Genomic DNA, 57,671 nt, shown 5'->3' on the forward strand with positions numbered 1-57,671 from the left:
ATTAATAATCAGCAAAAAGCTGTAGTGTAGACACAGCTTACACCATAGTTTTTTAAGTTTTATATTAGACCTCTTGCAGAACCGAAAATATAATAAATTTAGCGGCTTTACTCAATCTTATTGAAAGATTCCACTCTATATTTAATTACGCTTAGCTACTTAGTTACTTAACTTTTACAACTTCAGAATCAAAAAATTTGCTAAGCAAATTTTTTGATTCTGAAGTTTGAGAGAGGGTTGGCATAGCCAACCCTCTCTCAAACTTCGCCAAAAATCGACGTTAAATACTAGAAGACTTTGAGTGATTCAATTTCCATTTCAGATAATCTTCTACTGTTGGGAAATATTGCATCACTCCATCTAAGCCTTCAGGTCTACCTTTGAGATAACCTTCTAAATATGCCGAATCATCTTTACGTGGCAAAACTCCCCCGTCGCGATCGCGTTGTCCTTCTTGATAACGAGTTTCTCTAATGTTTCCGAACATAATACTCACCCATCCCCTTTTCACGCTTTGAAAAGCTTTTTAGATATGTCTCTATTGTATCTGGTATAACAAAAACGAACAAACAGTCTTGATTGTGGAAAGCATAACTAAAAGTGATTGTAAAAGGCTTAAGCATCAGCCTAAAGTATGATGCTTAAGTTTAGTTAATGGTATGCAAGAATCTCGATCCGATTGCCAGCAGGGTCACGTAGATAAAAGCGATCGCAATTTACTAATGGTTGGAGATCGGGAATAATCTCAACGTTCAGCTTTTGTAAATGCTGACGAAAAGCTTCCAAATCCTCGACTTGAAAAGCGATATGTCTTCTCGTTGTAGCGTTATGGATTTCTGGTTCCGTCGCAATATGAACTTGAGTATTCCCCAGTTGATACCATGCACCTACAGCTTGTAGTGATGCAGGTTTTGGGATTTCCGATAATCCTAGCGCCTGACCATAGAAAAAGAGCATGTCCGCTTCTAATTCAGGGGTGGAAGTAACTTGGATATGGTCGATCGCTTTAAGCCACATATTTTTTCTCCTAATTGATTTAGCTCAAAAGTGTAATTGAATGGGCGCATCGCGCCCACTCAATTACACTTTTGAGGTTTGGACTTCTGATGTTTCCAAATCTGGTTCGCGATAGTCTGCTAATGCGCCGAGATTTTTGAGACTGGGGAATAACCAGAGAGTAGCAAATACTACGGCGATCGTGCCAATACCACCACCGACGACAGCAAGAATAGGACCAAATACTGCTGCTGCTAAACCTGACTCAAAGCCGCCTAGCTCATTGGATGCGCTGATAAAGACGCTATTGACAGCAGCAACTCGACCGCGTAAATTTTCGGGGGTGCGAATTTGGACGAGGGTATGACGAATGACAACACTAATCATGTCGAGCGCTCCGCTAAAGACTAACATCAACAATGAGAGCCAGAACCAACGGGATAGACCGAAAATAATCGTGACTATGCCGAACCCAACTACTGACCAGAGCATCGCTAAGCCTGCACGACGGAACGGTGGCAAGTGAGCGATAATTACTGCCATCGTTAAGGCTCCAATTGATGGCGCAGCTTGGAGAAAGCCGAGTTCTAAGGGACCAACTTGGAGAATATCCTTCGCAAAAATTGGTAACAGGGCAGTTGCGCCGCCAAGAAGAACTGCAAACAGATCAAGGGAAATCGAAGCAAGAATTAGTTGATTATGCCAAACAAATTTGAAACCTGCGGATAGCGCCTTAATCGATATTGGTTCTGAAGAATAAGTAACAGGGCGTTTGGGAATGACTGCCACAGCGATAAAGCAAGATAGCGCCGCCAATGCCGAAAATAGATATACTCCCGTAGCGTTACCGAGAATGGCGATCGCTAATCCACCTAAAGCGGGTCCCGCAACAGCCGCGATTTGGAAACTGCTACTGTTCCAAGTGGCGGCATTGGTAAACATATTGATGGGGATTAACTGCCAGACAAAGGCATCACTGGCGGGTTTCAGGAATGCACGACCAATGCCAATCAAGGTAAGAAGTATATAGATCCATGCGATCGCCCCTTTACCATAGGAAATCGCCGCAAGTCCGAGGGAGCAGAGTGTGAGCAGGAAAATGGCAAATAGGATTGTCTTTTTGCGATCATGGCGATCGGCGACATGACCCGTTAATAGCGTTAACAGGATCATCGGTGTGACTTGTGCTAAGCCCACACCACCCAAGGCTAAGGCGGAACCTGTGCGATCATAAATCTCCCAACCAAGGGCTACGGTTTGCATTTGGAAGGAAGTGAAAATGAGAATTCTACCGATCGCAAAGAGGCGAAAATCACGAATTCTGAGTGCCGCAAAGGGATCAGGGCGATCGGAGAGATGGTTAATTTCAGGTGAGGTTTGCGAAGATTTTTGATTGGGGCTTTGCGGATGGGAACTCATGGTAATGCGTAAAGAAAAAGCTTCACGGAGTAGATTTGGATTCAAAAACTTGGTAGAGAAGCGCTAAACTGTCATCAATTTTGGCGATCTGTTCCTCACTCAGGGAGTCCAGCAGATCGGCGATATAGGCACGGGTTAAATCTCTGGCAGCATCAAGATGGGCTTTGCCGTCGGGGGTCAATTTTAGAGAAACGCGACGACGCTCCGATGGATGGTCACAGCGATGGACAAAGTTGCGTTGGACAAGGCGTTCCGTATTCGCTGAGGCAGTGGCACAGGTTACGCCTAAATGTTCTGAAAGTTCGACTAAGGATGCACCGGGGTTACGATCTAAAAAAGCTAGAGTCCGAAACTGGGGAACCGATAGTTCAGTTGCCTTGCGATCGCGCATATCAGCGCGAATAAATCGCATGACTAAGGGAATTGTTTCCATTACTTTTGCCGCACATTGTTTGGATAATGTGGAGTCCAAGACTGGAGTAATGGATTCTGAAGCTGATTGGCGAACTGACTTTTTCGATCCCATGGGATAGTTAACTCTTAGCTGATATTGGTTGTTACAGGGCAAAAGAGTATCCCTTTGGGATACTCTTTGTCATTTTATCCCGTTACATTCCAATCTGACGATATAGGCGACCACCAATAAAGGTGAGGGTAATCAGGACTAACACCAAAACTACTGTGTCAAAGCCATAGCCATAGATACTTGTGCCATTCAGGAGCATCACCCCCCGCAGGGCATCAACCTCATAGGTCAGGGGGTTAATATGGGACACAAACTGCAACCAAGGCGGCATAATCTCGATCGGATAAATGGCATTACTGGCGAAGAATAAGGGCATGGTCATCAATTGTCCCATTCCGTTAAAGCCTTCGCGGGATTTGACTAAACACGCCACGATGATCGAAAAAATTGAGAAACAAGCTGCGCCGAGCATCACGATTAGTAAGACACCTAACATGGCGATCGCACTAAAGTTAAGCTGCACTCCCAAAGCAAAGGATAGGAAATAAACAACCAACACCTGTGATAAACAGCGCACACCCGATGCAACCCCTTTGCCTAAAACAATGGCGGCGCGAGGAGTAGGACTGACCAGAAATTTATGGGCTAATCCTAGATCCCTTTCCCAAATTAGCGACATCCCGCCACTAAAAATTGATACAAAGAGAACACTCTGAGCAAGAATGCCTGCCGCCATAAAATCTAGATAGGGTAAGCCATTGGTCGGAATACCACGAATCCTCGTAAATACCTGTCCGAAGATCAGCAACCACAACACAGGCTGCACCGCCCGCACGATCAGATCCGTAGGATCGTGACGCAGTTTCCGCACTTCCAGTTCGGTAATGATCAGCGTCTTATTAATAAATTCAGCGATCGCCTGCCAAAGATTGCGTTTTTTAAGCCGTCTCGAACCTTGCGCCAAATTATCCCAACCGTTGAGCCGTCCGCCGATTTCTAGATGTTTCACGATAATCACCTCCTCCTGTTGTCAATTGATCGCCTGTGTAATGGATAAATACATCGTCCAATGTGGCATTCTCACGATTGAGAGAAGCTTTGAGTTCGCTAGGAACGCCTGTGATAACTACCTTGCCCGCCTGCATAATCGCCACGCGATCACACAAACTATCAGCTTCTTCCAGAAAATGCGTTGTCAAGATAATCGTGGTTCCATACCTTTCTCGTAATTGCTTCACCAATGTCCAGACATAGCTACGGGCAAGGGGATCTAGACCCACAGTTGGCTCATCGAGAAAGAGAACTTGAGGTTGATGCAGCATTGACTGCGCCACTTCTAAACGACGAATCATCCCGCCCGAATAATTTCGTACCAGCCGATGAGCCGCTTCTTCTAAACCCATAAATTCCAATACATCACGAATGCGGGTTTCGCGATATTTGCGAGGAATGTCATAGAGTTTAGAAAAAATCAATAGGTTCTCATAACCCGTGAGGCTACCGTCGGCGGATAGTGACTGCGGCACATAGCCGATCGCTCGACGAATTTCGGAAGATTGATGGGTGAGGTCTAGACCTGCGATCGCGGCATTACCAGAACTGGGAGGCAAGAGCGTCGTCAGCATTTTAATCGTGGTACTTTTGCCAGCCCCATTAGGACCTAATAAACCAAATACCTCACCCGCTTTGACCTGAATATTGACATTATCCACCGCCCGCATTTGTCCAAAATCTCGCGTCAGCGATCTCGTCTCTAGCATTAAATGTTCATCGCTATAGTTATGCTCAAGATGATCTTGAGCATTGTACTGCTCGGTGTTTCCATGAAATCTAGTCACAGTTAGTACTGCTCCTTAACTTAATCAAATTTATGCAAATGAAAGAAAAAACAAAGAAAAAAACAAAGAAATAATGAGAATTAAATAGTTAGATACTCTAATAATTTTGACTAACTATTAGAGTATCTAACATTTTGATATATGACAACCCCAATCGGGTTATTTTTGCGGAGAGCTTGTTTTGTGATTTGTCTATAGCAACTTGCCAGACGAATTATGCAAGATGTTGTTTGAGAATATTGCCTAATATGGCAATGCCGCGATCGATATCTTCTAGGGATTGAGAGAAATTGAGGCGAAATGCGGGATAGCCTTGCCCATCAGGGAAAAACAGCTTACCTCTGCCAATGAGTACCTGTTGCGCGGCGGCTTCCTGTCCAACAATTTGCATTGGTGTGTGATTGGGAAGTTGTACCCAGATAAATAACCCACCATTGGGAACTGTCCAGCGTACGGAACTAGGAAAATGCTGTTCCATTGCTTGCAGCATTCGATCATGTCTTTGGTGATTGATGGTACGCAAATGATTAAGATGGCGGCGATAATGTCCAGAGGCAATATATTCGCTAGCGATCGCTTGAGTTACGGTGGAGACATGCAAATCATGGAGCAGTTTTAGTTCCACTAGAGCTTGATAATGCTTACCAGTAGATACCATATAGCCGACTCTCAGCCCCGGCATCAGTGATTTGGAGAATGTACCAATGTAGGTGACTAAATCACTACGATCTAGAACCTTGAGAGGGGCGGGGGCTGGTTCAAAGTTCAATCCTTCATAGGCATTGTCTTCTAAAATAGGACAGTTATATTTTTCCGCTAGGGAGATTAACTCGCGGCGATGGGATTGCGATGTCGTAATTCCTGTAGGGTTGTGCAGGGTGCTGACGGTATAGATCAGCTTAGGTTGGTGACTACGCAAATATTGATGGAGCAGTTCCAAATTCATGCCATCATTCTGCATGGGAATACCAATCACCTTGATACCCATCTTTTCTAAAATTGCGATCGCGCCATGATAGGTCGGACATTCCACAATTACCCAATCCCCTGCACGGAGATAGTACTGAAATGCTAGGGATAGAGCCTGTTTAGAGCCATTAGTAATAATCAAATTATCCGCCGATGCCTCCAGTCCCAATTTCCATGCGAGCATCTGCGCTACCTGCTTGCGAAGGGTAAACTGTCCTTGGGGGAAGTCATAGCTAAACAGCACGTCAGCTACCTGAGTCATCGCTCTACGGGCAATTTTAGCCAGATCTTCTAATCCCGATGGGCGTGGAAATCCTGAAGTAAAGTCAATCACATCGGGATGTAGCTGCGCTTGCAGAGAATCCATGTACTGATCGAAAAATGACTCGCCCCACTTACTGGGAATTACAACCTCTTGATCGGTTTCAAGGGTAGAACTACGCTCAGGGGAAAGCATCGCATTATTCACAAAGTAGCCTGCGCCTTGCTTAGCAGACACTAGACCATCGGCTTCAAGAACACTATAGGCTTCGATCACAGTCAACTTATTTACCTGCACACTTTCGGCGAGAGCACGGATCGATGGTAGTTGCTCTCCTGCTTGCAGCGCTCCCGATGTAATCAGATGACTAATGCGATCGCGGATTTGGAGATAGATTGGCTCTTGGGCAGAGCGATTTAAGGGAATTCTCATAGGGCAAGCACTACTGAGATAGTGAAAGCAGTATATAGCGATCGCCTCTCAAATTACCTAGTACAATTTTCACTAATTTTACTAGAACAGTGAAATATTTTGCCAACTGTACTAGTAAAATTGCTTAAATTTGTACCTTCCGCATCCTCTAACTAAAAGATAACAATAGGAATTGTGAAACCTTCGCAATTGGGATAGCAAAATTATGCGAGTCTCTTTTATTCCTAATCCTATTAATATTTGGGAAGCTCTTGGCAAAGCCTTCCAAAATATCACCCAAGCTACCTTTAATCAAAATGACGAAGCCAAAGTTTGGCAAAAAACTGATCGCTTGGGTAATTCCTACTGGTGTGTTTACGATCCTAAGACTGGTCACTCTGCGAACTTTGGTACAGAAGAAGAAGTGATGAATTGGATTGAAAGCCATTATTATTTCTAGTCCTGAAATGAGAGTATAAAGCGCTCAAAACAGAATAAACAAGTTTTTACAAAGCAACCTTTGTAAAAACTTGTTTGAGGTTCTGCTATTTTCGGTTTGCACTACAATAGGAGGAACTTTTACAAGCCTACCCAAGTACCTAAACCAATGATTGAACTCTACTATTGGCCGACTCCAAACGGTCATAAGATTACGATCTTCTTGGAAGAAGCAGAACTAGAGTATGAGATTTATCCCATTGATATTCGCGTTGGCGACCAGTTCAAACCCGAATTCCTGAATATTTCGCCGAACAATCGGATGCCTGCAATCATCGATCGCCATCCATCGGATTTGGGAGATGCCATATCTGTATTTGAGTCGGGAGCGATTTTGCAGTATCTCGCCGAGAAAACAGGAAAATTTTTACCCACAGCTTTGCGCGATCGCACTAATGTCATGCAATGGCTATTCTGGCAAATGGGAGGTTTAGGTCCAATGGCAGGACAAAACCACCATTTCTCGCAATATGCACCCGAAAAAATTCCCTATGCGATTGATCGGTATGTAAAGGAAACCAATCGTCTCTACGGAGTCCTCAATCATCAACTCGAAGGAAAAGACTACATTACTGGCGAATACTCGATCGCTGATATGGCTTCCTACCCTTGGGTACTCCTTCACAAGCATCAACAACAAAATATCGAAGACTTCCCCAATCTTCAGGCTTGGCTGCAACGCATAGGTGATCGCCCTGCGGTGATTCGCGCCTACGAACGCGCTAAACCCTTTGCTAATCAACCAACGATTACCGAAGAAAGCAAGAAAATTCTCTTTGGACAGACTGCGGAAAATTTACAAACTAACAAATAAATTTGAAATGTACAGCTTCAATACTCAAAGACCTTGTTAATAGTGTTACTGAGCAACACTGTTAACAAGGTCTTTGAGTATGAATTAATTGTCAAATGGCTCTATATAGGAAGAATTAAGCGATAGGACTGAGCTTTAATCAGAATAGAGAGTCCTAGATAAATTAAGATCAGAGGACAGATTTTGCTGCCATAACGAGTAACTAAAACAGAAATTCCAGGGAAGCGAGTTAGGCTATAGGAACATAGACACCAGAAACCAACAGTCATGTAGCACATGCTCAAGATCACGCCAAGACTAGGTAAGCTACAAGTAGCAAATAAGGGGACATAGACTGCGATATTGTTGCCTCCATTAGAGATATGGACAGCAGTAACTCGATGAGTCTTAGGATCACGAAGGGTTGACCATAGTGATTGCTTAATGCGAGGTCTGCCAACTTCCGTATGGACACGCTCTAATTCATCGGAGCTATCATTATTTTCTTCTTTGCTTAGTAGCTGATTGATCCCAATAATGATGGGTAAGCATCCCAGCAAGCCAATCCACATGTCAGGAACTACCATTCCGACAAAGAAGCCAATCAAACTAATGCCGACTAACACCGTAAATCCAAGGAATTCGCCAACTACGACATGACGGGGACGAAAGGTGCGACTTACTCGACTGAAGAATGATGTGAGATAAATATTATCGTCAAGGGTTGTTGCCACTGCAACTGCGAGACCTGTGGCGATTGTCCCTTCTAACCAACTCATCTTGAGTTCTCTCCTTCCAATTTGCTTGTTTAATTGAGTTCATATTATTAGCTTTTTTCTATAGGAACAAATATTCTTTCTTGTCAAAATGATAATTTGAATTTATCAATAAGAAAGCATATCGACATTTTTCTTGCAGGCTCAAGAATAGAAGTTTTGGATTGTAATATTGAAGGCTAAAAGTATTGACGAGATTGACTTTTACTGTTTACAAAGCATCAATTTGCGAACCCTGTTAAGCCCAATATCAATCACTTGAAGTTATCGTTTTAAAAAGAAACTATATTTGATTTTATTAGTTGCGATCGCTATATTGAATTCATTCGTAATGAAACTTCAATACAAATAGATTCCATCTTTTTAACGCGAGAATTCCGTTAATTAATAATATGAATTCACTACTAACCTCAATCCCTACAGCAATAACTGCATTCACTGCCACGAACCTTGATGACGTACTTATTCTGTTGCTCTTTTTCTCACAGGTAAGTGCAGCATTGCGTAAACGGCATATTGTGCTTGGGCAATACTTAGGGTTTGGAGCGCTAGTGGTAGCTAGTTTATCTGGATATTTTGGTGGACTATTAATGCCCCGTGACTGGATTGGCATGTTAGGGATTTTACCGATCGCAATTGGTCTTAATCGTCTCTTCATCCCCGATACTGAAGATGCCGAACCCGAAGATAACCTACAAGAAACATCAAATTTTTGGTTCTCTAACCTACTTTCTCCCCAAGTTTATAGTGTAGCGGCTGTTACTTTTGCTAATGGTGGCGACAATGTAGGGATTTATGTCCCGCTCTTTGCTAGCACTACTTTGGAAAGCTTGCTAGTGACTCTAGGTGTGTTCTTCTCGATGGTAGGAGTATGGTGCTATACCGCCTATCGCTTAATCCAATTACCTGCGATCGCGGATGCCTTGACCCGCTATGGTAACTATCTGGTTCCTTTTGTGTTGATTGGATTAGGAATTCTGATCATGATCGATAGTCATACCCTCGAAAATCGTGGCTTAGCCGTTCTCAGCTTACTAATTGGTGGCTTAGTTGTCTTAAACCTCGGTCGTAATATCGCTGAACTCAACTCCTCTAAGGAGCCACAACTAGAAAAGAGCTCTGGTTAGCATCTAGATTTCTCAAGCTCCTATTTTTTATCAAACCTTGACTTTTTAGGAGGAAATTCTATGAAACTAATTCAATCTTTACTTGTCATTTTTGTAGTGCTGTTTAATTTGGCGATCGCTCAACCATCCTTAGCCAATAAACCACCCGTTACTAGTAATCCTGACTACATCTCTGTAACTGAAGAGTTAGCAAAGGCAAATGATCCCACGGAAATTGCCAAACTCCAATTTGAGAAATACATCATTGAAACAGGTGAATCCTTTGCTGAATGCCGTAACCCTGATTGACTGACAAAAGTGGTAAGAGAAGTTGCGAGAAAGTATACAGAGATTGAATTTGAGTAAAAAAGAGGCGTATGCTGTTTTTTGAAGAAAAAGGAGCATAGGACAAATGACCCAAAACGCCTCACGTATCTATAATGAACTAATAAAATTCGGGAGTCAATACAGCCAGTGGTCAGATGTGCGCCATTTGGGAGTAATGGCGTGGATGATGGTGGGAATGATCGCCACAGGGAGTGTGAATTTAACGAAGTGGTTAAGCCATATCAACACAAAAGCATTGATCGCCCAAAGCACGCAAAGACAACTATCAAGATGGCTGAACAATCCGCGCATAAATCCAGCTAAGCTATACAGTCCAGTAATCAAAGAGTTAATCGCTAAATGGAAAGAGCCAGAAATATATCTGAGTTTTGATACCAGTCAACTGTGGGAAGAATACAGCATGATCCGATTGTGTGTAGTTCATCAGGGAAGAGCTTTACCGTTATGTTGGCGTGTAATCAAACATCGCAGTAGTAGTGTGGAGATGAGTAGCTATCAAGACATGCTCAAACGCGCATCGAAACTGTTGCCCGTGAATGTCAAAGTAGTTTTATTAGCAGACCGAGCATTTGCTAATCCAGAACTGGTGCGCTATGTGTGGGAATTAAAATGGCAATGTCGGATTCGGATCAAGGGTAATTTCTGGATATATGCCCCCAAGCATGGCTGGCAAACAGTCAAACAATTACATCTTCGTCTTGGTGAAGCTAAGTTGATCCACAATGTTAAAGTTCACAAAACTGAGTCCAAGCGTCTTACCGATGTGCATATTGCGGCGGCTTGGGAATCTGGGAGCCGAGAGTATTGGTATATTCTCAGTACTGAACCTACCACACTCCAAACTTTTTGGGAGTATGGTCTGAGATTCGATATTGAGGAGAATTTCTTGGATGATAAATCTAATGGCTTTGATTTAGAATCTTCGCGTTTACGTTCGGCTCCTGCCATTTCTCGCCTTTGTTTTGTGATAGCACTGACCACCTTGTTTTTAACGGCTCAAGGACTGGCGGTTGCTGATTCTGGCTATCGTCGTTTGGTTGATCCTCATTGGTTTCGTGGGCTTAGTTATCTCAAGATTGGCTGGAACTGGATTCACACCGCTATCACTAAAAACTGGGCTTTCTTGCCTTTCTACTCTTTTACTTCTTATCTTGACTCTCACCCTGCTATTGCTTCTCGTCGAAAACATCTTCAGAAATTATTCCGCATTGAGTTCTATGCTTCTACTCTCGACTATGCTTCATAGACTTTTGTCAGTCAATCAGGCCGTAACCTTACTGGTAGTCCTTTAGCTGTCTATGGGAAAAAGCTAAGTACAGGACAAAAATTTAATGGAGTTAAAGAAGGCTTGAGAATTGAGATGTAAGTCAAAGATGATGTGACGAAGGAAATCAAAACCAAGGCGAAAAATGCTTTTAGGAAGACGACCGTGTTTTTTAGGCTTGAGGGGATTTAGTTGAGCCAACCAAAGCCCAGAAGAAAAAGCCCAACATAAAGCCAGAGTAAGCAAAGCAATTAGTTTGGAAAGACGTTCAGGATCTTGAAGATGAGTGGACTCCAAACAAAAGCCACGGGTTTTAAAGCACCCGAATAAAGTCTCAATAGCCCAACGCTTAGCATAGTCAGCAATAGCCGTATCAGGGTCATGAGTCGTCGCGACAATTAATAAATCGCCATCATCAAGACGCATAGCGGCTATACGAAGCCAATGGTTCCAAACCTTTCTGGGCTTGGACAATACTTTGGACTGACCAACTTGGAGGTCTTGAAAACAAATGTCGGCACGCAGTTTTTTCTGCCCGTCATTGAGCAAAGTATTTTTACGAATGCGGATACGAAAACGGTTACATGGTTCACACAACAAGTAATCTAACCAATCCTCACCGACAAACTCTCGGTCTGCACTCAAAAAGTCGATTTTGCGGTCTCCAAATATTTCCAGAAATCGATTACACAATTCACAGCGCTCACGGGTGTTTGAGTTACCTTTTTTGTCCAGCATCATCCATACCAACGGGAATGCAATACCGTAATGCACTATTCCCAATGTCAGCACATTAAACACGGTTTTACCGAATTCCCAATCGGTGCGGTCGATAGAAATTACCCAAGGTTCGGGGATTTGCATGACTTTGACGACCATGAGTGCGATCTTTTCATAGTCCACTTCAAAGTCTCGAAAAAATCTCTGTAACCTCTTATAGTGTGATTCGACTTTGGCATAACCACTAAATCCTGTGGCAATTTCAGCTAGGTTTACTGTCTTTACTCGCATTAGCGCGATCAAGAACATGGACACAAAGGCTAGTCTTGCTCTATTCCATTGCAGATGTTGCTGCAACTTTTCTCGGAATAGGTTAATCTCTTTCATAGGGGTTTTATTTACGATGTGGTTATCTTTTATAAAACCCCTCCCTGCCTACTTTTGCAACTTTTTGTCCTGTACTAAGGGGAAAAAGTCAAAGTTAGATTCGTCTACTTTTGATAACAGTCTCTATACATTACCTAGTGGTCAAACCACTAATGAAGATTGGAACTGTCAAGGAATTTATTTGCCAACGGGTTTAAACAATGATGGCGAGCCTGTAGCTGTCAAAATTGTGACCGGCACGCAACTAGTTGCCAAAGCTAATCCCGCAACTGGTGCAGTGGAATTGAATATTCCTACGACTAAGGTTTACAAAACTGGTGAAGTCAATTGGGCAATCCCTGAAACTCCTGAAGCCCTAGCTGCCATGAACTTAATCGAAGCACCATTAGATTAAATTCTTAGTAGATTCTACGTTTCAAAACCGTAATTTGATGAGATCAAATTTCCGTATTTCCCCACCTTTGGTGGGGAAATAAATCGATGTAACTCGCTTGATTGAAAACTGCTATAGCACTTTTCAAATAATTACATACTCATTTGCAAATAAAAATTAAGCCTAGTAAGAGTTTTGAGTTTTTATTTTACCTGTTTCAAAAATGAAAACCTCTATACATAAGGATTCTCATCCTTTTATACAGGAGATTTTTTAATATATAATCTGGAGAACAATTTTTTGCTCAACATAAATTCAACATAAATATCGACGCTCCAAATATCCAAGATAATGCAATTATCCTTCAAGCCCAAAAATAGTACAGACGAAACCAGTATAAAAGGTAAACAAAATCCTAATCGTGTGCGCGATCATTTAGCCAATGAAAGAACCTATCTATCATGGATGCGGATGGCGATCGCTCTATTAGGTGTTGGTGTAATCGTAGTCCGTTTAAGAATTTTGCGTCCTCCGATGTTGCCTACCCCCGGTAATGGTTGGAAATTAGGATTAGCATTTTCCATTATTGGGATGTTAACAGTGTGGCTCTCGACGCATCATTATTTTGCGGTACGTCATGACATTGATGCCGATACTTTCGATCCACCAGATCGCTGGGTTGTCTTATTTAGCTTGGCAATCACACTCATTGGCGCAGGGGTGATCTATTACGTGTTCGCCGCACCATTAGAACAAATGGGTTTAGTTATTCCTGATTAACAACTTTACTGACGCAAAATCTCGCCAAATACTTTAGCGATACGGGTTTGAAAGCGCTTGTTATGCTGAAGTTTGAGAAATGGTCGGGTAATTTCTAAGGATTTGCGGCGATCGCTATCCATAACCTTGACTAGACGTAAGGTCCCTAATAGGAACTCTTTTTGTACCATCAGTTCGGAAATGGCAGCAGCCCTTGCACTGCTTTCTAGAGCAGCTTTTACCATCTCGCCACTGCTAAGCACTAACATAATTTCTAACTCCGTAGGATTCACTCCCCAACTGAGCAAAGCCTGCTCAAATACCTGCTGTGTACCTGAGCCTGACTCACGCATTACCCATGCAGTTTTGCTCAAATCATCAACGGTGATCTTTGGGCGTTCATACCAAGGATGTGCCTTGCCTACGACGATAAGCAAGCGATCGCTACCAATTTCTTCTTGAGCTAAGTCCTTTTGTAATGAGGGCTTCACATCAGCTTCGATCAACCCTAAATCAAATAGACCTGCGGCAGTTCCATCACAAATTTCTTCAGTATTGGCAAGGGTACATTTGATTGTGATATTTGGATATAGTTCCTGAAATCTGCTGATTTTGGCAGGTAGCCAATAGTTGCCAATAGTCAAGCTCGTACCTAGTTTGAGTTCACCACGTTGGAAATCGTTGAGTTCGCGTAAACCTCTCTCCATTAATTTAATGCGATCAATAATGTCCTTAGCTTCAGTTTGCAATAATAAGCCTGCATCGGTAATTTCAATGTGGCGACCGATGCGATGAAATAGCTTTACCCCATACCATGCTTCTAGACTCTGAATAGCAGCACTGACAGCAGGTTGAGTGATATATAGGGCTTCGGCAGCACGAGTGAAATGCAAATGTTCTGCAACTGCAAGGAAAATTCGTAACTGTTCAAGAGTCATGTGCTCTATTAGCTCTGGATCAATAGATGAAAATCAATCTTACATCACTCTCAAATACCGCAAAATTACCGTTATATATGGCTTTTGAAGTAATCGAGTTGCGCCCCCAAAAAGCTAAAGGCGATCAAATAAGATAGATAATACTCACTGCGTGAGTAGATTTGCCTGCGCCAAATCTACTCACAAAAAAGTAAATTAGACTTGCGTAGATCCTAATAGAAATTCTTTAACTGAGGTAGAAACAATATGGAATGGTTCATCGGTACTGTGGCGATCGCCATTACCGCATTTACGGCTACAAATATCGATGACATTCTCATCTTGACCGTTTTTTTTGCTCAGGTTGATGCAAAATTTCGTCCTCGCCACATTCTCATTGGTCAATATCTAGGATTTGCCGTAATCATCCTTGCGAGTTTACCTGGATATTTGGGAGGGTTAATCATTGATCACAAATGGATTGGCTTGCTAGGTTTTTTACCGATCGCGATCGGCATCAAGGAATTATTGAAAAAGCCAGAAGAAGTTACAGTCAAAAGCTGTATGATTTCTACTGCCAATCAATCACCACTAATTGCGCCACAAACCTATCACGTAGCCGCAGTTACATTTGCTAATAGCGGCGATAATATTGGTATTTATGTTCCTTTGTTTGCTAGTAGCAATGCAGTTTCCCTCTCGATTACGATCGCTACATTTCTATTGCTAATCGCTGTATGGTGCTATGCCGCTTATCAATTCAGTACCCATCCCGCGATCGCTAAGTTTCTCTCTCAATATAGCAATGCGATCGTGCCATTTGTGCTGATTGCTCTAGGTATCTATATCCTCTATGAGAGCGATACCTATCAGTTAATTCCTTTCTTTCGCGCATAGTTTATGGAAGCACAACCCGAAGGGTTGCGCTTCCATAAACTATGCAAAAATCTACAAATGATTTAGGACTGCTATAGCTATAATTTTTACATGGAAATAAATAATACTCTGACTTTAATTCTTGGAGCGATCGCTGTTGGAGCTGCAATTTGGGCAACTTCCACAATTTTGGAGCTTTTAGCGAAATTAGTTGGTAAATTTGCGATCGCTGCTATATCACTAATATTAGTGGCAATTTACTTAAAAGTTTATGTGGGAATTGATGTTTGGCAAAGCCTGATGGATTTTGGTCAATTGGTGATCGATGGGGTTGGACAATTAGTACAAGGAGTTTCCTATCTCTTCTCACAAGTAAGTTTACAAATAGATTGATTGGCTTAACCCCACCTATAGGCTTGTAACACTATGGCTCTATTGCCTATCAATATTCATGATTTCGCTGATATTCGCCTAATTGCTTCCGATGTCGATGGTACGCTCACTCAAAATGGCAAATTTACCGCAGGTTTTATTGCTACTTTACAACGTCTTCAGGCATCAGGGATTAAGGTTCTATTGGTGACGGGGCGCTCTGCGGGTTGGGTCAGTGCGTTGGTCAATTACTTACCTATAGAGGCAGCGATCGCAGAAAATGGTGGGATATATTTACACAATGATCAGCAATATTTCCTATCCGATATTACTAATCCAACTCAGCATCGACTGCGACTAGAGCAGGCATTCCATCAAATTCAAAAGAACTATCCGAATCTGCAACCATCTATGGATAATCAGTTCCGCATTACTGATTGGACTTTTGATATTCATGGTCTAGCGGATAAGGAGCTAGATACGATCGCGCGGCAATGTAACGACATGGACTTAGGGTTTACCTACAGCACTGTGCAATGTCATATTAAATTGTCTAACCAAGATAAATCAACAGGATTGAAACTTGTATTAGCAAAGTTTTATCAAGAGCTTGAGCTATATCAGGTGCTAACAGTTGGAGATAGTCCTAATGATGAGTCAATGTTTGTTGCTGATCAGTTTCCACTTTCAGTTGGAGTAGCAAATATCAGACATTATCAGGACAAAATGGTTCATCTTCCCAAATATGTAACTCAATCATCAGAATTCGCAGGATTTTCTGAATTGATAGAATTAATCCTAAAAAAATAGAGATAATCTCAAATCCCATAAACAAAAGAAAGTATTGCGTAGCAATACTTTCTTTTGTTTATGGGATTGTAAGCTTTTTAACTCGAAAAGTAATGAAATACCTACACAAGGTGAAGCAATTTATTACTTTTTTAGAAATTAGCGATCGCCTCGAATCAAAAGTAGTTGCACAAGTTGCAGAGCTGCATAAATAGCCGTAGCTACATATGTCCAAGCTGCTGCATTTAAGACCTTCCGCGCACCAATATTTTCATTACCTTGGAGGATGCCTAGCTCATCAATTAGTCTTAGTGCACGTCTAGAAGCATCGAACTCCACAGGTAAGGTAACAACATGGAATAGAATTGCGCCTGCAAATAAGACAATGCCAATATTGATGAACAATGTACTTAGACTACCAAGAGAAGTCAGGAACAGCCCCGTCATCACTAGCAAAGGACCAAAGTTAGCACCAATATTTGCCACAGGTACTAGTGAGGCACGGACATTCATAAATTGATAACCGCGCACATCCTGTAGGACATGACCGCATTCATGGGCAGCGATCGCTGCTGCTGCCAAAGATGACGAAGCATATACGGATTCTGATAACCGCACAGCTTTCGCGGAAGGATCGTAATGATCGGTGAGTTCACCTGCAACCTGCTCAACCGTCACATCATAAATGCCCATACGTTGCAGAATTGTTTTGGCGACCTGTGCACCTGTCATACCTAGACTAGAGCGGATATCTGCATATTTTTCATAGGTTGCTTTAACGCGCTGTTGCGCCCAAAACATTAAGATCATGCCTGGGATCAAGATCAAATAGGATGAGTGAAACAACATTAACTTCGCTCCTTCAGTCAGTTATATCTAATATTATGGCGCTGACTCAATGGAATCTGATGGTAGTGAAAACACTACTTAGGAAGAGATGAGTGGCGGCGCTTTGCATCGCCACTCATCTCAGCAGGGTGTGCCTCCACAAAAAATAAAAGCTACAAATAATTTGCGACTGCTATATTTTCGATTAAATTACAGATTTGTTTCCCAGCCTTAGGCTGGGAAACAAATCTGCTACAGCACATAGCCTCAATGTAGGATTTCTAATACACAAACAAGCTGGTATATCTTGGTAAACTATTGGCTAGTTTTTTGATTAGGGTTTAGTAATGACGGTGGAGCGCATATGCAGGTAGAAGAACAATCAGGAAAGCAGTCAGAACCAGCCATAGATGGCAGATCTGAGGACACAACACTAACATCTCCCCAAAACACTCAACCTAGCACCATGAAAAATGCCTTAGTAACCAAGCGATCAAATAAATTTTTAATTCCCGCGATCGCTTTAGCCCTTGCCGCACTAGGTGTAAGTATTTGGCTCGTCTTTGGACGCTCTAACCCACCACAAAATGCATCTGCGCCAACAAATACTGCTACTAATAATAAAGATCAACCCAAAGCCATTAGTGCATTAGGTCGTTTAGAGCCTCAGGGAGAAGTAATTAAAGTTGCCTCACCATCAGCCCTTGGCACATCTCGAATTGTGAAATTAATGGTCAAAGAAGGAGATATCGTCAAACAGGGACAGGTAATTGCCGTTTTAGACAGTTACGATCGCTCAGTTGCAGCCTTACTCCAAGCCCAAAGTCAAGCTCAGGAGAGTGAGCGAAATCTTGCCAAAGTTAGGGCTGGTGCAAAAAGTGGTGACATCATTGCTCAAGAAGGTAATGTCATGTCTGCTGCTGCCAATATCAAATCTCTTGAGGCTAATGCAGCGAGAATTCGTGCTGAGTTAGAAATTGCAGGTAGAGATTACAACCGTTTTCTTCAGGTTTATAAAGAAGGAGCCATTTCCCAAACAGTTCTCGATACCTATCGACTCAAGGTCGAAACCTTGCAAGGGCAGTTTACCCAAGCAGAACAACAAATTCAGCAAGCACAATTTCAATTAAGACAATCCCAAGGTTTATTAAACAGTGTTAGAGAAGTCCGCCCAACGGATGTTCAATTTGCTGAAGCTCAGTTACAAACTGCGATCGTTAATGTCAAGAAAGCAGAAGTTGATTTGGATTTAGCGCAAGTTCGTGCTCCTATTGATGGACAGATTCTCAAAGTCAATTCTAAAATTGGAGAAATTGTCAGTCAGACAAATGGAGTTGTGGAAATTGGCAATACCCAACAAATGTATGTAGTTGCCGAAATCTACGAAACTGACATCGGCAAGATTAAAGTCGGACAGAAGGCAAGCATTCAGAGTGAAGTCTTTGAAGGAGAAATCACGGGAAAAGTCGAGCGAATTGGGTTGCGAATTGCCAAAAATGATGTACTAGGAACTGATCCTGCTGCTAAAACTGATGTGCGAATTATTGAAGTCAAAATTAAACTTGATGATAGCCAAAAAGTTTCAGGGCTTACGAATTTACAAGTCAGAGTCAAAATTGAAGTTTAATCTATGATCTTTGCCGTCCCTCTTGCTTGGTTACAGCTTACCTATGAAAAAAGCCGTCTGTTAGTAGCGATCGCGGGGATTACCTTTGCGGTGGTCTTGATGTTTTTGCAACTTGGTTTCCGTGATGCTCTCTTTAACAGTGCAATCCGTCTTCAGAGCAATCTTGTTGGCGATTTGGTAATTATCAGCCCCCAATCAACTAACCTTGTGGGGATGCGAAACTTTTCCCAACGCCGCCTTTATCAGGCTCTGGGGATGAAGCAAGTTGAATCAGTCAATCCCCTGTATATTGGGCTGGCAGCTTGGAAAATTAAAGAAGACCCTGCGGGACAAACGCGCAATATTTTAGTATTGGGAGCAAATCCTGATGCCAAAGTCTTTAAAATGGCAGGAGCAGAGTCCAATATCGATCGCGTCAAAACCGAAGATGTCGTTCTCTTTGATCGCGCCTCTCGTGCTGAATTTGGACCCATTGTCAGTGAATGTGGCTCCCTATCTCTGAAATCAACTTTTAGCGAGGCAGCCTTTACTTGCCAGAATTTAGTTGCTCGCGAAGTAGCTAATCGGAAGCTCGTGATTGGGGGCTTGTTTGAGCTAGGTGCATCCTTTGCTGCTGATGGCACGCTTATTACCAGTGATACCAACTTTTTGAGAATCTTTGATAACCGTCGCTCAGGATTAATTAACGTTGGCTTAATTAACTTAAAACCGAATGCATCTCCCTATGAGGCAATGCGGGACTTCATCCTTACTCAACCTGCGGATACAGTGGTCTTACCCCGCGAAAAACTACCACCTGATGGCAAAAGAATCAAAGTCCTGTACAAAGACAGTATTGGTGCGGATGGCAAGCTCATTCATGAAGAAGATAAAAATAAGGTGCTGATTGCGAAGTCAGATTTAACAATTGAGGATCTAAAAAAATCCCAAGATGCGGCAATTGACGATACTAGAATCTTGACAGCCCAAGGCTATATTGAATTCGAGAAGGGATATTGGCAAAAAAGCACAGCGATCGGTTTTATCTTTAGTCTGGGTACAGTCATGGGCTTTATTGTTGGCATCGTGATTGTCTATCAGATTTTATATACTGATGTTTCCGATCACCTTGCGGAATATGCCACTCTGAAGGCAATGGGCTACAACAACTTCTATTTGGCACAAGTAGTCATTCAAGAAGCATTCGTATTATCAATTCTCGGATTTATCCCCGGACTTGGCATCTCCTTTGGTTTGTATAATCTCACCAAAAATGCCACTTTATTACCCTTATATATTTGGGATAAGGCAATTCCTGTGATGATCTTAACGATGATTATGTGTGTGATTTCAGGAGCAATATCATTACGCAAAGTCCAGTCTGCTGACCCTGCAGAAATTTTTGGATAAGCGATCGCTTAATCCCCTTAAGATCAAAAGCCACAAGATATTCATAATGTGAATATCTTGTGGCTTTTGATTTGATAATAATACAATACAATTGATCATAGCGCTTGACTCTTTCTTAAAATCCATAAACAGAGAAACTTTTGAAAGCATGGCAAAGCCGTGCATTCAAAAGTTTCTCTGTACTTCAAGCTTCAATCCAAGAATCTTTTGTTAATAAATTCTTGGTGTTTTTTATAGTAAAAATCAGTATATTTCATGAAATCACCTCAGGCAATCACTAGTCCGAAAAAACATAGCAAGAAACTATTCCAAAGATTTCAGGGGATATCTCTACGTTCATTTGTGGTATTACCTTTCATGCTCCAAATAGTCGGTACTGTTGGATTAGTAGGTTATCTTTCCTTTAAAAGTGGTCAGCAATCAGTAAAAGACTTAGCAGATAGATTGGAAATAGAAATCGCGAACCGTGTGGACAAAGAAACTAGTAATTTCTTAGATTCTCCCCATCTAGTTAACCAAGTATTACTTTCCACAATCTATAGCGAAAAACTAAATTTAGAAAATAGACAGGATCTAGAGAAATTCTTTTTTAATCAAGTTAAACATCATGGCATTGTTCACTATCTTTTCTATGTTGACAATCTTGGCAACTTCACTGGAGTACAACAGCTTGATAATGGTGAGTTTATTGCCAAGTCTAAAGATAAATCAACAGGTGAGAATAGAAATATCTATGAACTTAATGAGAGAGGTCAGCGAGGTAAACTTATCAAGAGTGCCAAATTTGATAGTCAGGAGTATTTTTTGTTTGATCAGCCTAAAGACCTGAAAAACAGTATAAAAAAGGAAAGGGTAAATAAATCAATTTGGAGTGAAGTTTCACTATCTTCTAGTATGCTTGCCTTAGAAATCAAAGCAGGTACGGCTGTATATAACCAAGCAGGTGAAATCCAAGGTGTATTAGGAGTAGAAATCTTCTTAACCCAAATTAGTCAGTTTCTCCACAATCTCAATATTAGTAAGTCGGGAAATTCTTTGATCATAGAACGTTCTGGCGCGATCATTGCTAGCTCAACTGCGGAACCACCCTATATCAAGAAAAATAATGAGCAGGTGAGACTCCTTGCAACTGAAAGCCGTGATCCTCTGACTCAGGCGATCGCTAAACATTTATTACAAAAATTTGGTAGCTTCGAGCAAATTAAATCTGCTCAAAAATTTGCCTTTGAGTTTCAAGGTGAACTGCAATTTGTCTATATTCAACCATTAGTAGATCCAAGGGGCATTGATTGGTTAACGATTATTGTGATCCCTGAATCGGATTTCATGACACAGATCTATGCTAATACCCGTACCACTGTTTTACTTTGTGCCTTAGCTTTAGCGATCGCGATTGGTTGCGGATTATTAACTTCTAGATGGATTGCACGACCTATTTTACGTTTGGGGACAGCCTCGGTCGCAATCACCCAAGGAGATTTAAATCAAAATGTAGAAAGCCCAAGCATCATTGAATTGAAGGTTTTATCTGACTCCTTCAATGAGATGGCGCAACAATTACGAACATCCTTTGAGAATTTAGATGTCACTAATCACAAGCTAGATCAGGCAAATCGGGAATTAGAAACTACTAATCAAGAGTTAGAAATTAGAGTCGAGCAAAGAACTAACGAACTCCAGCAGGCTAAAGAACGTGCTGAAGTTGCCAATACGGCTAAAAGTGAGTTTCTCTCGAATATGAGCCATGAACTGCGGACTCCTTTGAATGCGATTTTAGGCTTTACCCAAATTATGACGCGCGATCGCAGTCTCAGCCAATCGCAAAAAGACAACCTAAATATCATTGGTCGTAGTGGAGAACATCTATTAGAACTGATTAATGATGTTCTGGATATGGCTAAGATTGAGTCAGGCAAAATCCTGCTACAGGAGACAGACTTTGACTTGATGGAATTGCTAGATCTGATAGTCGAAATGTTCCAAATACGTGTTGATGCTAAAAACATCTATCTCAATCTGGAAACATCGGCAGATCTACCACAATTCATCAAAACCGATGAAAAGAAACTACGCCAAGTTTTAATTAATCTCGTCAGTAACGCCGTTAAATTTACCCAAACAGGCGGAATTACTATTCGCGTTTACCTTGGCAATTCATCGGCTTCTTTAGCAAGTGATGAAGCACATTCTGAACGCTTGAATATTTACTTCTCAATTACTGATACTGGCACTGGTATTGCAGAGCAAGAATTCGACAGGGTATTTGATCCCTTTGCCCAAACTGAGTCGGGACGCAAGTCAGAACAAGGTAGTGGTTTGGGTTTAGCAATTAGTCAGCAATTTGTGCAACTGATGGGGGGCAATATTACCTTTAGTAGTCAGGTTGGGGTGGGTACGACCTTCCAGTTTCATATCCAAGCTGAGCCAAGTAACTCTTCTAAGGTCTTCTCCACTAAACCCACACATCGCGTAATTGGGCTTGCACCTAGTCAATCTACCTATCGTATTTTGGTAGTAGATGATCGTTGGGAAAATCGTCAAGTCTTAGTTCAACTACTCGCACCCATCGGCTTTGAGGTTAAAGAATCTGAAAATGGGAAAATTGCGGTAGAAGTTTGGGAACAATGGCAACCACATCTAATTTGGATGGATATGCGAATGCCTGTGATGAATGGCTATGAGGCTGCCACACAGATTAAATCCCATCTGAAGGGGCAAGCAACTACAATTATTGCACTGACAGCAACCAGTACCTTGGAAGAAGAAAGACAGGTGCTACTATCATCAGGTTGTGATGATTTTGTGCGTAAGCCATTCAATGAAAAGATCATCTTTGACAAGATATCGCACTATCTGGGAGTTAGTTACATTTTTGAAGATTTTGACGAGCAAACTTCAGTAAGAATGAAGACTCCCGACCAATTTACTAGTGAGTCCTTATTGGTCATGCCAAAGGAATGGCTAGAACAACTTCATGTAGCTGCGTCTAAACTGAATGCTAATGATATCGACCTATTATTAAAGCAAGTACCTAAAGAGCATATTCAATTAAAAACAAAGATAGAAGAATATATGAATAATTTTGATTTTGATCAGATTATTGCTTTAGCCCAAGAGGTACTTTACCGATGAATCCATTGACATCTTCCACACATAATATGTCTTCCGAAAGTCTTAATAGTTCATCTCATAAAGAACCCCTGATTTTGATTGTTGATGATATACCTGATAATCTGCGAGTTTTATCTACGGCTTTGGCGGGGCATGGCTTTCAAACTCGTTGTGCTAAAAGTGGTGCGATCGCATTGATGGCAGTCAAGACGACTTGCCCCGATTTGATCCTATTGGATATTAAAATGCCTGATATGGATGGTTATGAAGTATGTGAACATCTCAAAGCATTAGATACTACTCGTAATATTCCCATCATTTTTTTAAGTGCTCTAGATGATGTAATCGATAAAATTAAAGCTTTTAGTTTAGGTGCTGTTGATTATATTACCAAGCCTTTTCAAGTTGAAGAAGTTTTAATACGTGTTAAATATCAATTAGCCCTAAAGACAGCTCAAGATGAGATTCAGAGACTTAATGAAGAACTGGAACAACGGGTTCAGCAGCGCACTGTTCAATTAGCAAAAATAAATGAAGATTTAGCCCTTGAAATTGTTAAACATCAGCAAACAACAGAAGTTTTAAGAATAAGTGAAGAACGTTTAGAAAGTATTTTAAGCTCGATAGAGGATGTTGTCTGGTCAATAGATGCTAATACAGCAAAACTCATCTATTGCAATACCGCTTTAGAAAAGATCTATGGTTATCCAATCTCTAACTTTTTTGAGGATGAGCAATTTTGGTTAAAGGTAATTCATCAAGATGATCGTCCAAGGATTGAAAAAGCTAATCACAATGTTTTAACAGAAGGAGTCATCCATGACGAATATCGCATTCTCCGTCCTGATCAGGAAGTCCGATGGGTTAGCGATCGCCGATATCTGATTTACGATCAGCATGGCAAACCTGTGCGGATTGATGGCATTACCCGTGATATCACTGATCAAAAGCGTGCTGAGCAACAATTAGTCCATGATGCTCTCCATGATGCCCTCACGGGATTGCCTAATCGCAATCTATTTATGGATCGGGTAGAGCAGGCTCTTAAATACAGCAAACGTCACCCTAAGTATCGATTCGCGGTGATGTTTATTGATCTAGATCGGTTCAAAATGATCAACGACAGTATGGGGCATACTATCGGCGATCACTTTCTGCGATCGATCGCCAAGTTACTAGAAAACTGTTTGCGATCGGTGGGGGATACGGTAGCCCGCCTTGGAGGTGACGAGTTTACGATTCTAATTGACGATATTCAGGAAGATAGTGAAGTCATCGCGATCGCTGAGCGGATTTTCCATAAATTCTCACATCCCATTCAATTAGGTAATCACACGCTATTTCCTAGTGCCAGTATTGGTATTGCCATGAGTAATCAAGAATATATAAATGGCAGTGATTTACTCAGGGATGCGGATATTGCCATGTATCAGGCCAAGTCCTTTGGTAAAGGAAGATATGTTCTCTTTAATCAAGAGATGTATGAACAACATCTAAAAGTTAGTCAACTAGACAGTGATCTGCATTATGCTCTAGAGCGAAAGGAGTTTGAGCTTTACTATCAACCAATTATTTCCTTAGCCTCAGAGCAGTTGGCAGGATTTGAAGCGTTAATTCGTTGGCATCATCCAAAACGAGGCTTAGTATCACCTAGCGATTTCATTCCCATAGCTGAAGAAACTGGTTTGATTATTGCGATCGGGGACTGGGTGCTAAACCAAGCTTGTCGGCAGATGCATATTTGGCAAAACAAATATGCATCTGCGAAAAATCTCAAAATGAGTATCAACCTCACCTGTCAGCAAATACGCGAAAAAGATCTCATTGATAAACTAGATCGAGTATTAGCAGAAATTGCGATCGATGGTATCAATCTCCGTCTAGAAATCACTGAAAGCTCAATGATGGATCAAGGCGAAGAAACGATCGCTAAATTAGAGCAATTACGCGCCCGCAATATTCAACTGAGCATTGATGATTTTGGTCAGGGTTACTCTTCTCTCAGCTATTTACATCGATTTCCCGTAAATACCCTCAAAATTGATCGTACCTTTGTCGATCAAATGATCTCAGGTGGTCAAAATCTCGAAATTATTCGCACGATCATTATTCTTGCCCATGCGCTTAATATGGATGTAGTAGCAGAAGGCGTAGAAACTCAACAACAAGTAGTCATGCTCAAGCAATTAGGCTGTGAGTTTGCTCAGGGTTATTTCTTCTCAAGACCTCTAACTGCTACTGCTGCTGAGCAAATAATCGCTGGCTCCTCTGAATGAATTCCACTTAACTTATAAACTTGTCTCCAATTCAAGTGGCTGAATGATGCTAGTTAATATACCTGAATATCAAGTCATTGATCAGATTTACGATGGAACTAATTCTCTAGTTTACCGAGGTATCCGTCGGCAAGATAACCTGCCAGTTATTCTCAAGGTTTTAAATGCTGAGTTTCCTACAATTCAAGTTATTGGAAGATATAAATTAGAGTATGAAATCACTAAAAGTTTTAACTCCAAATTTGTAATTAAGGTTTATGACTTTAGAAGGTATCAAAATAGCTTTGTCATTATCTTAGAGGATTTTGGAGGGGTTTCTCTAGCTCAATTTTTACACAACCAAAATATTGATATTGCCGAAACATTAAAGTTAGCCATTAAAATCAGTGAAGGTCTGAGTCATGTTCATAGGTCAAATATAATTCATAAGGATCTTAATCCGTCAAATATAGTTTTTAATCCAGTTACAGGACAGTTAAAACTAATTGATTTTGGCATAGCTTCGGCATTACCCAAAGAAACTTTAGTTCTCGATCATCATGACATCCTAGAGGGGACTTTGGCATATATCTCTCCCGAACAAACAGGAAGAATGAATCGATCGCTAGATTATCGTACTGATATTTATTCGATGGGGGTGACTTTTTATCAAATGTTCACGGGGGTGCTACCATTTATCTCTAATAATCCCTTAGAAGTAATTCATTATCATTTGGCGCTAGAGCCAGTTGCTCCATATTTGATAAATCGCCATATACCGCAGATACTCTCACGAGTTATCGTCAAAATGTTGGCTAAGAATGCTGAAGAGAGATATCAAAGTGCATGGGGTGTAAAAGCTGATTTAGAACAATGTTTATATCAATTACAAATTAAGGGGGAGATTGATAGTTTTGATTTGGCGCAACAAGATGTTACGGATAAATTTATCATTCCTGAAAAACTCTATGGTAGATCCAGAGAAATTGAGAGCCTATTAGCAACTTTTACAAGGGTGACAGATCAGCCTAAGGATGAAAGCTCTGAGACAGTTCCCGAAATGATCTTAGTATCTGGATATGCAGGCATAGGTAAATCGCGATTAGTTAAAGAAATCCATCGAATTATTGTTCAAAATGATGGCTATTTCATATCTGGTAAATTCGATCAATATCAGTGCAATATTCCTTACTTAGCTATTATTCAAGCCTTTCAGAGTTTAATCAAGCACCTACTTACGGAAAATGAAGATCGCTTAAATCTATGGCGATCGCGTATTTTGACATCCTTAGGTAGCAATAGTTATTTAATTACGCAGGTAATCCCTGATCTGGAATTAATTATTGGTAAACAAGCTGATCATGTTGCAATATCGAGTAATTTATCAGTAAATGAGTCACAAAATCGGTTTAATCGCATTTTTCAAAACTTTATTCGCATTTTTGCCCAAGCTGAACATCCACTTGTAATTTTTTTAGATGATTTGCAATGGGCAGATCTCGCCTCCTTAAAGCTGCTGCAAATCTTGGCAACCACATCCAGCCAACAATCTCTCCTTTTAATCGGGGCATATCGGGATAATGAAGTGAATTCTACGCATCCGATCATGCATATGGTGGAGAACATTCAGCAAGCAAACGGTATTATTAGTCAGCTTTATTTATCACCACTCAATCTGACGGATATCACTCAGTTTACGGCGAATGCTCTACATTGTTCTAGTATTACCGCTTTACCTTTAGCTGAGTTAATCCAACAGAAAACTGAGGGAAATCCTTTCTTTATGAATGAATTCTTGAAGTCTCTGTATGATGAAAAACTCATTAGATTTGACTATCATTCTCGCCAATGGCAATGGTCAATCACCCAGATCCAAGATCAAGGGATTACGGATAATGTTGTGCTCTTAATGACCGCTAAGATTCAGAGACTAAATGATCGCACACAACGCTTATTACAAATTGCGTCCTGTATTGGCAATCAATTTGATTTAGATATTCTTGTTTTAGCATCAGAGCTATCCTATGTAGAAACTATTCAGAGTTTAGTTTATGCGATCGCTGAAGGATTAATTATTACTGTGGGGAATGTCAATCAATCACTTTTCTATGGCATGGAGTTAACTAGCGATCGCCCACAGATTCTTTACAAATTCGCACATGATCGCATTCAACAGGCGGCATATTTATTAATCCCTGAAGCTGATAAACCAGTGCTGCACTATCGTATCTGCAGGTTGCTATTAGAGCAAACTGCAGATTCTGCCGAGCAACTGGAAAATCAAATTTTTATCATTGTGAGTCAGTTCCGATTGGGCAATCTGCAAGTCACTAATCAACAAGAGCGAGATCATCTAATACAACTTAATCTCCTTGCTGGACGCAAAGCGCGTTTATCCTATGCCTATGAGTCTAGTGTGCAATATTGCGAAACTGGGCTACAGCTTTTAGCTGAGGATGCGTGGATTCAGCATCCTCGTATGACAGAGAAATTACATCTAGAAGCTATAACTTCCTCTTTTCTCGCAGGAAAGTTTGAGCTTGTTGATCAGATCATGGAGGTGATTAAGCCTTGGATTCCATTAATTCACGATCGAGTGAAATTTATAGAAGTCCAGATTCAATCTTTGATTGCTCGTAATCGCTTAAGTGAGGCGATCGCGATCGCGTTAGATGTATTGCAGCAGTTAGGGGTAACGATACCGCAAAATCCCACAGAGTTAGAGATCCAGAATGCTTTTCAGGTAGTTTCACAAAGGTTAGTGGCAACGGAAAATGTGCTCGATTTACCAAATATGAGCGATCCTCAAAAGCTAGCTGCAATTAATATTTTAAGCAATATGTCTTCGGCTACCTATATTGGATTTCCTGCTTTATATCCGCTAGTAGTCTTGAAGCAAGTGGAGCTATCTTTACAATTTGGAACTACCTTAGAAACTGCCTATGCTTTCTCCACCTATGGATTGATTTTATGCGTAACTGGAGAAATAGAAATAGGCAATCAATCGGCTGATATTGCCCTTGCCTTGATGGAGAAGTTTCAAGCCTATAACTTTAAAGCCAAAATCTTCAATTTGATTTATCACTTTGTGCGTCCTTGGAAGCAACCTGCATATCATTCGATGATCCCTTTATTAGAAGGCTATCAAGCAGGGGTGGAATCAGGAGATTTAGAATTTGCCTCCTATTGTCTGTTTAACCATTGTCAAATTTCCTATTGGTCAGGTACAAATCTACTCAAGCTCAAACAGGATATGGAAACCTATGGAGAGGCGATCGCAAAATCAAAACAGGCGATCGCTCTTAATTTCCATCAAATTGGACATCAAGCAGTTTTAAATTGGCTAGGGGAAACGGAAAATTCGCTAGTTTTAACTGGTGAAGTTTACAATGAGATTGAACGCTTGCCCTTACATTTAGCTGCGGGTGATACCTATTCCACGGCTACTGCCTATGTCCAAAAATTAATCTTAAGCTATCATTTTGGGAAACCACAGGATACTTTAGCGATCGCTGAACTTGCTAATCAATCTATTAGTGGGGCAACGGGAGCAATTCAATTTGGCGCATTTTATTTCTATCATGCGTTAGCGTTATTAGCCAATTTAGAAATTGTTAGCGATCAGATAGTGAATGAAGCGATTTCCTATGATCTGAACAAGCTTTCTGTTTGGGCAAGCCATGCACCCACTAATTTTGCCCATAGATGTGAGTTAGTGCGGGCAGAGATGGCGCGAGTACTGGGTCAAAGAATGGAAGCAATGGATCTATATGATCGTGCGATCGCTTTAGCCAAAGAGCATCACTATATTCACGAAGAGGCTTTAGCCAATGAATTAGCTGCAAAATTCTATCTCAGCCAAGGGAAAATCACGATCGCCAAAGCCTATATGCGGGAAGCAAGATACTGTTATTTGCAGTGGGGAGCCGTAGCCAAGTTGCAATATTTAGAAACCCATTACGCTGATACTTTGGATGTATTCTCCAGCTATCAAAAGTCTACGCTCAGTCCAAATCTTAAAAATCTGACACAATCCTCTTCAAGTGAATTGGACAATCTCGATCTAGAGTCGGTTTTACGGTCTTCTCAAGCGATCGCTAGTGAGATCAAACTTGAGGAACTAATGGCAACATTAATGAATATTTTGATTGAGAATGCGGGGGCGCAAACATGCTATTTACTATTGCCAGTTGATTTAGCAAGTTTGGGCAATTCCTCTCAATCTCAATGGAAAATAGAAGCCATTAAGGACATTGGCTATGAGCAGGTTGTGGTGCAGTCAATTCCTTTAGATGAAGTCTCCGTTGATGGTTATCCCTACGTCCCAGTTTCCTTAGTCAATTATGTGATTAGGACACATGAGCGAGTGGTATTAAATAATGCTATCCAAAGTGGTGATTTTCGGAATGATCCTTGGATCGTGAATTATCAAGTCAAATCCCTGCTCTGTCTACCCCTGATCAATCGAGGGAATCTGAGTGCAATTGTTATTTTAGAGAATAATCTGATTAACGATGCCTTCACCCCAGAGCGATTGGCATTGCTGAATTTACTATCCACGCAAGCTGCTATTTCAATTAGTAAGGCACGATTACTCAAACAACAATCTGAATTTAATCAATCTTTGCAAGCAGAAATTTGCGATCGCCAAGTAGCCGAAAAAGAGCGCGATCGTTTAATTGCAATCATTCAGGCTTCTACTGACTTTATTGGCATCGTATCGCCACGGGGAGAGGTACTATGGACTAATAGTCAAGCCAATAGATACCAAAGTCCCTACCTCGATCCAGAAACTAATTTATATATTCCTAATTGTCATCCTCAATGGGCTTTAGAAATTATTCAAAAACAGGGCATTCCTACGGCAATCAATGAGGGGATATGGGTTGGCGAAACAGCTCTATTAACCAAAGAAGGGATAGAAGTCCCTGTTTCGCAAATGATTATTGCTCATAAATCTTCTCAAGGTGAATTGGAATATATTTCTACCATCATGCGGGATATCAGTGAGGCGAAAGAGCGTGAATCTGCTCTGAAGAAATCAGAAACTACATTGCAAAATCTGGTGACAGGGACAGCCGCCGTGACAGGCAAAGACTTTTTCCCAGCTTTAGTAAAACATATCGCTGAGGCTTTGCATGTCAAATATGCTGTAATTACTGAACTAATTGGTAATGAGTTACATACTTTAGCCAGTTGTGCAGATGGAATCATGCTGCCGCCCACTACTTATTTCACCGCTTATACTCCTTGCGAACTAGCGTTACTCAATGGTGAGTTTATTTGTAACAGTTCAGTGCAGCAAGCCTTTCCCGAAAATGAAACTCTAGTCCTCATGCAGGCTGATAGCTACATGGGGACTTCCCTCAAAGATGCTAGTGGTAATCCTATAGGGAATCTTTCCATTCTTGATGTACAACCGATTCAAGATATTCAACGCGCCAGAAATATACTGCAAGTATTTGCCGCAAGGGCTGCCGCCGAGTTACAACAAAAAACTACTAACGAAGCGTTATCTCAACTTAATCAGTCTCTAGAAGCTAGGGTAAAACAGCGCACTGCTCAACTAGAAGCTGCAAATCAAGAATTAGAATCATTTGCTTATTCCGTTTCCCATGATTTACGTGCACCATTACGGGCTGTTGATGGATTCTCGCGGATGTTACAGGAGGATTATGGCGATCGCTTAGATGATGAAGGTAATCGATTTCTCAAAATTGTGCGCGACAATGCCAAGCGGATGGGTGAATTAATTGATGATCTTCTCAATTTATCGCGCTTGAATCGCAAGGAAATGGTGCGGCGATCTATTTCTATCAACGATTTAGTTCAACAATTATTAGATGAATTTACCTCAGAGTTAGCATCTCGACAAATTGAGTTTATTTTGGCTGATTTGCCAGACTGCCAAGCCGATGTGTCTCTGTTAACCCAAGTTTGGATCAATCTGTTATCTAATGCGATCAAATACACGGGTAAAACGGAGAATGCTCAGATTGAAATTGGTTTTCAAATAATTGATGAAGAAATAGTGTACTTTATCCGAGATAATGGTGCTGGATTTGATATGAAATATGCTGATAAGTTATTCGGCGTATTTCAACGAATGCACCTTGAACGTGAGTTTGAAGGCACTGGGATTGGATTAGCGATCGTGCAGCGTATCGTGCAGCGTCATGGCGGACGGATCTGGGCAGAAGCTGCTGTCAATCAGGGTGCAACTTTTTACTTTACGATCCCCAACTAGTGAACTGTAGAAGTGGCACTTTGTATTGCTGATGCTCATAATAAAATGTAATGCTCATGACTGAACAATTTTATGAACAACCTGTCTTTATCTTGTTAGTTGAAGATAACTCTGCGGACGCTGAGCTGGCGATTCGAGCTTTACGTCGTGGCAGAATTAGTAATCAAATTCAATTGCCATAAGATGGAGCGGAAGCCCTTGATTTTATCTTTTGTCAAGGAGAATATACGCATCGTCAGATTACCGATCAACCTAAGGTGATTTTGTTGGATTTAAAACTACCTAAAGTGAGCGGCTTAGAAGTTTTAAGACAATTAAAATCTGATCCTCGTACTCAAATGATTCCCGTTGTGGTATTAACTTCTTCGGCGGAAGATAGTGATGTGATTGAAAGTTATAAGCTAGGAGTTAATAGTTATATTGTTAAGCCCGTTGACTTTGAACAATTTAATAAAGCAGTTGAACAATTAGGCTTTTATTGGTTATTAATTAACCGATCGCCAGTTACAGCCTATTGAGGCTTAAATTAGTACAGAGAAATTTTTGAAAGCACGGCTTCGCCGTGCTTTCAAAAATTTCTCTGGGTTTCAAGTCAGAACAAAGCACTGTACTTAAAGTACTAAGTAGGTGGGCGCAATTAAATATAAAACCTCAAAACCTGTGGCGCACGCTGCGCGTGCGCCACAGGTTTTGGCTCTGTTTTTTAACTATGCCCAGCTACTTATAGCCAGTTACCAACTAAAGTAAATGATGACCAAAAGTAGGGATGTTTTAGATCGATGCCTCTGGCATTAATCGGAAATGGAATATTGGGAAAACCTTTAATTCCTTGAATTTGATTGTTATTAAGCTTCACTTCACCATGCAAAAAGGCTAACTGTGCTTCTTGGAGCGCGATCGCTTTACTCGGCGCAGTTGATAAGCCACGGTAAAAACGAATCATCAGAGGAGCTGTCCCCGCATCACTTACTTCCCATAGCGATGCCAAGACACTTGACGCTCCTGAATCCACAGCTAAACCTGCTAAACCAAGATTTTGACCAACGGCAGTTTCACAAGCACTGAGGGTTAGTAAGTCAGTTGCCAGATTCATCTTGGAGATTTGACTCATTTGTAATTGATCACCCCAAAATTGAATGAAGGATTTCTCAGGCGATTCATGGAGAAATTTTGCATGGGTCGCAAGATGAATAATCCCAAATTTTTGATTGCTGATTTGCGATCGCAAATTGTCCTTCGTAAAATCACGATTGAGAAAATTTTTACCAACTAATACTTTAGAAGCGATCGTTTCCACCTCTAACTTAGCTGCTGGCAATGCAGGTAGCCCTTCTACGGATTCTGAGAGTCCCATAGCTAAGATTTGCGGAGTCAATGTGCGATCGGGGCGATTAGGTTCGGTAAGTTGCCATGAGGGAATCGATGTCACCGCATATTTCTCAATTAGGTAACGCTGTCCATCATGAAAGGCAGCAGGGGGAACTACCCGCAAATTCCCATTCATCACAAATACAATGGTTTTGACCTGTGCTTTCTCTAGTTCAGGCTCAATGGGGCGAATCACCCAATTATAAAGCTGCTGTGACTGAGGCAAAAAATCGTAGGATTGGTAGTCTTGTAAATTATTGCGAAAGTCAAGGATGACTTGATCAACCTGAGCCGTAGTAGCGTTGTATTCAACTTTGCGAACAGGATTTGCCTCGGTTTGACTGCTCTGTGCGAGAACATCATCTGCGAGAAAATTTGAGGGGATACCGAGTTTCTCCTCTAATGATTTAGTAGCAACACGAGTTCGGGGGAATATTCCAGCAGGTCTAGTTGTCTTCGGTGGGGTGACTGCAATTAGTTCTAAACCACCCTTAGAAGTCGTAGCGTAAATTAGAGCTGTTGGACTACCTGTTAGTTGCGAGATCCTTTTTATCTCAGAGGTATAGCAGTCGTTACTGGTAGGTTGACGCGATCGCAGCCTCTTGCGTAAATAGGCTTCTAACTCTGTACTGTAAGCCTTTTCGAGGGCATTACAGGCTTCAGGTATTTGATTTTGTGCGGAGTATTGTCTTGCTAGGAGAAAGTACAACCGACTGATTTGTCCACGAATTTCCGCAATGTCGGGCGATAAGTCCACCTGCTGGGTCGGTGTTGAACTACTGGGACGATCTAATAAATTGATTAGATCTAAAATTCGTGATGGGTCGAAGCCAGTGTTGGGGCGTGATGGTGATGGGTTAGGAGTCCGTATGGATGGCACAGAAGTTTGCGATCGCGCAGGCTTAGCGAAATTCAGAGAAATGATTGTCAATATTAGGGAAAGCAACCATATAGGTGAAAGTCGCATACGCATATTCTCCGATGAAAACTACAGGACTGAATTGGTTTATCAGCTAACTTTCAGTAAACCCTGAGCTAGTTTTAGTTAGGGTTCTGCGATTTATTTTTAGTGGCACGGCGAAGCCGCGTCACTAAAAATCGGTTCCTTATGCCACCAGCAAGCAGATTGACTAACCGCTACGTGAATTTTAGCCTGCTAAATGATTAAGCTCATGCCGCTTAACCACTTACTACTTTACGCTAGCCCAATCAAAAATGGCTTGTGTGGTTATGCTGATCAGCGATTGCTTCAAAAAACAAAAGATGAGAGGCAACGCAAAGCGTTGCCTCTCATCTTTTCGCTAGAGTTTAGGTAGTGGGATTAGAACGTGAAAGTAGTGCGAAGAGTGAAGCCCCAGATTGGCTCTGGTGTACCGACATCGGGATTAAGTACTACATAAATATCGGGGGTAATACTAATATTCTTATTGAATCGATGCGTGTAAAAAGCCTCGATCAACCACGGAGTATTTAGATCTTTACCTCTAGTATCATTACTGCTGGTGACATAGGGAGGAATTGCCACTAGAATACCACCATGATTACCTTCCTTGAATAGATCAAAAAATCCTAAACTTATAGCCGCATTGATCACATTAGCAGTAGTTCCCTTATTCAAATTTAGAGCAGATGTAGTCGAGAACCATCCCCCTAAACCAATTTTTGGGAAGATTCTCCAATCGAACTGACCGCCAAAGCTATCAGCAACGGTAGGCGTGGTAAGACCAAAGGGCGCAGTTGCGAGATTAGTGCCAGTAGGTCCTGAGAAGCTAACTTGACCAGCTAAATCAGGATCACCGGGAATACTTCCACTCCAATATTTGTGGATAAAGTTTAAAGAACCACTAAACTGTTCTGAAGGTTTAAAGGTGAGCTGTGTAGCGATCGTGCTACTACCACCAAACAGTCCTAAAGAACCTGTTGGAACTGTAGACCCAGATTTACTAGCTTGAACATCGCTGGCAAAGTACCCAGCATGAAGTTGCCATTGATCACTAAAGCGATAGGCAGCACCGATACCAGTATCCGTAAATCCAGGTCGGAAAATTACTGGGTTAAAGAGACCATAAGCAGTGTTGGGAACAGAAGTTCCATCACGCAGAGGACTGATCACAGGGAAAAAGTCAAAAGGCTGTAATCCCAAAGCTGAAATCCAGACAGTTGCTTGCTCACCAATCGGAAAACGATAGAAGAGTTGACCAACAGAAAAAGTATTTGGAGCCTTAGTAGCAGTAGATCCATCAAGTGCAAAGTTAGCCACATTAGATAGATTTCCTGCACCGCCAACAACGGCCGCAGTTGAGGGAGAGTTATTTGTGCCTAAATTGACGCTTAATAAATCTTTCCCAGTGAAACTGGTATTAAATCGAAGATTTACAGAATAAGCAAATATTAAATTACTGCTTCTATTCTGACCATCAATTGCTCTTTTGCCATTAGTAGCGATCGCTCCAAGCAAAAAGTTGGCTGAACCCAACAGTTTTGTAGTAGTAGAAAATTGTTGCTCTTCGATTTTTGCTGTTTTTGCTTCAAGATTGTCAACTCTTCCCCTAAGTGCAGCTAGCTCAGATGCAAATTCTTCTTGGAGTTTTTTCAAGGTAGCGAGATCTTCTTTGCTAACCTTGTCAGCTAGACCTGCGGAGATAATTTCATTGATCTTGTCTAATGCAGTATTCAAACCTGCGGCAAATTCGTAACGAGATAAGGCCTTTTTGCCACGATAGGTGCTGTCAGGATAACCAGCAATCACTCCATAGCGTTCTACCAAGGATTGCAGTGCGGTAAATGCCCAATCTGTCGATTTGACATCCGTAAGTTGTGATACAGAAGTAACTGCTGCCAATTCCGAGTTTTGAGAAGGCAGCTTTGCATTGGTATCAGAAAGCTGGGTGACAGGAACTACGAGATCATCTAGCTGTGATGATGCTGGTAATGGAGATTGTAAGCCTACTCCCGAAACATTAATTACATCATCAATTTGTAATGGCTTACTAGCGGATGTCTTGCTATCTGCTAGCTTGGGAATTTCTGTGCTAGTGGACTGTCTATTGTCTGCAACTTTCTTAACTTCATTAGCGTTAACTGATGATGTACTAGCGATCGCAGCTACTAGCAGGATGGGAAATGATAACGCAATTTTTTGCGAAGCCTTGGACATTATAAAGAGTTCCTCACATGATGAATAAAATTGCTGGGATCTTGTCGATTAGATGAGCATTAATCCCAAATTCATAGTCGGTTTCTACAAACAATCACAAAACAATTTATAAGTAGAAATAGTTAGCTTCTTAAATAAAATCTCATGGTCAATTTTGGTACTAATTTCAAAGTAAGAAATTAATTCTAGACTGAAATTTTCTCATGAGATCCTATTAATACCTATAAATACATGTAGATACAGTAGTATTTATAAATACTTGCATAACCATGTAACAAAAAGCAAGTATATTGCTTTACTTTAAAGGCTCACTTTCAAGGTTCTAAAACAAAGAAACCCTTTTAGGTAATATGTAAGGCTATTGCAGATAAAAAATGTCTCGCCAAAGTTATCTAGCTTCGACTTTGCTTAGCTAACGTTGGCTGAGCGGAGTCGAAGCCACAGTTACTTTAATTAATAGAAAGTCCCTAATACAATTTCAAGCAACTGCAATAAGTGTCTGGGCATAATTAAAAACCAGAGTCAAAAGCTGTGGTGCACGCTGCGCGTGCACCACAGCTTTTGGGGTTTTATATTTAATTGCACCTAGCTACTTATAATCAAAAAAATACAGTACTGTGTAATTTTTTGAGAATTTATCGAGATCACCCAAAAACTAAAAAAGAATTAACAAAGTAATGTGCGGAATATATTACTTTGTTAATTCTTTTTAATTGAAGTGTTAACGGATTTCAAAGCCTAAGTTATGTAGGATTTCGGTTAAGCGATCGCGTCCACCAAGAGCCGCTGCCGTCGCAATTCTTGCCGTAGAATGGGTTGACCAATCGGTATTCAAGCCTGTTTGCTGCTGTTGATAGAAATTAGTCATAATCCGATCATATTCAGCGATCGCTTCTTTTTGATTTTCTACAGAATAGCTTTCGCGATGAAGAACTGCGGATTGATCTAGACGTGGCTTGACCGCAGGAATATTGTTGGGATCAGGATAGCCAACACTCAGCCCAAATACAGGAAATACTAAGGGTGGTAAATTCAATTCCTTGGCTACTGCTTCAGGATTATTCCGAATTGCACCAACATAAACTGTTCCCAAACCAAGGGATTCTGCTGCAACTACAGCATTTTGTGCGGCGAGAGAAGCATCGATCGCCCCAGTGAGAAAAGTTTCTAAATAGTCCAGTCCCTCAGAGGTGGAGTTATGTGCATCAGCAATATTTCGCGCCCGTGATAAATCAGCAAGCCAAACTAAAAATAAAGGGACTTGGCGGATATGGGCTTGATTGCGAGCTAAGATAGATAAGCGCTCCTTTCGTGCAGGATCTTCAACGGCAACGACACTCCATAGCTGCAAATTAGAAGAACTTGCCGCAGATTGAGCCGCCGCAATTAAGGTTTCTAAAGTGCCTTTGGGCAAAGGTTTAGACAAATAAGAACGGATCGAGCGATGGGCTAGCAAATTACTTATTTGATCATTCCATAGAAAGTCGTTAGGGAAGGAACTACCATAACGATCATTTAGCAAATCAACAGAGGAAGAGGTTGCTATAGTCATAGAATTTCGAGCCTTTAATGAACAGCATAAATCTTGTCTAGAAGAGGAGAGAGATTATTTGGTTTATTACCTTTATTGGCGATCGCCTGAAGCAAATCCTGTAAAGCTGCCTGTAACCGAATCGCAATTTCGAGGTTAGAATGTTCAGCATCTTGTAGTTGATTATCTAAAGCAAAAACACTGGGGAGAATTTGAGTTGCGCCAAGGTCTATTAATACAGGGGTCAAAGAAGAATCTAAAGCAGAAGCATGAGCAATTATCTGACTGGTGGCAAGGGGAAGAATTACTTTATTCGCAAAAATTCCTATTGGCAATAGATCAAGAAATGATTTGAGTAGACCTGTATAGGCAGATTTAAAGATAGGACTGCCAATGATTATGGCATCCGCATCTTCAACTAGTTTTTTGGGATAGAACAAAGCAGGGCTAGAATAGCGTCCAAAAGCCAAGTCTTCTGCTAATAGATTGCGTACTAATAGAGTATCAATCTTGATTTTCGAGAATTGTGATTGATTTTCTAATAGATACTTGGCGTAGTCTAAAAAAGTGTGGTTGGGGCAGGGATGAAGGGGACTGCCACCAATTAGTAAGATACGAGTCATGGATTTTGTGGAGAAGTAGAGGTATTAGGCGGCTTGAGCAGCAAACTGAGAAATGCTTTCAGGATTCATTACTCTGGTACGAATCTTGTCTACGAGGGCAGCAAATTCTGCACTGCCACGGGAACGCGGACGGGGTAAGTCGATTCTTAAATCTAGTCCGATTTGACCATGTTCGATCAAAATTAGGTGATCGCTTAAAGCTACGGCTTCTTCAACATCATGGGTGATGAGTAGGGTGGTGAACTTCTGTTCTAGCCAAAGATTTTCTAATAGATTCTGCATTTCGATGCGAGTGAGGGCATCCAGTGCGCCGAGAGGTTCATCTAAAAGCATTAATCGCGGTTCACTCACTAAGGCTCGCGCAAGAGCAACTCTTTGCTTTTGACCACCAGATAGAATTGAAGGAAACTCTGAGGCGCGATCGCTTAAACCAACTTGAGTTAAAGCCCATCTTGCACGACTACGCGATTCTTTGGCTAACCCTAGAGCCACATTTTGATAAACCTTCTTCCAAGGCAATAGTCTCGGCTCTTGGAACATGACTCTCGCGATCGGATTAATTCCTTTCACTGGTTGATCATCTACCCAGAGAGAACCTGAATTAGGTGTAGCTAGACCTGCGATCGCTCTCAAGAGGGTGCTTTTACCACAACCACTACGCCCAACAATGGCAATAAATTCTCCAGCCCTAATTTCCAGATTTAATCCTTGCAAAACATGGTTTTTCCCAAAGCTTTTCCAAAGATTCTCAATGTTTAGATCTACGCCTCTAACCGTGTTTGTCATAATGACTCCATTTCCAAATTTTACAAAACAAATGTTACAAATAATTAGGTGTCTAAAATTCCTGATCTACGCTGCCTTCACTTTTTGATAGTTAGGATGCCAATTGAGACATACTGCTTCTAAAGTTCTCACGATCACGTCTGCAAGTTTGCCAAAAGACGCATACAGCAGGATGCTAAATACAACCACATCCGTTTGCATGAATTCTCTAGCGCTGGTTGCCATGTAGCCAATTCCTGAGTCGGCGGCGATCGTTTCGGCAACAATTAGTGAGAGCCACATAATGCCGAGAGAGAAGCGCACACCCACTAAAATCGAAGGTAAGGCTCCAGGGAGAATAATATTCCAAAATAGTTCAAAGGGATTCAGACCGTAGACTTTGCCCATTTCGATTAAACCGCTATCGATGCTGCGGATACCATGAAAGGTATTAATGTAAATGGGAAAGAGAACACCACTAGAAACTAGGAATAACTTCGCTTCTTCGCCAATGCCAAACCAGAGAATTACAAGGGGAATTAACGCAAGATTAGGGATATTTCTCCACATCTGGAGAGTGGTGTCAAAGATCTTTTCTGAAACGCGGAATAATCCATTCACTAGCCCAAAAATAAAACCAATGCTCCCACCGATCGCAAATCCTGTTAAGGCTCGTGAAGCGCTGATTTTAAAGTTGGTAGCTAGTTCTCCTGATTGCGCGAGTTTGATCGCCGCACTGATAACTGTGGTCGGTGCAGGGAGAATGCGGGTAGAAAGCCAGCCAAACTGTACCGCCAATTGCCAAAGGATGACGAGAAAGATTGGGAATAGCCAAGGAACTAGCCCACTAAACCCATTTTGCAATTGAGCAATTGTTCTACTAAAAAGATTATTTTTAGAACGGTGATAAGAAATAGATGTTGAGGAAGGATGTTGCATAGTGGTCTTTATCGTCTACTGAATCACGACCTAATCACGACCTACAAAGCTATGGTAAACCTGTATTTTGATATGTCGCAGTTGAATGTAAATCTTTAATCTACGGTAAAATCATGTAGATACCGTAGAATATAAAACTAAGTATGTCACCTGCTGTAAAAAAAAGCAATCTTTTTAAAAAATTAATCAAAAAATGCTCGAAATTTTGACGCTTTGTGGATTTGCTTTTGTCGCTGGTCTAATTGATGCAGTAGTTGGTGGTGGGGGATTAATTCAATTACCTGTTCTGTTAATTATGTTGCCGCAGACGGTGATCGCCTCCATTTTAGGTACTAGTAAATTTGTCTCGATCGCAGGAACAAGCATTGCTGTACATCAATACGCTAAGCAGCAAAAGATTGAATGGGGAACAACAATTCCCGCAATGGTTGCAGCATTTATTTTTTCTTTCTTAGGTGCAAGAGTTACGAGTTTACTTAATCCTAGTTTGATGCGTCCTGTGATTTTGGGCTTATTAATTACTGTCGCTATCTACACCTTTAGCAAAAAAGATTTTGGTCTATTGCAAATATCAAAACTTAGCCAATTACAACAAAGCTTATATAGTATAGCGATCGGTTCTGTAATTGGTTTTTATGATGGATTTTTTGGTCCAGGAACTGGAAGCTTTTTAATTTTTGCCTTTGTCAGCATCTTTGGTTATAGCTTTCTTATGGCTTCCGCGTCAGCAAAGGTAATTAACTTTGCGACTAATCTTGCAGCGCTTATTTACTTTGCAGTTACCAATAATGTTATTTATGCCTTGGGAATACCTATGGCGATTTGTAATATTCTAGGAGCGTTTATAGGTACAAAGTTAGCAATTAGTAAGGGCAGTGAATTTGTAAGAAAATTATTTTTAATGATTGTATCATTACTAATTTTTAAATTAGGCTATGACATTATTCACAACTAATAAAATCAGACTTCTAAGTAGACTTATAAAAAGTGGGTTTTCAAAAATTATTTAATTCCATAAATTAACGCGGGATAACAGCTATTTTTTTAAGTTATTAAAACAATCAAATATTGTGATTAGTACATGGTCAGTTTTGATGATTCCTATTAATCTATTGAGATAGAATGTATTTAAGAGAACAAATGTAACGGTTCTTAACACTCACACAAAAAGATTAAGAAGATAAATATGAAATACCTCAACCGACTTGCTATTCCCTGTCTACTCATGGGACTATCCCTGAGTGCTATTTCTGTAATTATTCCTAAAATCAATAGCGCGATTGCTCAAGATTTGACGGTATCCTCCTCACCAAAAGGATTTATCCAATTCCCTAGCCTCATTTCTGCGGATACTAGCGATCTCGATACGAACACGCGCAATGCGATTTATTCTTTTCAAATATTCATCCCTCAACAAGCAGGCGCTTCTCTAAAAAAGGTGACTATAGTTCAGAAAGATCCTATAGAGCCAATTTCCTTTGTTAGCGATCGCACCACTGCCTATATTCAAGAGCCATCTGGCGATCTCACTCCTGTAGGCACGCAAACAGCGATCGATCCCAATACTAGAAGCGTATCTGTGGTATTTACATCACCAATTCCCGCAGGTAAAACCGTAATTGTCGGCTTGCGTCCGCAAAGCAATCCTAGTTTAGAAGGTGAATATGTTTTCGGCGTAACTGCTTTCTCTGACAAACAACAATCACAGGGTCAGTCAATTGGTGAAGGCAGACTTGGCATTTACAACACTCCATCCTTTACATCGTTTGCGCCAAATTTCTAAAGCGATCTCTATTTCTTCATTAAACAAACAAAAATAGTCACGCCTTGCGTGACTATTTTTGTTTATTGATCGCGTTCCGCCCTCTTACGTTCTAGCTCATTCATTCTTTGCTCTAAGTCTAATTTATCCGCTTCATAGGACAGGCTATAACCAATTAGGCGATCAATCATCCTTTCCTGTTGTCTAGATTTCTCTAGCATTAGCTCGATGTCTTCCCTATCGCGAATTTGGCTTTCTTGCAAATTTCGCTGCATACCTGAAGCTTGCTTAGCTTGCTCAATCAATAGCAAAATATCTTGACGATCTCGTAGCTGACTTTCTTGCAAGTTGCGCTGCACTTCCAACATCCCTGCTATTATCGCTTGCATTTCTTCAAAGGTCATCATGAATTCATCTCTTAAATACAATTGAAACAGAAATAGCCACTATTCAACCTGTAATCAATTAACTAATGCCTGCTTGTATATTTTAGCCCGTTTATTTGGACATTTTATTGCAGGTGCAAATCCTAAAAATATAGATTCCACACCGAATAAAATACTTAGATAAACTAATAATTAGTATTTCAGAAAATTGTAATCCAGAAGACATATGTTTTCAGCACACCTATGGCAGACTTATAGAATAATCTACGATAAACCAGTCGGATAATGAGGGTATTTAATGGCTAATATTCTTTTAATTAACGGGAGTCCTTCTGCTCCTTCCAGATCACAAGGCATTTTGGAATATGCGATCGCCCTATTAAATCAACAAGGAATCAAAACCGATTTACTATCCGTGCGCGATTTACCTGCGGAAGATTTGGTATTTGGTAAATATAATAGCCCTAGTCTCGAACAACCCAAGGCTCTGCTAGAACAGGCTCAAGCTGTAATTATTTCTACTCCTATTTACAAAGCATCCTACACAGGCTTACTCAAAACCTTTCTCGATTTACTTCCTCAAAAAGCCTTAGCCGATAAAGTTATCCTTCCTATCGCCACAGGTGGCTCGATCGCGCATTTATTAGCGATCGACTTCACTCTCAAACCTGTACTGAGCGAGCTAGGTGCTAGGCATATTCTGGGAGTTGTCTATGCGATCGATAAGCAGATTGTTGTGAATGACGATCGCACCGTCACTCTTGAAGAAGAAATTGACCAAAGACTAAAACAATCTATCGCAGAACTAATCCAAGCTATTAAAAAATAGTCCTAGTCTTTTAGCCCCTTCTCTTTCCTATGAAATACAACAAACTTGGCGACAGCGATTTACAAATTTCCGAAATCACCCTCGGCACAATGACTTGGGGAAATCAGAACACGATCGCCGAAGCCCACGAACAACTAGATTATGCCTTCGATCATGGTGTGAACTTCCTTGATGCGGCGGAAATGTATCCCGTGCCAGTGCAAGAGAAAACTCAAGGCTTAACCGAAAGCTATATCGGTGAATGGTTAGCCAAACGTCAAAGGGATAAAGTCATCGTCGCCACCAAAATCGCAGGTCCCGGACGTGGCTTTGCTTGGCTCCGTAGTGGTGTACAAGCGATTGATCGCAAAAATATCGAGCAAGCCGTTGATGATAGTCTCAAGCGTCTCCGAACTGATTACATCGATCTCTATCAAATCCACTGGCCCGATCGCTATGTACCGCAGTTCGGCGCAACAGTCTACGACATCACAAAGGAGCGTGAAACAGTTCCCATTTCTGAACAACTTGCTGTATTTGATGACCTGATTAAAGCAGGCAAGATTCGCCATATCGGAGTCAGTAATGAAACTCCTTGGGGACTTGCCAAATTTACCCATGTGGCGAAGAAGAAAGATTTGCCCAAAATTGTTTCGATTCAGAATGCCTATAGCCTGTTGAACCGAGCCTTTGATGGAGCATTAGCCGAAACTTCTCGTCATACGAATGTTCCATTACTTGCCTATAGTCCCCTTGCCTTTGGTCTATTAACAGGTAAGTATCTCCATGACAATCCTCCCAAAGCCCGTCTAAATGCTTTTGAAGGATTTGGCGATCGCTACCGTAAACCCAACGTGACCAATGCTGTTGCGGCATATGTGGAAATTGCCAAGGCACACAATATCAAACCTTCTATTTTAGCTCTCGCCTTTGTCCGCAGTCGTTGGTTTGTCGCCAGCACGATCATCGGTGCAACTAGTTTAGAGCAACTAAAGGAAGATCTTGATAGCGTTAATGTGGAATTAGATCCCGCCATTTTTGCCGAGATTGAAAATGTAAATTCTCTCTATCCCAACCCCGCACAATAACACCAAAAACAATGATTTTGAATGATTTTGTAGGGGTAGAGCATTTGCGTCAACATTTTGGCTTCCTACTACAATCTTAAATCGCAAATGCTCTACCCTCTCCGCTTTCATCAACAATTTGTCCCTGCGGAATAAATTCATTCCTGCATTACGAATTTATTCCTAAGTTCTAAATTTATTACTACGTTGCGAAGTTTAGGGCAGAGCATTCTCAAATCAAGGTAATCTGTAAATTTATAGATTGTGGTGAGAATGCTCTGCCCCTACGGATCGATCTGCCAATTACCAATCACCAATTTCTATGTCCAAAATCCAACTTTACAGTGCCAAAGCCTGCCCCTATGCCCATCGTACTCGTCTAGTTCTAGGCGAAAAGGGAATTGACTTTGAATATACCGAAATTGATTTGCATAACAAACCCGAATGGTTCTCCAAAATTTCTAAGTATGGGAAAGTTCCTGCGCTCCGTCATGGCGAAAATGAAGTTTATGAATCAGCGATTATCAATGAATATATAAACGATGTATTCCCTGAGCCTGCATTACTGCCAAAAGATGCTGGTTCCAGAGCGATCGCTAGAATCTGGATTGACTATGCCAATACCAAATTCACAACTGCTTTTGGTAAGTTATTGCGCGGCAAGACTGCTGAAGAACAAGATCAAGGTCGCACTGAATTAAACGAAGCCATTTTATTCATTGAAAATGAAGCCTTAGCTAAGCTCTCTGGTGATGGTGCTTACTGGTTTGGTGAAAATATTTCCCTCGTCGATCTCACCTTCTATCCTTGGTTTGAGCGCATTCCTACCCTAGCGCATTATCGCAATTACACGATTCCTGCAGAAGCTGTGCGCGTTAAGCGTTGGTGGGATGCTGTTAGCGATCGCCCTGCGATAAAAGCGATCGCCAATCCTGTCGATTTCTACATTGAACGCTATTCCCGATTTATTCAACAGCCTGTTTCTGCTTAGCAATTGTGTGGCACGAAGCGCCACACAATTGCTTTAAAAATTCTTAGAGAAAACCTATGAGCCAAAAACGTCAATTCCGACTAGGTGCATTTATTCAAGCTACTGGTCATCATGTATCTGCATGGAGACATCCTGACGCTCAAATTGATGCAGGACATAACTTTGAGCATTACAAACAAATCACTCAAACCGCAGAACGTGGTCTCTTTGATACTGTCTTTCTCGCTGATAGTCCTGCGGTGTGGGGTGGATCACCTGACACTCAGAGTCGTAATGGCAAGATTGCTCATTTCGAGCCTGTGACTCTTTTTTCTGCACTTTCGGCAGTGACTACGCATATTGGCTTTGTGTCTACCGCTTCTACCACCTATGAGGAACCTTACACATTAGCGCGAAAATTTGCATCTCTCGATCATCTCAGTAATGGGCGAGCAGCATGGAACGTTGTCACCACAGGCAATGAGAATGCGGCGGCTAACTTTGGTTTAGAGCATCATCCCGAACATAGCCAACGCTACGAACGTGCCGAGGAATTTATCGAAGTCGTTAAAGGACTTTGGGATAGTTGGGAAGATGACGCTTTCATTGCCGATCGCGAATCTGGTGTTTATTTTGAAGTAGAGAAATTGCATACTCTCAATCACAAGGGTAAGTATTTCTCGGTCAAAGGACCTCTGAATGTTGCCCGTCCTCCCCAAGGCTATCCCGTCATTGTCCAAGCGGGTGCTTCGGAACCTGGGCGAGAGCTAGCAGCTAGAACTGCTGAAGTAATCTTTACCGCTAACCAAACCCTTGCTGATGCTCAGGAATTTTATAGCGACGTTAAAGGTCGTCTTGCCAAATATGGGCGATCACCTGATGATTTAAAAATTATGCCAGGAGCTTTCCCTGTGATTGGACGCACGGAAGAAGAGGCACAAGAGAAGTATGAATTTCTGCAATCTCTCATTCATCCCGATGTCGCTTGGGGCATTTTGAAGCAATACTATCGAGGTGTAGATTTGTCAGGATATTCCCTCGATGATCTCGCACCAGAGCTACCTTCTAGCACCAATAACAATAAGAGTCGCTTGAAGTTGGTGAAGGACTTGGCTTCTAAAGGTTTAACTTTGCGTGAGTTATATCGTTCTCTCGCTACAGCACGCGGACATCGCACAATTATAGGTACGCCTGAAAGCATTGCTGATCAGTTGCAAGAATGGTTTGACAATGGTGCTGCGGATGGCTTTAATATCATGCCTCCTATTCTGCCCACTGGTTTAGATGATTTTGTGAATCTCGTAATTCCCATTCTCCAAAAGCGTGGTTTGTTCCGCACTGCCTATGAAGGGAAGACTCTCCGCGAAAATCTGGGTTTACGTCGTCCTGCTAATCAGTACACAATTCAGGTTGGAGATAGACAGTTGGTGGCTTAAAGGCAATTAGCTGTTAGCAATTAGCTGTTAGCTTTTGGCTTTTTAGCGATCGCATTGGTAGTCCTAGAAAAGGAAAGGATTTAAAGATAATGATGGGCGGCGCGAAGCGCCGCCCATCATTATCTATTTAGTACTACCATCGCATTTTTCTGAATAATCAAAAACGGGAAGCTATTTAAAATCTAGCTTCCCATTTTTGGGTGTTCATGCTAAAAGCGTTATGATATAGCTGTTTTGTCAAAAAATAAGGTGAATTAAATGGCGATCGCATTACCGAAAAAAATCATGCTACTTGGCTCGGGAGAACTAGGCAAGGAGGTTGTTATTGCTGCCCAAAGACTAGGTAATACGGTAATTGCAGTTGATCGCTATGACAATGCACCTGCGATGCAAGTAGCTGATTATCGGGAAGTGATCTCGATGTTGGATGGTGAGGCACTCGAAGCCGTTGTCAAAAAACATCAACCCGATTTAATTATGCCAGAAGTGGAAGCGATCCGTACTGAAAAGCTGCTGGAACTGGAAGCGCAGGGTTACACGATCATCCCCACGGCTGCTGCTACCAACTTCACGATGAATCGCGATCGCATTCGGGATTTAGCCAGTCATGAATTGGGCTTACGAACTGCTAAATATGCCTATGCAAATAGCCTCGACGAATTGAAAACCGTTGCCACCGAAATTGGTTTCCCGAATGTGATTAAACCTGTGATGTCTTCTTCTGGAAAGGGTCAATCTGTTGTCAATTCTCCTGATGAATTGGAAAAAGCTTGGGATTATGCGATCGCTGGCGGTCGAGGTGATACTGCTAAAATCATCATCGAGGAATTTATCAATTTTGAAGTCGAGATTACCCTGTTAACAATCCGTCAATGGCAGGGAGAGACTCTATTTTGCGAAGCGATCGGGCATCGTCAGGAACGAGGTGACTATCAAGAGTCATGGCAGCCCGTTGGCTTAACTCCTGATCAAGTCAAAGATGCACAGGACATCGCCCGCAAGGTCACTGATAAACTTGGCGGTGCAGGTATTTTCGGGGTGGAATTTTTTATCACTAAAGATGAAGTAATTTTCTCAGAACTGTCCCCCCGTCCCCATGACACAGGAATGGTTACGCTCATCTCCCAAAATCTCAACGAATTTGAACTCCATTTACGGGCAATTCTCGGCTTACCGATTCCCACGATTGAATTGCTCAGCCCATCCGCCAGTGCCGTCATTCTTGCCAGCGAAACTAGCGAGAAAATTTCCTATACAGGCATAGAAGCAGCCCTTGCGATTCCTAACACAGAAATTCGTTTATTTGGTAAACCCGATTCTCGTCCCTATCGCCGCATGGGCGTGGCTTTAGCTAAAGGCAAAGATGCGATCGAATCCCGTCAAAAAGCAACAGAAGCCGCTGCCAAAGTCAAAATTATTTAAAGCAAAGAGAGGTGAGCATTTGCGATTGAAGATTGCGATATAGCTATAGCCAAGTAAATTTAAGCCATAAACCCCAAAAGTGAGTTACGGCGCGAAGCGCCGTAACTCACTTTTGGGGTTTGCTTTTGTCGGCACTGGTCATTGAATTAGTGGTATGAGAAAATAGAGGCAGAGTCAAGGAGAAAGCTATGGAATGTCCCCACTGCCAAAGCGAAAAGATCATCAAAAATGGCAAACATCACCACCAAGATGGCAAAGCCATCCAAAACTATTTATGCAAAGGATGCGGCAAGAGATTTAGTGAAAGGACAGGAACACCAATGTCAAGGCTGAGAACACCAGCGAGTGTCGTATCCTTAGCGCTGAAGATGAGGAGTGAAGGGATGGGAATCAGAGCCAGTGGGAGAGTACTAGAAAAATCCCATGTCAGCATCATGAGATGGGAGCAAAAATTGGCAACCCAGTCACAGCAATGGAATCCATCCGCCCCAGCAGGAGGAGATATTACAATCGAAGGAGATGAAGTCTATACTCGCGTTGGCGAGAACCATTCGACTGGCGCTCACGGCAAGCCTTCCCCCCAGTGAATCTAAAGGATGGACAGTAACATTCATCGAACGCAACAGTCGTTATTGGATTGAAGCAAAGGCAGGACTCAAAACCACTGAGTTATTTGCGAAAGCAACGAAAACAGCATGGCAATGGGCAAAGGCGAGTCAATATATCCGATGGTTTACGGATGGAGAAAGACGTTATGCCCAACAACTGTGGCAAATGGCAAGTGTCTACCTCAAATCCACCGAAGTAAGCCGTGAGTATGGACATCGCAAGGTATGGAGACATGGATTAGAAGTTGCCATCAAAATCAAAGGTTCACAGGGCAATCGTCGTGTGGAATGGCTCAAGCCAGAACATCCTTATACGGCTATTAGCAACAAGTGTGACGTTCATGCTAATCACAATGAAGCAAACAATAGTGCTTTGAGAAGAAGGTGTAGCGCTTATCGCCGTAGACAAAACCTATATGCTAAGAATACGAAGGGTTTGCAACGAACGGTCACCGTACAACGATTAGTTCACAATTGGGTGAGACCTCATGTGGGCTTAGGGAAGAATAAAACTCCTGCTATGACGATCGGGTTATATCATCGACCTCTTTCCATGCTGGAGTTGCTTTCACTACGGGGCTTTCATTCCCTCACGATTTAACTGACCAGTGCCCTTTTGTCATAACATAACTGACTACTGCTATAGGAAGCAAAATGTTGGCACAAACGCTCAACTCTCTACAATTTAGTCATTATTAGGTTATTTAGAGTGTCAATAAATCATAAAAATATCTAAAAATAAAATACTTAGATAACCTAATAATTAGTAATACGCATATTTGTAATCTAGAAGACATCGGTTGTGAGCACAGCTATGTCAAACTTTGATCATTAATCTACGGCAACCCAATCGGGTAACGAGAGTATCTATGAGCAAATATAGCCGCCTAAGTACTTCGCCTTCCGCCGCATTGAAAGCGAAGCTTGATTATCCAGTAATCGATACCGATATCCATACCAACGACTTCACTCCCGACTTTGAGGACTACATCGCTAACTATGGTGGTTCCAAATTGGTAGATGAACTGCGTAAAGCCGAATTTGGTCGCCTTAATCCTAAGTCTGAAGGTAAAGACTGGTATCAACAAACTCCCGAAGAGCGTCAATATCACCGCACTTTACGTTCTCCTTGGTGGGCTAGAGTTACCAAAAATACTCTGGATCTTGCTACTTACACTCTTCCCTCCCTATTGGCAGAGCGTCTAGCAGAACAAGGTTCTGATTATTCAGTACTTTTCCCTAACAACGTCTTAGCGGCGGCTGGAGCTAGCAATGAGAATCGTCAAGCTCTCCAACGGGCGATCAATCATTACCACGCAGACCTCTATCGCAAATATAGCGATCGCCTTACCCCTGTTGCTGGCATTCTCTTGAATGATCCTAAAGAAGCGATCGAGGAGCTAGAATTTGCGGTCAATACTTTGGGCTTGAAGGTCATCAATATCCCTGGTGGTGTCAAACGTCCGATTAAGGCGATCGCTGATAAATATCCCGCCGACAAGTATCCTGAAATTGCACGCTATGCCTCCTATATCGATTTCTATGGAATCGATAGCGAGTATGACTACGATCCATTCTGGGCAAAGGTTGTCGAACTCGGTGTACCCATCGCCACTCACTACGGTAGCCAAGGTTGGACGGGTCGCTCCTCCATCAGCAATTACATGAACAACCACATCGGACACTTTGCCGATGGTTCGGAAGCTTTTGCGAAGGCTCTATTCTTTGGTGGTGTTACCAAGCGCTTCCCACAATTGCGTGTCGCCTTGCTCGAAGGTGGGGCTGACTGGGGCGCTCATGTTTACATTCACTTGGTCGATCGCTTCTTGAAGCGCAACCTTGAAGGCTTGAAGAACTACGATCCTACCGAAGCCAATGCTGATGAATTGTTCGATATCTTCGAGAAATACGGACAAGAATTGACTAAGGGCAAATCCTTCACTAAGGAAGAATTGCTGCAAACCGTTCTCGGTTCTTCGTTCCTACGCCATAGCCGTTCTCCTATTGGTGATGAACTAGAAGACTTTGGCAAGGCAGGCATTGAGAAGATTGAAGATATTCGCGATCAGTGGGTCGATAACTTCTTCTTCGGTTCTGAGTCCGATGATCGCACGATTGCGGCTGCCTTCAACGACAAGGCTAATCCCTTGGGTGTGAAGATTAATGCGATCTACTCATCTGATGTCGGTCACTGGGATGTTCCCGATCTCACTCAGCCTCTTGCCGAAAGCTGGAGCTTGGTAGAAGAAGGTGTGATTACGGAAGCTGATTTCAAGGCTTATGTATTTTCTAATCCTTACAAGTTCTATACTCAAGCAAATCCTAATTTCTTTAAGGGAACCCAAATCGAAGCGAAGTTGAACAAGTATCAACCCGCCCCAGTTGCTGCTAAACCAGCCGCCCAAAAGGTCGCTGTATCTGTCTAGAATTAGCGATCGCTGCTCTTTGAATGTTTGTATATCTTGAACTCCAAAATTTGATCAGTTAGAAAAAGCTTTTTAGAGAAGAGGTTTTTCTAACTGATTTTATGTAAAGCACAAAATTCCATAATCAATGTAGGGAATGTAGGGGCATAGCATTCCCGCAGTAATCTATCAATTCTTAGATCACTTTAATTTGGGAATGCTTTGCCCTAAACCTTTGACATTTATCAGAAATTCTAACCCGCAGGGATAATTTGTTGGTAAAAGCAAAATTAATGTAGGGGCAGAGCATTCCCACAGTAATCTATCAATTCTTAGATCCTCTCGATTTGGGAATGCTCTGCCCTAAACCTCTAAACATACGCCAAAATTTCAAGCCGCCGAGATGATTTGTTGGTAAAAGCGAAGAGGGTAGAGCATTTGCGATTTGAGATTGTAATGGAAAGCAAAAATGTTGGCGCAAATGCTCTACCCCTACATCCCCTACATTAGGACAAAATCAAAATTCTTTAATCGACACAATATTCATGACTATTCCCTATACAAAATTTGGTAACACTGGCTTAACCGTTTCCAAACTCGTCCTCGGTACGATGACCTTTGGACTCCAAACCAATGAAGAGACTTCAATCAAAGTTCTCGATACTGCTGCGGAAGCAGGAATCAACTTTCTCGATACTGCCGATGTTTATCCCCTAGGTGGTGGACTGGAGAATGCAGGACGCACTGAAGAAATTATCGGACGTTGGCTGAAAGGAAAACGCGATCGCTTTATTTTGGCGACTAAGGCAGTCGGCAAAGTTGGTAATGCCCCTTGGGATCAAGGTGCTTCGCGCAAACATTTATTTGATGCGATCGATCATTCCCTGCGACGCTTACAGACTGATTATGTCGATCTTTATCAATTGCATTCTGATGATACAAATACGCCCCTTGATGAAACTATTGAGGCTTTAGATGCGATCGTCAAATCTGGGAAGGTTCGCTATATCGGTGTTTCCAATTTCTTAGCCTATCGCCTCAGTCGTGCCTTGGGTAAAGCTGACACCCGCCGATTGACGAGATTTATTTCCGTGCAACCTCGCTATAATCTTCTATTTCGGCAAATTGAAAGAGAACTTTTGCCACTCGCTCAAGAAGAAGGCTTAGCCGTAATTCCTTACAATCCTCTCGCAGGTGGCTTGCTAACAGGGAAACATAATCCTAATCAAGAACCAGCATCAGGAACCAGATTTACCCTTGCTGCTGCCGCTAAGGTCTATCAAGATCGCTATTGGCGCGATCGCGAATTTATCACTGTCCAAAAGTTGCAGGATGTGGCGAAGGAAGCAGGAATTCCTCTCACCACTCTGTCTCTTGCTTGGGTATTGGCGAATCCAATTATCACTGCTCCGATTATTGGCGCGAGTCGTCCTGAACAGCTTGCCGATAATTTCAAGGCGTTAGAAATCAAGTTAGATGCTGACTTAAAAGACAAGCTCGATCATATTTCTGCTGAATATCGCCTCGGTGATGCGTTGAGATAGATTTTTGATTTTGCCGTAGGCAAAATCAAAAATCAAAACTGCTATATCTTAGAAACTTAAATGACCACAAAAACTCGTCCATTAAATCGCAAAAGCTTCAAACATAATTTGCGATCGCACCTCAGATCCCAAGTCTTTCAACGTGCTGCTGATGCTCCCGATTTGCCAGCGACTCCCTTTCGATTTGTCTGGCATTTTGTCAGTCAATTTCGTTGGTGGTATGTAGCGATGGTGGCGCTCGAAGCACTCCATGCCATTTGTGGGATTATGCTTCCCTTTGCGATCGGTGAAATTATGCGAGGAGTCACTAGAGCTAGTCAGCATGGCGCGGGCATAGAAGCGATTTGGAATCCTTTTGTTTTGTTCGCCTGTTTAAGCGTTGGTGAAGTGATTTTTGGCAAAACTTCTGGGCTAGTGATGATTTTGCTACAACCAGTTTTGCGTCAGCACGTAGCCCGAAATCTTTACGCCTATCTACAGCATCATTCCCATCGCTACATTAGCAATAGTTTCGCAGGAGCCTTAGCCCATCGCATTGGTGAAACTTCCCTCGGCGTTGCCCGCACTTTATATTCTCTCATTTTCGATTTCATGCCTGTGGGCATCGTGATGACAGTGGCGATCGCTTTGCTAGCTCGCGTAAATACAGGGCTAGCCCTATTTGTAGGAATTTGGGCTTTTTCCTTTGTCTCCGTATCTTATTGGCTTGCCTCTCGCAGCCGACCCTACGAACTAGCCGCATCCTCCGCAAGGAGCGAAACCATCGGACAGATTGTGGATACTGTCACTAATCTCAGCAGTGTGCGCTTGTTTGCTCGATTGGGTTTTGAGCGCAAATATTTACGCGATCGCCATGTGGTCGAACTCAAAGATGTAAGACGGGCAAACTGGTATTCGGAGCGTGTAAAACTGTTCCAATTCATCGCAGGAGCCGCACTCAAAATTGGTACGCTCTATTATGCTCTGACCCTATGGAGTCAAGGGAAAATCGAAGTTGCTGATTTTGTAATGGCAAGTAGCATTGCGCTTTTGATTATTTCTGAAGCGAAGAATTTAAGTCGTCGCTTTTTGGAATTTTTTGAGCATATTGGCAATGTCAGCAATGGCGTGTACACAATCATTCAGCCCCATGAAATCATCGATCGCGATCGCCCAATCTCTCACTCCATTAACCAAGGCAAAATCGAATTTCAAGATGTCACCTTCAGCTATTCCGAAGAAAAGAGAGTTTTCGATCGTCTCTCTATCACAATTGAATCAGGGCAAAGAGTCGGACTAGTTGGCTTATCGGGTTCAGGTAAATCCACTTTTGTCAATTTAGTATTGCGCCTCTTCGATCCACAATCAGGGCAAATTCTCATTGATGGTGTGGACATTCGCGACATCAGCCAAGAATCTCTCCATGCCCAGATCAGCCTCATTCCTCAAGATCCATCCCTGTTTCATCGCACCCTCCTCGAAAATATTCGCTATGGGCGCTTAGAGGCAAGCGATCAGGAAGTAGTGGAAGCTGCAAGAAAAGCTAATGCCCATGAATTTATCCAACAAATTCGCGAAGGCTATGACTCAATGGTGGGAGAGCGTGGTGTAAAGCTATCAGGTGGTCAGCGTCAAAGAATTGCGATCGCCAGAGTTATTCTCAAAGATGCACCAATTCTGATTCTTGATGAAGCGACTTCGAGCCTTGATTCGATTACCGAACGCGCCATTCAAGATACTCTCGACAAAGAAATGAATGGTAAAACCGTAATTGTCGTAGCGCACCGTCTTTCCACAATCTCCCATTTAGATCGCATTCTTGTCTTTCATCATGGAGAGATCGTTGAAGATGGCTCTCATACTGACCTGCTAGCGATAAAAGGTGCATACCATCGCCTATGGCAAATGCAAGCAGGCGGATTCTTGCCTGAAAATCTTGATGAAAAAGATTTTGCATCAAAAATAAGAACAATGTAATTTATTGATGGTTTTTATAGCTAAGATTAAAGTATTAGAGAAGATCAAAAGCAGTAATTATACCTATAATCTTAGTTTTATCGTTAGTATCAGTAACTATTAGTGGTTTTTCTTTCATTAATTCAAGCACCTCCCCAATGCTATTATCGGGTTTACAAGAAATAGCATCGTCAAAGTTAAGCTTGTTTGGTAAATCGTTAATTGCTTGTTTTACTGTATTTGCTAATTTTTCCTTTCGCCAATTCTTACTATTTTGATTTATATATTTTGCGATATCTCTATCACACAAAAAGCTCCATTCATCATTTTCATTTAGAAATGGAATATAGGAGAAAGAATTAGAAAGCATTTGTTGCCTTACAAAGCTTAACGGCTGCCAAAGCGATGCTTGTATAACATTACGAACCATGTAATCAGATAGTCTATCTTTACCAGTCATAAGTGCATCCTCAATAATTAAAGCAACTTGCACGGCGTGATCAGTTAGATGTCTAGCATAAGCACCATGATGCATTGCATCATTTCTTCCATCTTTTACTGAATCATATAAATCTTTAAATTGTGTGTGATAACTTGGATGTTTATTCGGAATATAGTCTGCAAGTGAAGAATTATTTGCAATATCAGAAATGGAAGTAAAATATTTCCCCAAATTTCCATCTTTAAGTTTTGATAAGAAATATCCGAACCGTTCTAAGCTAAACAATATCTCATCAAATGACTCAGAATCTTTTTGAGCAATTGCACGAGCATTTCTAAATAAGTCTCGAAAATAAAAAGTTGTTTCTAGAGCTAGATGAACTTGTTCTGTCATAAATTTATTTGGTAGTTTTATACAGATCCAAGAGAATTAGATTTAGAACAAGAATTTTCAGTTGGGAATTGGGTTTTGACTGTTACAGTGTAACCTTTATCACTAATCACTAAGTTTAAAAATCGCTGTACAATCTGCTGCACTCGGTCACTAGCTGTTTTTATTAACCAATCCTTGCAAGCTGCTTCTTGTAGTTTATTAATTGCATCACGCTGGGCAGACTCCTGCAAACGCACCACATCAGGACCAAGATTTAGAAAACCTTTGTTGTAGTCATAAACTCTTGATTGGTTAACATCTAGTTTTGTATCTAGAACTCTCAGAGGGGGTAAAGTTACAGTGATTTTTTTCTCTTCTACTTGTACGTCATCATCACGAAATTCACTCAAGTCTATGCCAACTCTTACTCCGCCATGAGCAATGTAAAGCAACTTACTTTCTAGTAGTCCCTCTTTTTTACTTGCATCAATTACAGTTTCTGTCTCAAAAATGGCTGTGGCTAGTTCGCTTACATCTCTAACTTGATGGACGATTAACGATCTAGGATCAATTGTTGTATTACCTGCAAAACTAAAAAATAGCTGCGAAGATAACCACAAAACTAAGATCGAGAGAATTGCAACACAACCAACCAAAATATTACTGGGTATGTTCAATCTTGAAATTGAGACACTTTCTGTATTTAGCCACTTATCTAAGTATTCTTTAGGATGCTTGAGCATATATATTGAAAATAAGAACATATTTTCAATATATATGAATTTGTTAATAATCTAACTGTTAACCATATTTGTATACTAGTTAACTTGCATTTTAGATTAACCCATGTGAGGATTGTTTTTATAAACTACGGTATTTACGTGTATATTTAGTACATTCTTCAAGATCTTCAACACACAAAGGATCTACAAGATTTCCATAATTTTCCATAACTCGCTAGACAAGTCCATGAAAGAACTGCCTCCAATGTTTAAGGTCTTCACTCGCCCCGATCAAGTCCAAAAAATTAAAAGGCGATCGCTCCTATTTTCTGCCGCCTATGGTTTCGTTTTATCCACCACTTTACTTGGTTGCGGTTCTAATCCTACAGTATCAACTTCAACCGAATCTAAAGATTTTAAAACAGCATCAAAATCATCTGATTCAAAAACTGAAGCCAGCAAACCTGCTGCTAGTGGAGAGAAGAAAGTTATTCGGATTGTACGCTCCAAACAACTCACAGCGTTAGCAGTATTAGAGAAACAAGGTACATTAGAGAAAGCCTTTCAACCCCTAGGTTATGAAGTAAAATGGGCGGAATTTGCCGCAGGTCCACAACAACTTGAAGCCTTGAATGCTAACGGTTTAGACATCGCATCCACTGCCGAATCCCCCCCCATCTTCTCCCAAGCCGCAGGTAGTCCCCTTGTGTATTTAGGAGCTACCGCAACCAATGGTAAACCTGTAGCTCTTTTAGTCGCCAAGGATTCATCTATTAAGAGTGTTCAAGATCTTAAAGGCAAAAAAATTGCTTTCCAAAAAGCTTCTATTGGTCACTACTTAGCTGTTAAAGCCTTTGAAAAAGAAGGATTATCAACGAGTGATTTTGAATCTGTCTTTTTACCTCCTGCCGATGCCAGCGCTGCCTTTAGCCAAGGCAAAGTTGATGGATGGTTTATTTGGGATCCATTTATTACCCGTACGGAACTAAGTGGAGTTGGACGAGTATTGATTGATGGAGAAAAGCTCCGTGATACTCGCAACTTCTACACCACAACTCGTAAATATTATGAGGGAAATAAAGATGCCATTAAGCTTTTCTTTGAAGAGCTAGAAAAGGCTGATGCTTTTGTCAAGGCTAATCCTAAGGAAGTGGCAGCACTTTTAACAGATGTCACCAAAGTTGAAGCTCCCATTCTCGAAAAGATGCACGCTAAGTATGAGTATGGTCTGCGCCCGATTACAGAGGATATTATTAAGGAACAGGAAAGAGTTGCAGAATTTTGGTTCAAATATAAGCTAATTCCTAATAAACCCGATGTCCGTGCTGGGTTCCTAAAACCTGAAGAATACGAATACATCACACCTAAAGGTGTACTTGCTCTAGCTAAGGGAACGAAGCCCTAAGCTAGACATTTTTCAATTAACTTCAAGTTAATTGATATATCGCTTTTGTCTATTTTATTTTTTACTCTATATGACCACTACTTTTTCACCTACAATCCATAGCGATCGCAATACTGACCAATCCGTTAAAATCACTCCCTTAGATGCGCCATTGGGCGCAGTTGTCACTGGTTTGGATGTAAGTAAGCCACTAGAACCAGCAACTATC

The 57,671-nt window shown here is 41.5% G+C and carries 47 protein-coding genes and 2 pseudogenes (1 of these 49 only partly in view); 29 read left to right on the forward strand and 20 right to left on the reverse strand.

Annotation, left to right across the window (positions count from 1 at the left end; translation table 11 throughout):
- Nucleotides 1-280: 280 nt before the first annotated feature.
- The 7 genes from HC246_RS22040 to pdxR form a co-directional block, all read right to left on the reverse strand.
- Nucleotides 281-487, reverse strand: a complete 207-nt coding sequence (locus tag HC246_RS22040) for a hypothetical protein (RefSeq protein ID WP_169365570.1) — start codon at nt 485-487, stop codon at nt 281-283.
- A 164-nt stretch (nt 488-651) separates the two neighbouring features.
- Entirely contained in the window at nt 652-1,017 is a 366-nt protein-coding gene (locus HC246_RS22045) for a VOC family protein (protein ID WP_169365571.1), read from the reverse strand.
- Between the two features lie 63 nt (nt 1,018-1,080).
- Entirely contained in the window at nt 1,081-2,415 is a 1,335-nt protein-coding gene (locus HC246_RS22050; RefSeq protein ID WP_169365645.1) for an MFS transporter, read from the reverse strand.
- Nucleotides 2,416-2,437: 22 nt separating this feature from the next.
- Nucleotides 2,438-2,941 carry a MarR family winged helix-turn-helix transcriptional regulator gene (locus HC246_RS22055; protein WP_169365572.1) on the reverse strand — a complete coding sequence of 168 codons (504 nt, stop codon included), beginning with the start codon at nt 2,939-2,941 and terminating at the stop codon, nt 2,438-2,440.
- 82 nt (nt 2,942-3,023) lie between these two features.
- Nucleotides 3,024-3,890: an ABC transporter permease gene (locus tag HC246_RS22060; protein ID WP_169365573.1), complete on the reverse strand. Its 867-nt coding sequence runs from the start codon at nt 3,888-3,890 to the stop codon at nt 3,024-3,026.
- Nucleotides 3,847-4,641 carry an ABC transporter ATP-binding protein gene (locus HC246_RS22065; protein WP_169365646.1) on the reverse strand — a complete coding sequence of 265 codons (795 nt, stop codon included), beginning with the start codon at nt 4,639-4,641 and terminating at the stop codon, nt 3,847-3,849. Before HC246_RS22065 ends, HC246_RS22060 begins: the two co-directional genes overlap by 44 nt.
- Before the next feature lie 292 nt (nt 4,642-4,933).
- Nucleotides 4,934-6,382, reverse strand: a complete 1,449-nt coding sequence (pdxR, locus tag HC246_RS22070; protein WP_169365574.1) for a MocR-like pyridoxine biosynthesis transcription factor PdxR — start codon at nt 6,380-6,382, stop codon at nt 4,934-4,936.
- A 205-nt stretch (nt 6,383-6,587) separates the two neighbouring features.
- Here pdxR and HC246_RS22075 point away from each other — a divergent pair, with 205 nt between their 5' ends.
- Nucleotides 6,588-6,821, forward strand: a complete 234-nt coding sequence (locus HC246_RS22075; protein WP_169365575.1) for a hypothetical protein — start codon at nt 6,588-6,590, stop codon at nt 6,819-6,821.
- 147 nt (nt 6,822-6,968) lie between these two features.
- Nucleotides 6,969-7,673: a glutathione binding-like protein gene (locus HC246_RS22080; RefSeq protein ID WP_169365576.1), complete on the forward strand. Its 705-nt coding sequence runs from the start codon at nt 6,969-6,971 to the stop codon at nt 7,671-7,673.
- Nucleotides 7,674-7,774: 101 nt separating this feature from the next.
- Here the strand turns inward: HC246_RS22080 and HC246_RS22085 are convergent, their stop codons facing one another.
- The gene (locus HC246_RS22085; RefSeq protein WP_169365577.1) at nt 7,775-8,431 is read right to left on the reverse strand and encodes a cadmium resistance transporter; all 657 of its coding nucleotides are present in this window, start codon (nt 8,429-8,431) and stop codon (nt 7,775-7,777) included.
- Between the two features lie 389 nt (nt 8,432-8,820).
- Here HC246_RS22085 and HC246_RS22090 point away from each other — a divergent pair, with 389 nt between their 5' ends.
- The 3 genes from HC246_RS22090 to HC246_RS26090 all read left to right on the forward strand — a co-directional run bounded on the left by HC246_RS22090 (nt 8,821) and on the right by HC246_RS26090 (nt 11,128).
- Nucleotides 8,821-9,555 carry a cadmium resistance transporter gene (locus HC246_RS22090; protein ID WP_169365578.1) on the forward strand — a complete coding sequence of 245 codons (735 nt, stop codon included), beginning with the start codon at nt 8,821-8,823 and terminating at the stop codon, nt 9,553-9,555.
- 60 nt (nt 9,556-9,615) lie between these two features.
- Nucleotides 9,616-9,843 carry a hypothetical protein gene (locus tag HC246_RS22095; protein ID WP_169365579.1) on the forward strand — a complete coding sequence of 76 codons (228 nt, stop codon included), beginning with the start codon at nt 9,616-9,618 and terminating at the stop codon, nt 9,841-9,843.
- Between the two features lie 103 nt (nt 9,844-9,946).
- Nucleotides 9,947-11,128 carry a transposase gene (locus HC246_RS26090; protein ID WP_169361634.1) on the forward strand — a complete coding sequence of 394 codons (1,182 nt, stop codon included), beginning with the start codon at nt 9,947-9,949 and terminating at the stop codon, nt 11,126-11,128.
- A gap of 63 nt (nt 11,129-11,191) precedes the next feature.
- On the opposite strand, the gene HC246_RS22105 is transcribed toward HC246_RS26090, so the two are convergent.
- Nucleotides 11,192-12,253, reverse strand: coding sequence for an IS4 family transposase (locus HC246_RS22105; protein ID WP_169362074.1), 1,062 nt, complete (start codon nt 12,251-12,253; stop codon nt 11,192-11,194).
- A 64-nt stretch (nt 12,254-12,317) separates the two neighbouring features.
- On the opposite strand from HC246_RS22105, the gene HC246_RS22110 reads away from it, so the two are divergent.
- Together HC246_RS22110 and HC246_RS22115 are read left to right on the forward strand one after the other, a co-directional pair.
- A complete protein-coding gene (locus HC246_RS22110) occupies nt 12,318-12,647 on the forward strand; it encodes a hypothetical protein (protein WP_169365580.1) in 330 nt (109 codons plus the stop codon).
- Nucleotides 12,648-12,977: 330 nt separating this feature from the next.
- Nucleotides 12,978-13,406 (forward strand): YidH family protein, encoded by a 429-nt coding sequence (locus HC246_RS22115; RefSeq protein ID WP_169365581.1) that lies wholly within the window; start codon nt 12,978-12,980, stop codon nt 13,404-13,406.
- Nucleotides 13,407-13,411: 5 nt separating this feature from the next.
- Here HC246_RS22115 and HC246_RS22120 read toward each other — a convergent pair whose 3' ends face one another.
- A complete protein-coding gene (locus tag HC246_RS22120; protein WP_211167905.1) occupies nt 13,412-14,323 on the reverse strand; it encodes a LysR substrate-binding domain-containing protein in 912 nt (303 codons plus the stop codon).
- A gap of 246 nt (nt 14,324-14,569) precedes the next feature.
- Here HC246_RS22120 and HC246_RS22125 point away from each other — a divergent pair, with 246 nt between their 5' ends.
- From HC246_RS22125 to HC246_RS22135, 3 genes are all read left to right on the forward strand, one after another.
- Nucleotides 14,570-15,199, forward strand: coding sequence for a cadmium resistance transporter (locus HC246_RS22125; RefSeq protein ID WP_169365582.1), 630 nt, complete (start codon nt 14,570-14,572; stop codon nt 15,197-15,199).
- Nucleotides 15,200-15,289: 90 nt separating this feature from the next.
- Entirely contained in the window at nt 15,290-15,571 is a 282-nt protein-coding gene (locus HC246_RS22130) for a hypothetical protein (RefSeq protein WP_169365583.1), read from the forward strand.
- A 33-nt stretch (nt 15,572-15,604) separates the two neighbouring features.
- The gene (locus tag HC246_RS22135; protein WP_169365584.1) at nt 15,605-16,360 is read left to right on the forward strand and encodes an HAD family hydrolase; all 756 of its coding nucleotides are present in this window, start codon (nt 15,605-15,607) and stop codon (nt 16,358-16,360) included.
- Nucleotides 16,361-16,498: 138 nt separating this feature from the next.
- Here the strand turns inward: HC246_RS22135 and HC246_RS22140 are convergent, their stop codons facing one another.
- Nucleotides 16,499-17,188 (reverse strand): zinc metallopeptidase, encoded by a 690-nt coding sequence (locus HC246_RS22140; protein WP_169365585.1) that lies wholly within the window; start codon nt 17,186-17,188, stop codon nt 16,499-16,501.
- A 343-nt stretch (nt 17,189-17,531) separates the two neighbouring features.
- On the opposite strand from HC246_RS22140, the gene HC246_RS22145 reads away from it, so the two are divergent.
- The 6 genes and pseudogenes from HC246_RS22145 (at nt 17,532) to HC246_RS27060 (ending at nt 32,314) form a co-directional block, all read left to right on the forward strand.
- Entirely contained in the window at nt 17,532-18,794 is a 1,263-nt protein-coding gene (locus HC246_RS22145; RefSeq protein ID WP_169365586.1) for an ABC exporter membrane fusion protein, read from the forward strand.
- 3 nt (nt 18,795-18,797) lie between these two features.
- Entirely contained in the window at nt 18,798-20,183 is a 1,386-nt protein-coding gene (locus HC246_RS22150; protein ID WP_169365587.1) for an FtsX-like permease family protein, read from the forward strand.
- Nucleotides 20,184-20,438: 255 nt separating this feature from the next.
- Complete coding sequence (locus HC246_RS22155; protein ID WP_169365588.1) at nt 20,439-23,315, forward strand: ATP-binding protein; 2,877 nt, start codon at nt 20,439-20,441, stop codon at nt 23,313-23,315.
- Nucleotides 23,312-25,570 (forward strand): two-component system response regulator, encoded by a 2,259-nt coding sequence (locus HC246_RS22160; RefSeq protein ID WP_211167906.1) that lies wholly within the window; start codon nt 23,312-23,314, stop codon nt 25,568-25,570. The genes HC246_RS22155 and HC246_RS22160 overlap by 4 nt, the downstream gene beginning before the upstream one ends.
- 43 nt (nt 25,571-25,613) lie before the next feature.
- Nucleotides 25,614-31,796: an AAA family ATPase gene (locus HC246_RS22165; RefSeq protein WP_211167907.1), complete on the forward strand. Its 6,183-nt coding sequence runs from the start codon at nt 25,614-25,616 to the stop codon at nt 31,794-31,796.
- 50 nt (nt 31,797-31,846) lie between these two features.
- Nucleotides 31,847-32,314 (forward strand): annotated as a pseudogene (locus HC246_RS27060) (response regulator).
- A 203-nt stretch (nt 32,315-32,517) separates the two neighbouring features.
- Here the strand turns inward: HC246_RS27060 and HC246_RS22175 are convergent.
- The 6 genes from HC246_RS22175 to ssuC all read right to left on the reverse strand — a co-directional run bounded on the left by HC246_RS22175 (nt 32,518) and on the right by ssuC (nt 40,179).
- Nucleotides 32,518-34,131 carry a CHAT domain-containing protein gene (locus HC246_RS22175; protein WP_169365589.1) on the reverse strand — a complete coding sequence of 538 codons (1,614 nt, stop codon included), beginning with the start codon at nt 34,129-34,131 and terminating at the stop codon, nt 32,518-32,520.
- Between the two features lie 354 nt (nt 34,132-34,485).
- Entirely contained in the window at nt 34,486-36,321 is a 1,836-nt protein-coding gene (locus HC246_RS22180; RefSeq protein ID WP_169365590.1) for an iron uptake porin, read from the reverse strand.
- A 721-nt stretch (nt 36,322-37,042) separates the two neighbouring features.
- Nucleotides 37,043-37,873, reverse strand: coding sequence for an NADPH-dependent oxidoreductase (locus tag HC246_RS22185; protein WP_169365591.1), 831 nt, complete (start codon nt 37,871-37,873; stop codon nt 37,043-37,045).
- Nucleotides 37,874-37,887: 14 nt separating this feature from the next.
- Nucleotides 37,888-38,475 carry an NAD(P)H-dependent oxidoreductase gene (locus HC246_RS22190; RefSeq protein WP_169365592.1) on the reverse strand — a complete coding sequence of 196 codons (588 nt, stop codon included), beginning with the start codon at nt 38,473-38,475 and terminating at the stop codon, nt 37,888-37,890.
- Between the two features lie 24 nt (nt 38,476-38,499).
- A complete protein-coding gene (locus tag HC246_RS22195; protein WP_169365593.1) occupies nt 38,500-39,261 on the reverse strand; it encodes an ABC transporter ATP-binding protein in 762 nt (253 codons plus the stop codon).
- A 66-nt stretch (nt 39,262-39,327) separates the two neighbouring features.
- Complete coding sequence (ssuC, locus tag HC246_RS22200) at nt 39,328-40,179, reverse strand: aliphatic sulfonate ABC transporter permease SsuC (protein WP_169365594.1); 852 nt, start codon at nt 40,177-40,179, stop codon at nt 39,328-39,330.
- 193 nt (nt 40,180-40,372) lie between these two features.
- Between ssuC and HC246_RS22205 the strand changes: the two genes are divergently transcribed.
- Both HC246_RS22205 and HC246_RS22210 read left to right on the forward strand, forming a co-directional pair.
- A complete protein-coding gene (locus tag HC246_RS22205) occupies nt 40,373-41,134 on the forward strand; it encodes a sulfite exporter TauE/SafE family protein (RefSeq protein WP_169365595.1) in 762 nt (253 codons plus the stop codon).
- A gap of 231 nt (nt 41,135-41,365) precedes the next feature.
- On the forward strand, nt 41,366-41,962 hold the full coding sequence (locus HC246_RS22210) for a DUF2808 domain-containing protein (protein ID WP_169365596.1): 597 nt from the start codon (nt 41,366-41,368) through the stop codon (nt 41,960-41,962).
- A 62-nt stretch (nt 41,963-42,024) separates the two neighbouring features.
- Here HC246_RS22210 and HC246_RS22215 read toward each other — a convergent pair whose 3' ends face one another.
- Entirely contained in the window at nt 42,025-42,348 is a 324-nt protein-coding gene (locus HC246_RS22215) for a hypothetical protein (protein ID WP_169365597.1), read from the reverse strand.
- 277 nt (nt 42,349-42,625) lie between these two features.
- On the opposite strand from HC246_RS22215, the gene ssuE reads away from it, so the two are divergent.
- The 9 genes and pseudogenes from ssuE (at nt 42,626) to HC246_RS22260 (ending at nt 54,543) form a co-directional block, all read left to right on the forward strand.
- Nucleotides 42,626-43,156 (forward strand): NADPH-dependent FMN reductase, encoded by a 531-nt coding sequence (gene ssuE, locus HC246_RS22220; protein WP_169365598.1) that lies wholly within the window; start codon nt 42,626-42,628, stop codon nt 43,154-43,156.
- A 29-nt stretch (nt 43,157-43,185) separates the two neighbouring features.
- Entirely contained in the window at nt 43,186-44,223 is a 1,038-nt protein-coding gene (locus tag HC246_RS22225; RefSeq protein ID WP_169365599.1) for an NADP(H)-dependent aldo-keto reductase, read from the forward strand.
- A 301-nt stretch (nt 44,224-44,524) separates the two neighbouring features.
- The gene (locus tag HC246_RS22230) at nt 44,525-45,193 is read left to right on the forward strand and encodes a glutathione S-transferase family protein (RefSeq protein WP_169365600.1); all 669 of its coding nucleotides are present in this window, start codon (nt 44,525-44,527) and stop codon (nt 45,191-45,193) included.
- Nucleotides 45,194-45,249: 56 nt separating this feature from the next.
- On the forward strand, nt 45,250-46,608 hold the full coding sequence (locus HC246_RS22235; protein ID WP_169365601.1) for an LLM class flavin-dependent oxidoreductase: 1,359 nt from the start codon (nt 45,250-45,252) through the stop codon (nt 46,606-46,608).
- 258 nt (nt 46,609-46,866) lie between these two features.
- On the forward strand, nt 46,867-48,030 hold the full coding sequence (gene purT / locus HC246_RS22240; protein WP_169365602.1) for a formate-dependent phosphoribosylglycinamide formyltransferase: 1,164 nt from the start codon (nt 46,867-46,869) through the stop codon (nt 48,028-48,030).
- Between the two features lie 188 nt (nt 48,031-48,218).
- Nucleotides 48,219-49,239: pseudogene (locus HC246_RS22245) on the forward strand (IS1/IS1595 family N-terminal zinc-binding domain-containing protein).
- Nucleotides 49,240-49,507: 268 nt separating this feature from the next.
- Nucleotides 49,508-51,064: an amidohydrolase family protein gene (locus HC246_RS22250; protein ID WP_169365603.1), complete on the forward strand. Its 1,557-nt coding sequence runs from the start codon at nt 49,508-49,510 to the stop codon at nt 51,062-51,064.
- 524 nt (nt 51,065-51,588) lie between these two features.
- Entirely contained in the window at nt 51,589-52,587 is a 999-nt protein-coding gene (locus HC246_RS22255; RefSeq protein WP_169365604.1) for an aldo/keto reductase, read from the forward strand.
- 60 nt (nt 52,588-52,647) lie between these two features.
- A complete protein-coding gene (locus tag HC246_RS22260) occupies nt 52,648-54,543 on the forward strand; it encodes an ABC transporter ATP-binding protein (protein ID WP_225903078.1) in 1,896 nt (631 codons plus the stop codon).
- A 34-nt stretch (nt 54,544-54,577) separates the two neighbouring features.
- On the opposite strand, the gene HC246_RS22265 is transcribed toward HC246_RS22260, so the two are convergent.
- A complete protein-coding gene (locus tag HC246_RS22265; protein ID WP_169365605.1) occupies nt 54,578-55,357 on the reverse strand; it encodes a CBS domain-containing protein in 780 nt (259 codons plus the stop codon).
- Between the two features lie 17 nt (nt 55,358-55,374).
- Nucleotides 55,375-56,100 (reverse strand): DUF4230 domain-containing protein, encoded by a 726-nt coding sequence (locus tag HC246_RS22270; protein WP_169365606.1) that lies wholly within the window; start codon nt 56,098-56,100, stop codon nt 55,375-55,377.
- Between the two features lie 205 nt (nt 56,101-56,305).
- Between HC246_RS22270 and HC246_RS22275 the strand changes: the two genes are divergently transcribed.
- Together HC246_RS22275 and HC246_RS22280 are read left to right on the forward strand one after the other, a co-directional pair.
- Nucleotides 56,306-57,463 (forward strand): aliphatic sulfonate ABC transporter substrate-binding protein, encoded by a 1,158-nt coding sequence (locus tag HC246_RS22275; RefSeq protein WP_169365607.1) that lies wholly within the window; start codon nt 56,306-56,308, stop codon nt 57,461-57,463.
- Between the two features lie 70 nt (nt 57,464-57,533).
- Nucleotides 57,534-57,671, forward strand: the 5' end (the start) of a protein-coding gene (locus HC246_RS22280) for a TauD/TfdA dioxygenase family protein (protein ID WP_169365608.1). It continues 756 nt past the right edge of the window; 138 of the gene's 894 nt are visible here — the first part of the coding sequence; it begins with the start codon at nt 57,534-57,536; the stop codon falls past the right edge of the window.

It is taken from the genome of Pseudanabaena yagii GIHE-NHR1 (assembly GCF_012863495.1).
GTDB lineage: Bacteria > Cyanobacteriota > Cyanobacteriia > Pseudanabaenales > Pseudanabaenaceae > Pseudanabaena > Pseudanabaena yagii.

Excerpts from the sequence above, each read along its gene's own strand:
- HC246_RS22130 (WP_169365583.1), top strand. The coding sequence starts at position 15,290 with ATGGAAATAAATAATACTCTGACTTTAATTCTTGGAGCGATCGCTGTT.
- HC246_RS22260 (WP_225903078.1), top strand. The coding sequence starts at position 52,648 with ATGACCACAAAAACTCGTCCATTAAATCGCAAAAGCTTCAAACATAAT.
- HC246_RS22165 (WP_211167907.1), top strand. The coding sequence starts at position 25,614 with ATGATGCTAGTTAATATACCTGAATATCAAGTCATTGATCAGATTTAC.
- HC246_RS22210 (WP_169365596.1), top strand. The coding sequence starts at position 41,366 with ATGAAATACCTCAACCGACTTGCTATTCCCTGTCTACTCATGGGACTA.
- HC246_RS22250 (WP_169365603.1), top strand. The coding sequence starts at position 49,508 with ATGAGCAAATATAGCCGCCTAAGTACTTCGCCTTCCGCCGCATTGAAA.
- purT (WP_169365602.1), top strand. The coding sequence starts at position 46,867 with ATGGCGATCGCATTACCGAAAAAAATCATGCTACTTGGCTCGGGAGAA.
- HC246_RS22125 (WP_169365582.1), top strand. The coding sequence starts at position 14,570 with ATGGAATGGTTCATCGGTACTGTGGCGATCGCCATTACCGCATTTACG.
- HC246_RS22045 (WP_169365571.1), bottom strand. The coding sequence starts at position 1,017 with ATGTGGCTTAAAGCGATCGACCATATCCAAGTTACTTCCACCCCTGAA.
- HC246_RS22225 (WP_169365599.1), top strand. The coding sequence starts at position 43,186 with ATGAAATACAACAAACTTGGCGACAGCGATTTACAAATTTCCGAAATC.
- HC246_RS22040 (WP_169365570.1), bottom strand. The coding sequence starts at position 487 with ATGTTCGGAAACATTAGAGAAACTCGTTATCAAGAAGGACAACGCGAT.
- HC246_RS22255 (WP_169365604.1), top strand. The coding sequence starts at position 51,589 with ATGACTATTCCCTATACAAAATTTGGTAACACTGGCTTAACCGTTTCC.
- HC246_RS22050 (WP_169365645.1), bottom strand. The coding sequence starts at position 2,415 with ATGAGTTCCCATCCGCAAAGCCCCAATCAAAAATCTTCGCAAACCTCA.
- HC246_RS22105 (WP_169362074.1), bottom strand. The coding sequence starts at position 12,253 with ATGAAAGAGATTAACCTATTCCGAGAAAAGTTGCAGCAACATCTGCAA.
- HC246_RS22075 (WP_169365575.1), top strand. The coding sequence starts at position 6,588 with ATGCGAGTCTCTTTTATTCCTAATCCTATTAATATTTGGGAAGCTCTT.
- HC246_RS22065 (WP_169365646.1), bottom strand. The coding sequence starts at position 4,641 with ATGCTAGAGACGAGATCGCTGACGCGAGATTTTGGACAAATGCGGGCG.
- HC246_RS22150 (WP_169365587.1), top strand. The coding sequence starts at position 18,798 with ATGATCTTTGCCGTCCCTCTTGCTTGGTTACAGCTTACCTATGAAAAA.
- HC246_RS22185 (WP_169365591.1), bottom strand. The coding sequence starts at position 37,873 with ATGACTATAGCAACCTCTTCCTCTGTTGATTTGCTAAATGATCGTTAT.
- ssuC (WP_169365594.1), bottom strand. The coding sequence starts at position 40,179 with ATGCAACATCCTTCCTCAACATCTATTTCTTATCACCGTTCTAAAAAT.
- HC246_RS22230 (WP_169365600.1), top strand. The coding sequence starts at position 44,525 with ATGTCCAAAATCCAACTTTACAGTGCCAAAGCCTGCCCCTATGCCCAT.
- HC246_RS22120 (WP_211167905.1), bottom strand. The coding sequence starts at position 14,323 with ATGACTCTTGAACAGTTACGAATTTTCCTTGCAGTTGCAGAACATTTG.
- HC246_RS22115 (WP_169365581.1), top strand. The coding sequence starts at position 12,978 with ATGCAATTATCCTTCAAGCCCAAAAATAGTACAGACGAAACCAGTATA.
- ssuE (WP_169365598.1), top strand. The coding sequence starts at position 42,626 with ATGGCTAATATTCTTTTAATTAACGGGAGTCCTTCTGCTCCTTCCAGA.
- HC246_RS22090 (WP_169365578.1), top strand. The coding sequence starts at position 8,821 with ATGAATTCACTACTAACCTCAATCCCTACAGCAATAACTGCATTCACT.
- pdxR (WP_169365574.1), bottom strand. The coding sequence starts at position 6,382 with ATGAGAATTCCCTTAAATCGCTCTGCCCAAGAGCCAATCTATCTCCAA.
- HC246_RS26090 (WP_169361634.1), top strand. The coding sequence starts at position 9,947 with ATGACCCAAAACGCCTCACGTATCTATAATGAACTAATAAAATTCGGG.
- HC246_RS22175 (WP_169365589.1), bottom strand. The coding sequence starts at position 34,131 with ATGCGACTTTCACCTATATGGTTGCTTTCCCTAATATTGACAATCATT.
- HC246_RS22080 (WP_169365576.1), top strand. The coding sequence starts at position 6,969 with ATGATTGAACTCTACTATTGGCCGACTCCAAACGGTCATAAGATTACG.
- HC246_RS22270 (WP_169365606.1), bottom strand. The coding sequence starts at position 56,100 with ATGTTCTTATTTTCAATATATATGCTCAAGCATCCTAAAGAATACTTA.
- HC246_RS22145 (WP_169365586.1), top strand. The coding sequence starts at position 17,532 with ATGCAGGTAGAAGAACAATCAGGAAAGCAGTCAGAACCAGCCATAGAT.
- HC246_RS22085 (WP_169365577.1), bottom strand. The coding sequence starts at position 8,431 with ATGAGTTGGTTAGAAGGGACAATCGCCACAGGTCTCGCAGTTGCAGTG.
- HC246_RS22055 (WP_169365572.1), bottom strand. The coding sequence starts at position 2,941 with ATGGGATCGAAAAAGTCAGTTCGCCAATCAGCTTCAGAATCCATTACT.
- HC246_RS22180 (WP_169365590.1), bottom strand. The coding sequence starts at position 36,321 with ATGTCCAAGGCTTCGCAAAAAATTGCGTTATCATTTCCCATCCTGCTA.
- HC246_RS22190 (WP_169365592.1), bottom strand. The coding sequence starts at position 38,475 with ATGACTCGTATCTTACTAATTGGTGGCAGTCCCCTTCATCCCTGCCCC.
- HC246_RS22215 (WP_169365597.1), bottom strand. The coding sequence starts at position 42,348 with ATGATGACCTTTGAAGAAATGCAAGCGATAATAGCAGGGATGTTGGAA.
- HC246_RS22135 (WP_169365584.1), top strand. The coding sequence starts at position 15,605 with ATGGCTCTATTGCCTATCAATATTCATGATTTCGCTGATATTCGCCTA.
- HC246_RS22275 (WP_169365607.1), top strand. The coding sequence starts at position 56,306 with ATGAAAGAACTGCCTCCAATGTTTAAGGTCTTCACTCGCCCCGATCAA.
- HC246_RS22095 (WP_169365579.1), top strand. The coding sequence starts at position 9,616 with ATGAAACTAATTCAATCTTTACTTGTCATTTTTGTAGTGCTGTTTAAT.
- HC246_RS22265 (WP_169365605.1), bottom strand. The coding sequence starts at position 55,357 with ATGACAGAACAAGTTCATCTAGCTCTAGAAACAACTTTTTATTTTCGA.
- HC246_RS22160 (WP_211167906.1), top strand. The coding sequence starts at position 23,312 with ATGAATCCATTGACATCTTCCACACATAATATGTCTTCCGAAAGTCTT.
- HC246_RS22205 (WP_169365595.1), top strand. The coding sequence starts at position 40,373 with ATGCTCGAAATTTTGACGCTTTGTGGATTTGCTTTTGTCGCTGGTCTA.
- HC246_RS22195 (WP_169365593.1), bottom strand. The coding sequence starts at position 39,261 with ATGACAAACACGGTTAGAGGCGTAGATCTAAACATTGAGAATCTTTGG.
- HC246_RS22235 (WP_169365601.1), top strand. The coding sequence starts at position 45,250 with ATGAGCCAAAAACGTCAATTCCGACTAGGTGCATTTATTCAAGCTACT.
- HC246_RS22155 (WP_169365588.1), top strand. The coding sequence starts at position 20,439 with ATGAAATCACCTCAGGCAATCACTAGTCCGAAAAAACATAGCAAGAAA.
- HC246_RS22140 (WP_169365585.1), bottom strand. The coding sequence starts at position 17,188 with ATGTTGTTTCACTCATCCTATTTGATCTTGATCCCAGGCATGATCTTA.